Annotated in this window: 54 protein-coding genes and 2 riboswitches (2 of these 56 running past the window's edge); of the genes, 22 read left to right on the top strand and 32 right to left on the bottom strand. The window is 55.5% G+C overall.

Features of this window, described 5'->3' with window-relative positions; genetic code table 11:
- Positions 1–329, bottom strand: the start of a protein-coding gene (gene ccoN, locus FHI25_RS14910) for a cytochrome-c oxidase, cbb3-type subunit I (RefSeq protein ID WP_086013192.1). The gene continues 1144 nt to the left of window position 1, outside the view; 329 of the gene's 1473 nt are visible here — the first part of the coding sequence; the start codon lies at positions 327–329; its stop codon lies off the left edge, out of view.
- Between the two features lie 403 nt (positions 330–732).
- Here ccoN and FHI25_RS14905 point away from each other — a divergent pair, with 403 nt between their 5' ends.
- Positions 733–1239, top strand: a complete 507-nt coding sequence (locus tag FHI25_RS14905) for a hypothetical protein (protein WP_210519033.1) — start codon at positions 733–735, stop codon at positions 1237–1239.
- On the opposite strand, the gene FHI25_RS14900 is transcribed toward FHI25_RS14905, so the two are convergent.
- On the bottom strand, positions 1203–1787 hold the full coding sequence (locus tag FHI25_RS14900) for a Crp/Fnr family transcriptional regulator (protein WP_210519031.1): 585 nt from the start codon (positions 1785–1787) through the stop codon (positions 1203–1205). The two genes, FHI25_RS14905 and FHI25_RS14900, sit on opposite strands and share 37 nt — an antisense overlap.
- Before the next feature lie 90 nt (positions 1788–1877).
- Between FHI25_RS14900 and FHI25_RS14895 the strand changes: the two genes are divergently transcribed.
- From FHI25_RS14895 to FHI25_RS14880, 4 genes are all read left to right on the top strand, one after another.
- Complete coding sequence (locus FHI25_RS14895) at positions 1878–2648, top strand: SDR family NAD(P)-dependent oxidoreductase (RefSeq protein ID WP_210519029.1); 771 nt, start codon at positions 1878–1880, stop codon at positions 2646–2648.
- Positions 2649–2654: 6 nt separating this feature from the next.
- Positions 2655–3317, top strand: a complete 663-nt coding sequence (locus tag FHI25_RS14890; protein ID WP_210519027.1) for a VTT domain-containing protein — start codon at positions 2655–2657, stop codon at positions 3315–3317.
- A gap of 74 nt (positions 3318–3391) precedes the next feature.
- Positions 3392–4237, top strand: a complete 846-nt coding sequence (gene dapF / locus FHI25_RS14885) for a diaminopimelate epimerase (RefSeq protein WP_210519025.1) — start codon at positions 3392–3394, stop codon at positions 4235–4237.
- Between the two features lie 151 nt (positions 4238–4388).
- A complete protein-coding gene (locus FHI25_RS14880) occupies positions 4389–5585 on the top strand; it encodes a phosphoglycerate kinase (RefSeq protein WP_210519023.1) in 1197 nt (398 codons plus the stop codon).
- Positions 5586–5660: 75 nt separating this feature from the next.
- On the opposite strand, the gene FHI25_RS14875 is transcribed toward FHI25_RS14880, so the two are convergent.
- The 10 genes from FHI25_RS14875 to gpmI form a co-directional block, all read right to left on the bottom strand.
- Entirely contained in the window at positions 5661–6647 is a 987-nt protein-coding gene (locus FHI25_RS14875) for a squalene/phytoene synthase family protein (protein ID WP_210519021.1), read from the bottom strand.
- 117 nt (positions 6648–6764) lie between these two features.
- A complete protein-coding gene (locus FHI25_RS14870) occupies positions 6765–7379 on the bottom strand; it encodes a hypothetical protein (protein WP_210519019.1) in 615 nt (204 codons plus the stop codon).
- Positions 7380–7660: 281 nt separating this feature from the next.
- A complete protein-coding gene (locus FHI25_RS14865) occupies positions 7661–8506 on the bottom strand; it encodes an alpha/beta hydrolase (RefSeq protein ID WP_064781169.1) in 846 nt (281 codons plus the stop codon).
- Between the two features lie 36 nt (positions 8507–8542).
- Positions 8543–9349: a methyltransferase domain-containing protein gene (locus FHI25_RS14860; RefSeq protein WP_210519017.1), complete on the bottom strand. Its 807-nt coding sequence runs from the start codon at positions 9347–9349 to the stop codon at positions 8543–8545.
- Positions 9350–9470: 121 nt separating this feature from the next.
- A complete protein-coding gene (locus FHI25_RS14855) occupies positions 9471–9659 on the bottom strand; it encodes a hypothetical protein (RefSeq protein ID WP_008889835.1) in 189 nt (62 codons plus the stop codon).
- 78 nt (positions 9660–9737) lie between these two features.
- Entirely contained in the window at positions 9738–10265 is a 528-nt protein-coding gene (locus tag FHI25_RS14850; protein ID WP_008889836.1) for an RNA pyrophosphohydrolase, read from the bottom strand.
- Positions 10266–10307: 42 nt separating this feature from the next.
- The gene (locus tag FHI25_RS14845) at positions 10308–11888 is read right to left on the bottom strand and encodes a divergent polysaccharide deacetylase family protein (protein ID WP_349238022.1); all 1581 of its coding nucleotides are present in this window, start codon (positions 11886–11888) and stop codon (positions 10308–10310) included.
- Positions 11889–11922: 34 nt separating this feature from the next.
- Entirely contained in the window at positions 11923–13182 is a 1260-nt protein-coding gene (locus FHI25_RS14840) for a S41 family peptidase (RefSeq protein WP_246879140.1), read from the bottom strand.
- 38 nt (positions 13183–13220) lie between these two features.
- Positions 13221–14576, bottom strand: coding sequence for a peptidoglycan DD-metalloendopeptidase family protein (locus FHI25_RS14835; RefSeq protein WP_210519015.1), 1356 nt, complete (start codon positions 14574–14576; stop codon positions 13221–13223).
- Positions 14554–16146 carry a 2,3-bisphosphoglycerate-independent phosphoglycerate mutase gene (gene gpmI / locus FHI25_RS14830; protein WP_210519013.1) on the bottom strand — a complete coding sequence of 531 codons (1593 nt, stop codon included), beginning with the start codon at positions 16144–16146 and terminating at the stop codon, positions 14554–14556. Before gpmI ends, FHI25_RS14835 begins: the two co-directional genes overlap by 23 nt.
- A gap of 273 nt (positions 16147–16419) precedes the next feature.
- A riboswitch (glycine riboswitch) is annotated at positions 16420–16525 on the top strand.
- A gap of 2 nt (positions 16526–16527) precedes the next feature.
- Positions 16528–16649: riboswitch (glycine riboswitch) on the top strand.
- A gap of 69 nt (positions 16650–16718) precedes the next feature.
- On the opposite strand from gpmI, the gene FHI25_RS14825 reads away from it, so the two are divergent.
- A complete protein-coding gene (locus FHI25_RS14825) occupies positions 16719–18158 on the top strand; it encodes an L-serine ammonia-lyase (RefSeq protein WP_210519011.1) in 1440 nt (479 codons plus the stop codon).
- A gap of 162 nt (positions 18159–18320) precedes the next feature.
- Positions 18321–18854, top strand: coding sequence for a dihydrofolate reductase family protein (locus tag FHI25_RS14820; RefSeq protein ID WP_120225715.1), 534 nt, complete (start codon positions 18321–18323; stop codon positions 18852–18854).
- A gap of 81 nt (positions 18855–18935) precedes the next feature.
- On the opposite strand, the gene fabG is transcribed toward FHI25_RS14820, so the two are convergent.
- A complete protein-coding gene (gene fabG / locus FHI25_RS14815; protein ID WP_210519009.1) occupies positions 18936–19715 on the bottom strand; it encodes a 3-oxoacyl-ACP reductase FabG in 780 nt (259 codons plus the stop codon).
- A 248-nt stretch (positions 19716–19963) separates the two neighbouring features.
- Here fabG and FHI25_RS14810 point away from each other — a divergent pair, with 248 nt between their 5' ends.
- Together FHI25_RS14810 and FHI25_RS14805 are read left to right on the top strand one after the other, a co-directional pair.
- Positions 19964–20965, top strand: a complete 1002-nt coding sequence (locus tag FHI25_RS14810) for a phosphotransferase (RefSeq protein ID WP_210519007.1) — start codon at positions 19964–19966, stop codon at positions 20963–20965.
- Entirely contained in the window at positions 20962–22296 is a 1335-nt protein-coding gene (locus tag FHI25_RS14805; protein WP_210519005.1) for an aspartate aminotransferase family protein, read from the top strand. Before FHI25_RS14810 ends, FHI25_RS14805 begins: the two co-directional genes overlap by 4 nt.
- 23 nt (positions 22297–22319) lie before the next feature.
- On the opposite strand, the gene FHI25_RS14800 is transcribed toward FHI25_RS14805, so the two are convergent.
- From FHI25_RS14800 to FHI25_RS14770, 7 genes are all read right to left on the bottom strand, one after another.
- Positions 22320–23093, bottom strand: coding sequence for a DeoR/GlpR family DNA-binding transcription regulator (locus FHI25_RS14800; protein ID WP_210519004.1), 774 nt, complete (start codon positions 23091–23093; stop codon positions 22320–22322).
- Between the two features lie 53 nt (positions 23094–23146).
- Positions 23147–24955, bottom strand: coding sequence for a methyl-accepting chemotaxis protein (locus FHI25_RS14795; protein WP_210519002.1), 1809 nt, complete (start codon positions 24953–24955; stop codon positions 23147–23149).
- A 204-nt stretch (positions 24956–25159) separates the two neighbouring features.
- A complete protein-coding gene (locus FHI25_RS20745; RefSeq protein WP_210519000.1) occupies positions 25160–26923 on the bottom strand; it encodes a methyl-accepting chemotaxis protein in 1764 nt (587 codons plus the stop codon).
- 214 nt (positions 26924–27137) lie between these two features.
- Positions 27138–27596 carry a 23S rRNA (pseudouridine(1915)-N(3))-methyltransferase RlmH gene (gene rlmH, locus FHI25_RS14785; RefSeq protein ID WP_210518998.1) on the bottom strand — a complete coding sequence of 153 codons (459 nt, stop codon included), beginning with the start codon at positions 27594–27596 and terminating at the stop codon, positions 27138–27140.
- An 80-nt stretch (positions 27597–27676) separates the two neighbouring features.
- Positions 27677–28066 carry a ribosome silencing factor gene (gene rsfS / locus FHI25_RS14780; protein ID WP_051007601.1) on the bottom strand — a complete coding sequence of 130 codons (390 nt, stop codon included), beginning with the start codon at positions 28064–28066 and terminating at the stop codon, positions 27677–27679.
- A 55-nt stretch (positions 28067–28121) separates the two neighbouring features.
- The gene (locus FHI25_RS14775; protein ID WP_210518996.1) at positions 28122–28730 is read right to left on the bottom strand and encodes a nicotinate-nucleotide adenylyltransferase; all 609 of its coding nucleotides are present in this window, start codon (positions 28728–28730) and stop codon (positions 28122–28124) included.
- A complete protein-coding gene (locus FHI25_RS14770; protein WP_063089162.1) occupies positions 28727–30013 on the bottom strand; it encodes a glutamate-5-semialdehyde dehydrogenase in 1287 nt (428 codons plus the stop codon). Before FHI25_RS14770 ends, FHI25_RS14775 begins: the two co-directional genes overlap by 4 nt.
- 251 nt (positions 30014–30264) lie before the next feature.
- Between FHI25_RS14770 and FHI25_RS14765 the strand changes: the two genes are divergently transcribed.
- Complete coding sequence (locus FHI25_RS14765) at positions 30265–32139, top strand: ABC transporter ATP-binding protein/permease (RefSeq protein WP_120225848.1); 1875 nt, start codon at positions 30265–30267, stop codon at positions 32137–32139.
- A 43-nt stretch (positions 32140–32182) separates the two neighbouring features.
- On the opposite strand, the gene FHI25_RS14760 is transcribed toward FHI25_RS14765, so the two are convergent.
- Positions 32183–33139, bottom strand: coding sequence for an AEC family transporter (locus FHI25_RS14760; RefSeq protein WP_210518994.1), 957 nt, complete (start codon positions 33137–33139; stop codon positions 32183–32185).
- A gap of 85 nt (positions 33140–33224) precedes the next feature.
- Between FHI25_RS14760 and FHI25_RS14755 the strand changes: the two genes are divergently transcribed.
- Positions 33225–33839, top strand: coding sequence for a DUF4269 domain-containing protein (locus tag FHI25_RS14755; RefSeq protein WP_210518992.1), 615 nt, complete (start codon positions 33225–33227; stop codon positions 33837–33839).
- On the opposite strand, the gene FHI25_RS14750 is transcribed toward FHI25_RS14755, so the two are convergent.
- Complete coding sequence (locus FHI25_RS14750; RefSeq protein WP_210518990.1) at positions 33836–34285, bottom strand: MOSC domain-containing protein; 450 nt, start codon at positions 34283–34285, stop codon at positions 33836–33838. The genes FHI25_RS14755 and FHI25_RS14750 overlap by 4 nt on opposite strands.
- On the bottom strand, positions 34286–35932 hold the full coding sequence (gene nadB, locus FHI25_RS14745; protein ID WP_051007609.1) for an L-aspartate oxidase: 1647 nt from the start codon (positions 35930–35932) through the stop codon (positions 34286–34288).
- Positions 35933–36169: 237 nt separating this feature from the next.
- On the opposite strand from nadB, the gene FHI25_RS14740 reads away from it, so the two are divergent.
- Positions 36170–36616: a GFA family protein gene (locus FHI25_RS14740; protein WP_210518988.1), complete on the top strand. Its 447-nt coding sequence runs from the start codon at positions 36170–36172 to the stop codon at positions 36614–36616.
- On the opposite strand, the gene FHI25_RS14735 is transcribed toward FHI25_RS14740, so the two are convergent.
- From FHI25_RS14735 to FHI25_RS14700, 8 genes are all read right to left on the bottom strand, one after another.
- The gene (locus FHI25_RS14735) at positions 36607–37578 is read right to left on the bottom strand and encodes an SAM-dependent methyltransferase (protein ID WP_210519191.1); all 972 of its coding nucleotides are present in this window, start codon (positions 37576–37578) and stop codon (positions 36607–36609) included. The genes FHI25_RS14740 and FHI25_RS14735 overlap by 10 nt on opposite strands.
- 97 nt (positions 37579–37675) lie before the next feature.
- A complete protein-coding gene (locus tag FHI25_RS14730; RefSeq protein ID WP_210518987.1) occupies positions 37676–38998 on the bottom strand; it encodes an esterase-like activity of phytase family protein in 1323 nt (440 codons plus the stop codon).
- Between the two features lie 166 nt (positions 38999–39164).
- Complete coding sequence (locus FHI25_RS14725) at positions 39165–39770, bottom strand: flavin reductase family protein (RefSeq protein ID WP_210518985.1); 606 nt, start codon at positions 39768–39770, stop codon at positions 39165–39167.
- A 78-nt stretch (positions 39771–39848) separates the two neighbouring features.
- Entirely contained in the window at positions 39849–41138 is a 1290-nt protein-coding gene (locus FHI25_RS14720) for an amidohydrolase family protein (RefSeq protein WP_210518983.1), read from the bottom strand.
- Between the two features lie 48 nt (positions 41139–41186).
- Positions 41187–42128: an ABC transporter permease gene (locus FHI25_RS14715; protein ID WP_210518982.1), complete on the bottom strand. Its 942-nt coding sequence runs from the start codon at positions 42126–42128 to the stop codon at positions 41187–41189.
- A gap of 11 nt (positions 42129–42139) precedes the next feature.
- A complete protein-coding gene (locus FHI25_RS14710; RefSeq protein ID WP_210518980.1) occupies positions 42140–43210 on the bottom strand; it encodes an ABC transporter permease in 1071 nt (356 codons plus the stop codon).
- Positions 43207–44823 carry an ABC transporter ATP-binding protein gene (locus FHI25_RS14705; RefSeq protein ID WP_210518978.1) on the bottom strand — a complete coding sequence of 539 codons (1617 nt, stop codon included), beginning with the start codon at positions 44821–44823 and terminating at the stop codon, positions 43207–43209. The genes FHI25_RS14710 and FHI25_RS14705 overlap by 4 nt, the downstream gene beginning before the upstream one ends.
- Before the next feature lie 131 nt (positions 44824–44954).
- Entirely contained in the window at positions 44955–45962 is a 1008-nt protein-coding gene (locus tag FHI25_RS14700; RefSeq protein WP_210518976.1) for a BMP family protein, read from the bottom strand.
- Between the two features lie 477 nt (positions 45963–46439).
- Here FHI25_RS14700 and FHI25_RS14695 point away from each other — a divergent pair, with 477 nt between their 5' ends.
- Together FHI25_RS14695 and FHI25_RS14690 are read left to right on the top strand one after the other, a co-directional pair.
- Positions 46440–47540: a site-specific DNA-methyltransferase gene (locus tag FHI25_RS14695; RefSeq protein ID WP_063089153.1), complete on the top strand. Its 1101-nt coding sequence runs from the start codon at positions 46440–46442 to the stop codon at positions 47538–47540.
- A 135-nt stretch (positions 47541–47675) separates the two neighbouring features.
- Positions 47676–47891 carry a hypothetical protein gene (locus FHI25_RS14690; RefSeq protein WP_246879117.1) on the top strand — a complete coding sequence of 72 codons (216 nt, stop codon included), beginning with the start codon at positions 47676–47678 and terminating at the stop codon, positions 47889–47891.
- A 93-nt stretch (positions 47892–47984) separates the two neighbouring features.
- On the opposite strand, the gene mutY is transcribed toward FHI25_RS14690, so the two are convergent.
- Positions 47985–49064 carry an A/G-specific adenine glycosylase gene (gene mutY, locus FHI25_RS14685; RefSeq protein WP_210518972.1) on the bottom strand — a complete coding sequence of 360 codons (1080 nt, stop codon included), beginning with the start codon at positions 49062–49064 and terminating at the stop codon, positions 47985–47987.
- A gap of 77 nt (positions 49065–49141) precedes the next feature.
- Between mutY and FHI25_RS14680 the strand changes: the two genes are divergently transcribed.
- From FHI25_RS14680 to FHI25_RS14645, 8 genes are all read left to right on the top strand, one after another.
- Positions 49142–49753 (top strand): DciA family protein, encoded by a 612-nt coding sequence (locus FHI25_RS14680; protein WP_210518970.1) that lies wholly within the window; start codon positions 49142–49144, stop codon positions 49751–49753.
- Between the two features lie 232 nt (positions 49754–49985).
- Entirely contained in the window at positions 49986–50582 is a 597-nt protein-coding gene (locus FHI25_RS14675; RefSeq protein WP_210518968.1) for a DsbA family protein, read from the top strand.
- A gap of 73 nt (positions 50583–50655) precedes the next feature.
- Positions 50656–54189: a chromosome segregation protein SMC gene (gene smc / locus FHI25_RS14670; RefSeq protein WP_210518966.1), complete on the top strand. Its 3534-nt coding sequence runs from the start codon at positions 50656–50658 to the stop codon at positions 54187–54189.
- 88 nt (positions 54190–54277) lie between these two features.
- Positions 54278–55609, top strand: a complete 1332-nt coding sequence (locus tag FHI25_RS14665; RefSeq protein WP_210518957.1) for a class I SAM-dependent methyltransferase — start codon at positions 54278–54280, stop codon at positions 55607–55609.
- Between the two features lie 449 nt (positions 55610–56058).
- Entirely contained in the window at positions 56059–56424 is a 366-nt protein-coding gene (locus tag FHI25_RS14660) for an AtpZ/AtpI family protein (RefSeq protein ID WP_040823076.1), read from the top strand.
- Between the two features lie 21 nt (positions 56425–56445).
- Complete coding sequence (locus FHI25_RS14655) at positions 56446–57168, top strand: F0F1 ATP synthase subunit A (RefSeq protein ID WP_008889876.1); 723 nt, start codon at positions 56446–56448, stop codon at positions 57166–57168.
- A 60-nt stretch (positions 57169–57228) separates the two neighbouring features.
- Positions 57229–57453 (top strand): ATP synthase subunit C family protein, encoded by a 225-nt coding sequence (locus FHI25_RS14650; protein WP_007089066.1) that lies wholly within the window; start codon positions 57229–57231, stop codon positions 57451–57453.
- Between the two features lie 74 nt (positions 57454–57527).
- On the top strand, positions 57528–57671 hold the 5' portion of the coding sequence (locus FHI25_RS14645; RefSeq protein WP_008889877.1) for an ATP synthase subunit B'. The gene runs 342 nt beyond the window's last position; only the first 144 of its 486 coding nucleotides appear in the window; it begins with the start codon at positions 57528–57530; the stop codon falls past the right edge of the window.

Here is a 57671-nt window from a genome sequence, read left to right as displayed (position 1 = left end):
CAGAACACGAACGCCGGAAGTGCGCGGCCGCCATAAAGCGGTGCGCGGCAGGTACGCTGCACGACATAGAATGACGTTGCCAGAAGCGCGTTACCGCCAAAGGCAAAGATCACTGCCGAAGTGTGCAGCGGACGCAGTCGTCCGAAGTTCAGAAATTCTGTATCAAAATTGAGAACCGGAAATGCGAGCTGCCATGCAATGACATCGCCCACCAAAAATCCGACTACTCCCCAAAATACGGTCGCAAGTGCGGCCCAGCGCACAACGTCCATATTATAATTGACAGCAACTGAAGGCGATGCTGCCTGTGCCATGCTCCCCTGGCTCATGCTTGACTCCCGTTCAAGGTGGTCGGGTGAACTGCCCAAAACCCTCTCGGGCAGTTTCAATAGTCCCGATGAACCGACGACCTTCTTGATCTTCGGTCCACCTGCACAAAAAGCCCCACCCAAAATGCACCTTGTCTGAAAGTCAGGGCGCGTTATTCCGGGCGAGGTTTCCCAATTCGTTCGGCGAGTATGCGGACAGTTCATCCAAAAGCCATTGACCTACGTCAATCTCGGCTTGCAAACCCGTCAGAAATTCAATCGGCGGAAACGTATTGGCCCTTCGGCTGGGTACTTCTGTACTGGCTGTGTTTATGCGCGCCAAACCCTCAAAAGGTGTTGATGCACATCAAGGTGGGGCCGATTTATTTCCGGCATGATCTGCTAAATTCCAGAGGGCAGGATCATGTCAGAAGCCTATAAGTCACTTCCACTTACAGCACAGACAGCGGATATGACATATCCGCTGGTTCAGATGTTGAAAGTCGACATGTCTTTTGACCGTTGGCGTGCATTCGTCGATCAGTATTGCATGCCGGTTAACAAGGATTCCGTTGGTGCAGGCACCGACGGTGATGACATCCTCTGGCAACGTGAGCGCGGCATCATCGTGATCGCCAACGAGCGTGGCTATATCCATGGACTGTTTTCGTATTATGTCCGCGATGACATGACCGATGGCGTTGTCTTGCATGTCGACAATGTGATGGCGGTTGAAATCGTGTCGGGCGACTATGTCCTTGATGCCATGCGCGATGCCATGAGCCGACTTGCCCGCGTGCATGCGTGTAGCAATGTCTATGTCTCGCTTGGTGAACCGGATGAACGTCTCAGGGCCTATTTTTCCCGGGCCGGTTATGCGCCAAGCAAGGTGCGCTATTGTGCGCCGACAACCCCGCGACTTTCTGCCTGATTTATCCTTTTTCGGATGCGCGACAGTGCGATTGGCGTAATGCCGATAAAGCTTGCGATCTGTGCCTGTGTCAGGCGCGGGACAATATGGGCGTAATCTTCAAGAAACCCCTGATATCGATCCTGGGCGGACAGGCACAGGAATTCGTATTCGCGCTTTTCCTTGCGCATGCTGACCTGTTCGTTGAAATCAAAAAAGATCGCCATCAGGTCCGGTGAACGTGCGGCAAGTTTGCGCAAGCCGTCATAGGGCACGGACGTAATTTCGCAGTCCTCAAGACATGTGATGGCAAAGTGGCTGGGCTCGCCCAGGATCTGGCAACGCCTTGCTCCCATGATCGCATTTTCCGCAAAGAAGCTTTTGATCCATTCCTTGCCCTCGAATGTGACATAGGACATCTGTGCAAGGCCTTTGCGCAGAAAAATCACATCGCCGCAAACCTCACCCTGTTTGATGATCTGGCTGCCTTTGGCGTGGGTTGTGGTCCGTATCTTTGGTGCCAGATCCGGATCAGCCCTGAGCTGTTCGATCAAATCGTAAATGTTCATGCCCAATAAACCCGGGTTAATGCCAGTCCCACTGCGTAATGGCCAACTGTCGCTGATCTGAACACCAGACTACGCGGATGGGAAGCCAATATGAACACACAATCAGGAACTGTCCTTATTACCGGGGCAACATCGGGAATCGGACGCGAATTGCTGGGCATTTATCATGCGCAGGGTTTTAACGTGATCGCGCATGGCCGGTCCGAGGTGAAGCTTCATGACCTGAAAGACCACTATGCGGGTTTGCAAACGGTGTGCGCAGATCTGGCCTATCCTGCATCCGTTGATGCGATGATGGCCGATATTTTGCGCGATGTTCCGCGCCTTGACCTTGTGATCAATAACGCCGCGGTACAAGAAAGGGGCGTTTTGACAGATGTGGAATTCAGCGCGTCTCTGGCGGATCGGGAAATTGCGATTAACCTGCAGGCGCCCATCCGCATATGTCATGCGGTGATCAAGGCATGGACAGAACAGGGCCATACCGGCACGCCGCAACGGGCCGGGGTCTGGAGTCGCATCGTAAATGTGTCTTCCGGGCTGGCCTTTTTTCCCAAGACGGGCAGTGCGATTTATTGCGCCAGCAAAGCTGCGCTTCACAGCTTTTCCCAAAGCCTGCGTTACCAACTTATTGCCGCAGACCTGCCGATTGCCATCAGCGAGGTGTTCTTGCCGGTGGTCGACACCCCCATGACCGCAAGCCGCGACATTGCCAAGATCCCCGCACAGCAGGCCGCCCTTGCCATTCATGACGGCATTCTTGCCGGGCAGGATGAAATCTATGTCGGCAAGGCACGGTTGATCCCGGTGGTCACCCGGTTGTCGCCGTCCCTGATGAAGTCAATTTTGCGCAAGGGGTAGGCAATCATGAAAGATCTTCTGAAAACCGGACTGGTGCTTGCGACCTGCTTTGCTGCGACCTTCGGGATATTGATCGCAACCGGGCTTTTGCAACGCGATGATGTCGTGCGCTGGCTGGAATATGCCGAGCAAATTGATGCGTGGCTTGTCGCGACGATTGTCATTGCGCTTTTGGTGGCGGATTTGTTCATTGCTGTACCGACGATGACGGTTACCGTGTTGGCGGGATATTTCCTGGGGCCACTTGGCGGCGCATTGGCCGCTGGAACCGGTATGATCACCGCTGGTGCGATGGGATATGGGATCAGCACGAAATTTGGCCGTTCGGTTCTGCGTCGAATCATCTCCGATGAAGAGCGTCTCAGCGAGATGGAGGAGGTCTTTTCACGTTATGGCCTGATTGTCTTGATGATTTGCCGTGCAATGCCGATCCTGCCCGAAGTGTCATGCTGTCTGGCCGGCGTGACCCGGATGCGATTTGTGAAGTTCGGCTTTGGCTATCTGATCGGCACGGTTCCATACGTGATTGTGTGTGCCTGGCTCGGCGCGCAAAGTTCGGCCGCTGATCCGATGCCTGCCATTTGGGGGGCTGCGACAGTTTCGGTTGTCATGTGGTTATGCTGGTTTTTCCTGATCCGTCATCACAGACGGTCGCATCGCCGGGTTTGATCGGGGCGAGGTTGCGCGACACTGTGAATAACCCACATATGGACGTGCTTTGGAATCACGACTATAAGGCGGGTATGAACGGTATTCCTTTTGTCAAAATGCATGGTTTGGGAAATGATTTCGTTGTCTTTGACGGACGACGCGATCCCGCTGTGCTTGATCTTGATGACGCGACCGCTGCCCGTATTGCCGATCGCAAAACCGGGGTCGGTTGCGATCAGTTGATCGTCATCGAACCGGCCCGCGATGATCTGGCCGATGCCTTTATGCGCATCCGTAACAATGATGGCGGCGAGGTGCAGGCGTGTGGCAATGCGACCCGCTGTGTGGCCAATATCGTCATGGGCGAACTTGGCCGCAAAGACGTGATCATTGAAACCGTTGTCGGTTTGCTGGATGCCAATGGTCTGGCCGATGGCCGTGTCACAGTTGATATGGGGCAGGTCAAACTCGATTGGCGTGATATTCCGCTGTCCGATGCTGTCGATACCAATCATATTCCGCTTTCACTCGGCCCGCTTTCAGATGCGGTGGGTGTCAATGTTGGCAACCCGCATGGTGTTTTCTTTGTTGATGACGCCGAGTCGATTGATATCGAGAAATTCGGTCCGGTGCTTGAACATCACGAAATGTTCCCGGAACGCGCCAATATCGAAGTTTGCAGCATCATTGATGAAAACAAGATCCGCATGCGCGTTTGGGAACGCGGTGTCGGCGTGACCCGTGCGTGTGGGACAGGTGCCTGTGCGGCTGGTGTTGCGGCTGCACGCCGCGGCCTGACCAGTCGCAAGGTCGAAGTAATCCTTGATGGTGGGCCACTGACCATTGAATGGCTGCCTGACGATCATGTGTTGATGACCGGCCCGGTCGCGACCAGTTTTTCTGGCTTTTTGCACGCGTCCCTTCTGGGAAACCATTGATCAGGTTTTCCTGATTGGTCTTTTGACCGGTTTGATCTGGCCTTGCGTCGGATGAGGTGATCGGGCAAAACAAGGCGCATCAGGATTTGGTTCAATCCATGTCGGGACACCCAATCCCGTCTTTTGTGAAACTCAAAAGCAGGTTCAGATAATGGCTGACTTCAATACGCTTGACGGTGTCAATGTCGCTGGCAAGCGCGTTTTGCTGCGCGCTGATCTTAACGTTCCGATGAAGGATGGTGTTGTTGGCGATACGACTCGTATCGACCGCACCGTACCGGGCCTGATCGAACTGGCCGATGCCGGGGCGAAACTGGTGGTGATTACGCATTTCGGTCGTCCCAAAGGTGCGCGCGTCCCGGAAATGAGCCTGAAACCGGTTGCCGATGCCCTTGCAAAGCAGCTTGGCCGTCCGGTGAAGTTTGCGGATGATTGCATCGGTGATGCGGCGGCAAGCGTGGTCAACAGCCTGAAAGACGGCGAAATCGCGCTTCTGGAAAACCTGCGTTACCACGCCGAAGAAGAAAAGAACGACCCGGCCTTTGTCACTGAGCTGGCAAAGCTTGGCGATATGTATGTCAATGACGCGTTTTCCTGCGCGCACCGCGCACACGCCTCGACCGAGGGTCTGGCACGCGCGCTTCCGGCCTATGCCGGTCGTTTGATGCAGGCTGAGCTTGAAGCGCTTGGCAATGCGCTGGAAGCGCCAAAACATCCGGTGATGGCGATTGTTGGCGGTGCGAAGATTTCCACCAAGCTTGATCTGCTGGGCAACCTTGTTGCCAAGGTCGATCAGCTGGTGATTGGCGGTGGCATGGCCAACACCTTCCTGGCAGCCAAGGGTGTCAATGTTGGCAAGTCACTGTGCGAGCATGACCTGCTTGATACCGCGCGTGAGATTTTCAAAAAGGCCGAAGCTGCCAATTGCGAAATCGTCCTGCCGGTCGATGGTTTGGTGGCCAAGGAATTTGCCGCCAATGCGCCGTATGATGTTTGTGATATCAACGACGTCGCGGCAGAGGGCATGATCCTTGATGCCGGTCCGGCAACCATCGAAGACCTGAACAAGCGTCTCGAGACTTGTGAAACGCTGGTCTGGAACGGCCCGTTGGGTGCGTTTGAAATTACCCCGTTTGACACGGCAACCGTTTCGGTCGCCCAGCATGCAGCAGAACTGACCAAGGCCGGCAAGCTTCTGTCGGTTGCGGGCGGTGGCGACACGGTCGCAGCCCTGCGTCATGCCGATTCTGATCAGGCATTTTCCTATGTCTCGACCGCAGGTGGTGCGTTCCTGGAATGGCTGGAAGGCAAGACCCTTCCGGGTGTGGCGGCCCTTCGCGCCAGCTAAGCCGTTTGGTTTGAGTACAAAACAACAAACCCCGCCAAGTTGGCGGGGTTTTCTTTTGCGGCGGGCTTTGAAAGCCTAGTCCTTTTTGACGTCAGGCAGGCTGTTCTGGGCCGTGCTTTGCATGATTTCATCGCGTTCGGTCAGGAACCCTGCATAGCCGTTTTCCATCATGGCTCCGCCCAGTTCGATATAGACGGTGAACAGACGCGATAAGGTATCGGCCTCGTCCGTATCCAGAACGGACAACAATTCACCCGATCTGGCTTGCCCGGTTTCGAAATGCTCCCATGCATGTTCGAGCAGGATTTTACCGAGATAATCGAGATCACCATATTTGCCCTGACCGATGGCATTGCGGATTTCACCAAGGGTGATGTCAGCAGCGATCAGGACTTCTGAGGGGATGGTGACAAGGCGGTCGGGGCCTTTGATGTCTTCGGGCAGGTCGCGCAGGATGTGGATGATATAGCAAAAGATAGCCATGTCCCGCGCGTGATAGAGCGGCGGATTGGTCAGTGGCGAGGTATAGCCGATCTCTGCGTCATATCGGGCCGACAACAGATAAACAAAAATCGATGCCGGTGCCGCGGTTGCCCCTTCGCAATAGGCGATAAAATCGTCCCATTCGTCCATCGGTTCTTCGGCGATGTCACGATGAAGCGCGTCAGCCAGTTCGATCCATGGATCTGCGGGAAGGTCGCTGCGTCCCAAGGTCAAGCGCAGGGCCTGATAGACCTCAGCCGACAAAGGGCCGTTTTCGGGCAGCGGATTATCCAGATCTGCCTTGGCGGCGATGACCTGTGCTTGCCATTGATGAATGGTTTGCAGGACAAATTCGCGTTGGGCATCGCGCTCGGCATCGGGAAGTTCAAGGAACCCGTCATCGACGATATCGTCGATCACCCGCATTGATGCATAGGCTGCCAGAAAGAAACGCTGCCGTTCGGGCGAAAGGCGCATTGCGGCACGATACAGATTGGCATTCTTTGCAGCTGCCAGTTCGTTGCAGGCATCGAATGGTGGTCCAAGTACAGCCTGTTCAGGAGGGAGCGAATGGCTCATGCGTGTCTGGATGTCCCGTTGGTTTGCTTTCAAACAGTCATACAGCACTGCCAGCGCTGCGCAACATCCGAATTGGGAATTGTCAGGGGCGTTGGCATACGGTGCGCGATTGCAATATCAGAACTGGATCCGGTATCTGGCCGTCAGCCCCAACATGGCATCAATGCCATCAAGTAGACCGTCACTGGGGCTCGTTGTGGTCAAATCACGTGAAACCGAGCCATGCAGACCGATCCAGATATCTTCGAGCGGCATGTAGGACAGGGAGCCAGCAAGTCCGGCATCGTTGGTCAAGCCTGTGCCGGTAAAACCGAACCTTGAACGCGCACGATGTTGCATACCGAATGCATCGGTCTGGTAAACACCGAAATTGCCCGGCGTCGCGGCATCAAGATCAAGGAACGGTCCGACGGTAAAACCGACATCAGGAGACGGTGAATAGCCAAACCCGATTTGCGCATTCATGCCGTGATCAGAACGCGGCGTGCCACCAAATTCAAGCCAGTACTGTGCCGGATTGTGAGGATCTGTTGCATCGGGACCAAGTGTCAGGCCATAGCGCGCCGACGGGGTAAAACTGCGATCAAAGCCGGTTGGGTTTGAGGATGAAATGCCGCCGGGGCCAAATGCGCTGCCGCCCGGGATCAACGTGACGCCAGTTTGCGATGTTGGTTCAGTTTGAAGCGATTGGGCAAAAGCCGAGGCGTTCTGAACCAGACCCGCATGCAGCAAAGCCGTCAGAAATATCCATATCCGGTGTCTTTTTGCCCAATTTGGCCAATGCAGCTTTTTCATGTCGCCTGTGCCCACAGGTGATCAAACAACCACAGCAATCGAGGCAACAGCCAGACTGCGTCCTTTGCCGGACGCTTGAATGGTTTGATTTTGTCGGTCCCAACCAACAACCGTTGAACCCCTGCTGCGTTCTTGGCGCGCAGCAAACTTCATCGGGTTCTTGACGGACGGGGGTTTTCAGGCGTGACTTGATCCTGCGATTTACCGGGGATTGCCGGTCAGGATGTGCTCGTGCTCAGAAAGTCCCGAATTGCGTCGATTTGCGCTTTATCATTTAAGTGGGGTGCGTGCCCGCAGTTCGCCACTGCAAAAACTGGCATTTGTGGTTTTTTCTGCTTCATTTTATCGACGATGGATTTCGGAATCAGATCGGACTGTTCGCCACTGATCAGCATGACCGGGCAGGGCAGGGCTTCAAATTCGGCCCAGGCATCAAAGTTATCAATATGTTCGGCAAAAACGCGCATCACTTGCGGGTCGTAATGCATCATGAAATTGCCATTGGGCAGGCGACGTACGGAACGCGATGCCAAAAAGGCCCAAGTCGCATCATCGGCCACGCCGAAGGATGCATAAACCAGCCGAACAAGCTGTTCGACCTCGTCGATGGTTTCAAATTCCGGGGACGCCCCGACATAGGATTTGATGCGGGCAACCGCAGCAGGATCAAGTTCGGGGCCAATGTCATTAAGCACCAGCCGTTCGATACGTCCGGCAACTTCGGTTGTGGCGTAAAGGCCAATCAGGCCACCCATGGATGTGCCGATCCAGTCGCAGGTATCAATGTTGAAATGATCGAGCAGTTCAAACATCTGCGCGACATAGAAGGGCACGGTGTATTCCGTGTCCGGGTCGCTGGCCCAACCGGAAAATCCCCGCCCGATCATTGATGGACAGAGGACATAATATTTGTCGGTGAAATGCGGCGCGACATGGTCAAAGTCATCGGCCAGCCGGGCAAGCCCGTGCATCATCAAAAGCGGTCGATTGGCCGGATTTCCCCACGCCCTGACATGGACTTCATAGCCACAGCATTTGACGAAATGTTCGCGAAAATCGGCCATGGGGTGCTCCTTGTCAGGGATGTATTGTTCGGATCATCAGGCGGACTTCTTGCGGGCGATCATGAACAGGCGATTGAACGGAAACAGGGTACGTCCGTCATCGCGTGACGGATAGACCTGATTAAGCCGTTCCTTGTATTTCGCAGTGAATTTTGCGCGCGCTTCATCATCAGGCAGGGCATCCATGACGGGACGCAGGATGGTTGAACTGGTCCAGTTATAGACCGCATCTGGCCCGGTCAGCACGTGACAATATTGCGTCTGCCAAAGGTCGACTTCGTCACATGCAGGTGTCAGCACATCGAAATAATCACCCGGGCGCATGATGCGGGCCGCATGCATCGCGGTTGCCACTTCCTTGCGCCAGTCCATGCCCGCTTCGCCGATCAACTGGTGGCTGGGTGCCAGGAAATTGTTCGGCACCTGAATGGCGATGATGCCGCCGGGGCGAAGATGTTCAAGAAGGCGCGGAAACAGCTTTGAGTGATCGGGCACCCAGTGCAGGGCCGCATTGGAAAACAGCAGATCAACGGGCGCGTCCGGTTGCCAGTCGGCGATGTCGGCCTTTTGCCAGGTGATGTTTTCATCCCGCTTGCGCGCGGTTTCAAGCATCTCGTCTGACGAATCAACACCTGTGATACGTGGTCCGGCAGGATCGCTTGAGCCATATGCATCGGCAAGTATGGCTGTTACCGAACCCGGGCCACAGCCAAGGTCGACAATATGATGCGGTGAAAATCCGCTTGCCGGTTTGGGCAAACGCGAAATCAGATCGATGGCCGGTCGCAGGCGTTCATTGCCAAACAAACCGTAGCGGGCGGGATCCCAGTGTGTATTGCTCATGGGGAAAGTCTTATCGCGTTTCGGATGTCATTTGAAGCATCGAGGAGAGGTGCAGACAAAAACAAGCGCCCCAGACCAGAGGTTGGGGCGCATAAATCCGATGACACATCAAAAACAGCGATCAGTGATCGGACGCTTCGAGCTGGTCATAATGGCCCTTGATCAGATGGAACATGAACAGTACGGCACCAATGAACATCGCAAGTCCGACGAAGTAGGAATAACCGTCCTGCGAACCTGACGCGTAAAACAGGCCGAAAAGACCGACCACGATGGTCAGAACACCAAAGATCAACCGATCCATACCCATGTTGGAACTCCTCTAAGCCGAATGTTTGTTATTCAAATTTATCGAAAACTGTACTGCGATCAAACCGCAAACATCGTCTTATGCCTGACCCTTTTCGCGAATTCTTTGCGGTATGTCATGAAACTCGGCGGCAATTTGTAAATAAACCGGCCTTTTGAACGGCACGATAAGGTCCGGCAGGGTCGCCAGATCGTTCCAGCGCCAGCTGTCAAATTCCGGATCCGGGACATCAATATTGATGTGTTTGTCCTTGCCGGTAAAGCGCATGGCGAACCATTTTTGTTTCTGGCCGCGATACTTGCCCTTGAACGCCTTGCCAATCAGGTGTTCGGGCAGATCATAGGTCAGCCAGTTCGGTGTTTCGGAAATGATTTCGGCCTTGTCGGTGCCGATTTCTTCCTTGAGTTCGCGCATGGCGGCTTCAATCGGCGTTTCGCCATCATCAATACCGCCTTGTGGCAGTTGCCAGGCGCCTTCAAACCCGAAACGGTTCCCCATCCAGACCAATCCGTCTGCGTTAAACAGGGCAATACCGACGCATGGCCGATACGGAAGATCATCTGCCGTGACTTTGTCTGCGTTCGGGGTGTCGGACTTCTTTGCCATGACTGCTCCTGACTGACAGGGCCGGGGTACCGGCATCTGTCATTAGTTCTCGATTGTGTTGGCGGGTTCGTCGGGCTCCGCAGGATCGGCAGGTTCCGAAAGTGCTTCTTCCTGCTCTGCCTGTTCGGCCATGACCTCACGTTCGCGTTCTTCGGCTTCAAGACGGGCGGCCTCTGCCTCGTCGGCAGATTGCGGCGTGACCTGCTGGCCTGATACGGCACTGACCGGGACCAGAACGACCCCCTGGCGTTTCAGGCGGAAGGCCCAGTTGCGTAGTCGCTGGATCGTCACCGGGTAGGATTGCGCGATCCCGACGGCTACGCCATTGCGTTTGGCGATCTCGACCAGTTCGGCCAGTCGCCTGTCAATGTGGCGGCGGCTTGGTGTGTCATCAATGATGACATTGCTGATCGCATTCGGTGTTCCATCGTTTGCCGCCAGTTGCGCGCCATAGCTGGCGACACCGCTTCCGGTGCCTTCGACATACATAAGACCAGTACGCGAAATGAATTCGATCACCGGGCGAATGGCGCTATCGAGGCTGCCGAATTTCGACCCCTGACGGCTGACCAGACCGGCATAGCCTGGGAAACGTGCCAACAACCATTCCAGACGGACAAGGTTTTCACCCTCTGAGAGGGATGTCAAAAGTGCGCGCGGTCCGGGGTCTGACAGCGGGAAGTCTGCCGGTTCCATAGGAAGTTCAAGGAAAACCTCGTGGCCCATGGCGCGCGCTTCGCGGGCAACCGTTTGCAAATCGCGGGCATAGGGCGAAATCGCCAGTGAAATGTTCAGCGGCAGATCATTGATGGCCGCGTCGGTGCGTTCTTCGTTCAGGCCAACCCCGGTCAGCATGACGGCGACAACCGGGGTACCTTCGGGCAGTTCGAACGGGCGCTTGTAGGCTTCAAACGGTGTGGTGCCATCATCGCCGATACGCGGGATGCGGCCAAAACTGCCTTCCTCGTCAAGACCGGGCAGCGGGGCCGGGCGCAAGGGATCGGGTTCGATCGGTTCGTCGAACGATCCTTCTTCCTCGATCAGGGCGGCGAGTTCTTCTGGTGTCGGGGCGCCATCACCGGTGCCATCGGTTGTGCCCGGTGTTCCGATCAGGTCGGAAACGCCATCAAGGTTGCCGGCAATGTCTTCGGCCGACTGACCTTGGCCATTCGCACCATTTGCTGCCTCCATCGCGGCGCGATCGCGATCCTGAATGTCCTTAACACCGCGCGCGATTTCTTCTTGGAGTTCGCGTTCGGTGCCCGGAACCGTGATCGTGGCTTCCGGCCCGCCAGCATGAAACAGCCGCCAGCCGGTTTCCGGATCAAGCACCGGGATCATCGCGACCGCTGTTGCGCAAAATGGCGACAGGAACAGGGTAATGATCAGCAGTTTCGAAAGCCAGCTACGCCGTGATTTCGGTCGCTTTGGCATTCGTTTGAACTGCACTTCGATCGGCAGTTCATTAAAGGGCAAGTCATCGAGATTGACGTTGTCTTCATCGTCGTCGGCGTCAGTCATCCCGTCGCCAAGGTCGTCGGCCAAATCACTGGCCATGTCCTCGTCGATGTCACCGTTCTTTTTCTTTCGGAACGGCAGGGAATTTAGGATTTTCCTGAACACGCGCAACTAGTCTCTCACGATGCCGGGTCCAACCTTACCCATTCGGACGCGGGCCAAACAGCGAAATACCCCGGATCATGTCAAGCGCACGCGACAGCTGATAATCATCAATCGCCAGCTGTTCGGCCTCGTCACGGCGGGAATTTGCATCCTGTTCCGCATCTGTGATGCCTTCGTCCTCGTTGCGAAGGGCGCCACTAAGCGATGCTTCGGAGCGACGGGTATCCGCCTCGATGCTTTCGACGCGTGCCTGCGGAACAATGATGTCCGGCACAATGCCGACTTCCTGAATGGATTTGCCTGACGGCGTGTAATAGCGCGCCGTGGTCAGACGAAGTGCCACGTTTCCGGGCATCGGCAGGATGGTCTGGACCGATCCCTTGCCAAAGCTTCGCGTACCCATAATGACCGCACGGCGGTGATCCTGAAGCGCGCCTGCAACGATTTCGGAAGCCGAAGCAGAGCCATCATTGATCAGAACAACAATCGGCAAACCTTCGCTGAGGTCACCGCTGCGTGCATTGTAACGTTCGGTGTTTTCGGTATCACGCGGACGGGTCGATACGATTTCACCCTTATCAAGGAAGGCATCGGAAACCGAAATCGCCTGATCAAGCAAACCGCCCGGGTTGTTGCGCAGGTCAATCACCAGACCCTTGATTTCAGGACCGATTTCTTCGCGCATGTCAGCAATGGCGCGCTGCAGGCCGCTGGCGGTCTGTTCGTTGAACTTGGTGATACGGATATAGCCGATATCGTCTTTCGGTTCGGCGCGGACCGACTGGATCTTGATCACCGCACGGGTCAGGGTCACGTCAAATGGTGCCTGTTCACCCTTGCGAATGATGGTCAGAACGATGTCGGTATTGACCTTGCCGCGCATCATCTCAACCGCGTCATTCAGCGTCATGCCGCGAATGGCGGTGCCATCGATATGCGTAATGAAGTCGCCCGGCTGAAGGCCTGCCTTTTCGGCGGGCGTGTCATAGATCGGGGCGATGACTTTGACAAAGCCGTCTTCCATGGTGACTTCGATGCCAAGACCACCGAATTCGCCGCGGGTATCGACCTGCATTTCCTCGAAATTATCCATATTCAGATATGAGGAGTGCGGATCAAGCGATGTCAGCATGCCGTTGATGGCCGCTTCGATCAGTTTTTTGTCATCGACGTCTTCGACATATTTGCTTTTGACCTGTTCGAACACATCGCCAAACAGGTTGAGCAGCCGATAGGTCTCAGCCGAGGAGGTTGAAGATTGCGCCAAAACTGGCGACGCAAGGCCGATAGTCATGCCGGTCGCGAGTGCGAGTACTGCCAATCGTGAGGTTTTCATCCACTTACCTTGCCGTTTTTCGAGGCCAGCCATGGAAGCGGATTGATTGCTTCCCCGTTCTGGCGCATCTCCAGATATAGTTTTGGCGAAGTTTCACCCATAATACCAACAGGTTCGCCCGCCAATAGATATTGTCCTACCACACTGTCCAGCCGATCAAAACCGGCGATAAGGCTATGGTATCCTTCGCCGTGTTCGATAATCAAGAGCCGGCCATATCCGCGGAACGGACCTGCAAAGACAACTTTGCCGTCAAAAGGTGAGACAACCTGCGCATTTGCGCGTGTGCTGATCTCAATTCCCTTGGACCTGTTTACGGTCAAACCATCCGGGCCGCGTGATTTTTCACCAAAAAGTGTAACCACTTTACCACTGGCGGGCATGCGGAGGTTGCCTTGTGCCAGTGTGATCGAGCTGCCAACAGCGAATTCTTCGTCGCTGGTGTCGTTGCCGCCGGTCTTGCCCGCATCAGATTTGCTTTCGGGCGGCGGTGGCGGTGTGTTTTTGGCAATTGTTGTCGCACCAAGCGTGTCTGCATCCGGTTCGGTACGTGTCGCAACACGAACTTCCGGACGGGCGCGCGGGCGTGGCAGCCCTTCGGCACGATTTTCCAGATTACGCAAAAGCTCGCCCAGTGATTTGGCTTCATCGGCAAGTGCACTTACCGCCTTGGCGGCTTCTTCGGCTTCGGCCTCTGTCTGGGCGCGTAGGCGGCGCTTTTCATCCAGAAGGGCGGCAAGAGATGCGCGTTCTTGTTGCAATTCCTGGGTGGCAGCGGCCAATTCGCTGCGCCGATTGCGAATATCTTCGCGCAGCGTGGCAATTTCGCCCAGTTCCTTGCGCAAATCGCGGGCGTGCTGTTCGACACCGGGCAGGGCGGCCTTAAGTAACACTGCCGAACGCAACGTATCCTGCGGAGATGTCGGGAGGGCAATAACCGCTTCGGGCGGGGTGGTCGACAGGCGCTGCAGGGCCATGAGGATGCGGGCATATTGCCCGGCCTTGTCTTCGAGGCTGGTGGCTGCGACCTTTTCACGTGCTTCAAGCGTTTCGAGCTGATCTTCCAGCTCGGTCAGCGTCGTTTCAAGGCGCTGGGTGCGTCTGGCGACAGATATCGCCTCGGACTGAAGGGCTTGTTCCTCGGTCCAGAGTTCCCGTGATTTGCGCGACAGGAACTCTTCCTGCTTTTGCTGTTCGGAAAGCTGGTTTTCAAGTTGATCAAGTTGCTGATCAACCTTTTGCAGCGATTGGGCAAAAGAAGGCGCAGCCCCGCCTGCAGCAAAAACCGCAAAAGCGATCAGCGCAGGCAGGGCGATCTCATAAGCTAACTTAGCTCGCAAGAAGCGCGTCATTCTGTTTCAGGCCCTTAAGCAAGGGTTTACCAGTCATTTCTGCCGGTTGCGGCACGCCAAGCAATTGCAGCAAGGTCGGTGCGACATCGGCCAAACGACCATCTTCCAATGTTACCCCTTCCGGACCGTTAACAAGGATGGTCGGAACGAGATTAAGTGTATGTGCCGTGTGCGGTTCACCGGTTTCCGGATCGACCATCACTTCGCAGTTGCCGTGATCAGCAGTAACAAAGGCAACGCCACCGACAGACTTGATCGCATCAATCACCTTGCCAAGGCAGGTATCAACCGCCTCGGCGGCCTTCATCGCGGCTTCAAGGATGCCGCTATGGCCGACCATGTCGGGGTTGGCAAAGTTCAGGATGATGGTGTCGTATTTTTCCGACTTGATGGCGGCGACCAGTTTTTCGGTGACTTCCGGTGCCGACATTTCCGGCTGCAGGTCATAGGTCGCGACTTTGGGGGAGGCGACCAGAATGCGGTCCTCGCCCTCGAATACCTGTTCTTCGCCGCCGTTAAAGAAGAACGAAACATGCGGGTATTTTTCGGTCTCGGCGATGCGAAGCTGCTTCATACCTGCCTTGGAAACCACTTCGCCAAAGATGTTTGGCAGGGTCTGCGGCGGATAGATCGCATCCATGTATTTGGCATGTTCGGACGAATATTCGACCATCCCGGCCTGAACGGCGAACTTGACCGGCGTGCGGCGATCAAAGCCGTCAAATTCCGGTGCGCAAAGGGCGGCAAGGATTTCACGTGCGCGATCCGCCCGGAAATTGGTCATCAGAAGGCCGTCGCCGTCCTTCATGCCGTCATAATCGCCAATCACGGTTGGCAGAACGAATTCATCGGTGGTGCCGGCTTCATAGGCGTTGGCAATCGCAGCCTCCGCACTGTCAGCACCGCGGCCATCGGCGTAATTCTTGCCCTGAACCATGGTGAAATAGGCCTGGCTTACGCGTTCCCAGCGATTGTCGCGGTCCATGGCGTAATAACGGCCGGTGACGGTGGCGATTTCAACATCAGCATCGCCGATCAGGGCGCGGAATTTCTCAAGGAACTTGGCGGCACTTTTCGGTGCGGTATCACGGCCATCAAGATAGGCGTGAATTTTTACCGGCACACCGGCACTCGCAATGATCTTGGCTAGGGCAGCCATGTGGGCCTGATGGGAATGCACCCCGCCTTCGGACAGAAGACCCGCGATATGGCAAACGCCCTTGGAATCGGAAAGTTTGGCGATGATCTTTTTGACGGTGTCGGTATCGGCGATGGTGCCGGTTTTGACGGCCTCGTCAATTTTGGGCAGTTCCTGCATGACCACACGGCCAGCACCCAGGTTCATGTGGCCGACTTCCGAATTGCCCATCTGACCTTCGGGCAGGCCAACATCCAGACCGCAGGCCTTGAGGAACCCGGTTGGATTGTTGGCGTAAAGGTCATCCCAGACAGGCGTGTTGGCAAGGGCGACAGCGTTGTCCTTGCTTTCTTCGCGATAACCCCAGCCGTCCAGAATGCACAGCACCACAGGGCGCGGGCGCTTTACGGAATTCGATACAGTCACGTTCATAAACCCCACAGATAAAGGAAAAGGCTGAATGTCCCGTAAATATGGTGACTTACGGGCTCTTTCGCTATCAATCCCGCCATGCGGACAGGGTGGGTCAGTCTTCGCGCACGACAGGTACATCAATTACCCGGGCAATTTAGCACGATTACCGTTGCTTAACAGCATCTGCCGCAGAAAATTTTGCAGATGCAAACCAGTTCTTTTGACAGTGTCTAAAGACGCAGATAGTGTTCAATCTGACGGTGAACCTCTGAGGTGGCAGAAATGTTATCTCGCACCGTGACGGGAGAGTTCGGATATCACGCGATTTGCATGATGTACGGCGCCGAAGGAGCAATGCCTCATAAACACTCTCAGGCAGATGGACCGTCACGGAAGAGGCTCTGGAGAGAGAAACCAAAAAGCGCCTGGGAGAAAGCGCTGGTCAGGTTTCCACCGAAGGATGAACGCCCCAAGCCGATCTTGATCGGGCAGGGCGGATAATCTCAGGTCAAGGGACAGAGGGGGCAAAAACACCGGTTCGTAAACAGCGCGAAAACAAGCGCGTTATTGAGCCGTGAAGGAGGCCCTTGATGACAAATCCCGCGACCGATCCCTCTTCGGGATCGCAAAAGAAATCCCAACATGACGTCAACCTTTCGGTTGTCGACCTTTACACGATTGGTATCGGTCCTTCGAGTTCGCATACGGTTGGCCCGATGCGTGCGGGATATCGTTTCTGCCTTGAGCTTGAGGCGCGCAATCTTTTGCAAAAGACCGGCAGTGTTGTGGTTGATCTTTATGGGTCGCTTGCCCTGACCGGCAAGGGGCACGCAACCGATACTGCGGTGATCATGGGCCTGAATGGCAAGCGCCCGCGCAATATTGATCCTGATGATATTGTGCCGACTGTGAAGGCGATTGATGAAACCAGTCAGTTGCAGCTTTACGGGCAGTATCCGGTTGCGTTTAACCGCGATACCAATCTGGTGTTTCATTTCACCGAAACCCTGACGCAGCATCCCAATGGCATGCGCATTACTGCCTTTGACCACGATGGCGTGAAAATCCATACCCAGGAATATTTCTCGGTCGGGGGTGGCTTTATCGTTTCCAGTGACGATCACGGTGCGGAATATTCCGGCGATAACATCACCTTGCCATTTCCGTTTTCGTCCGCCGATGAACTGATGGAAATCTGCAAGCGCGAGGGGCGCTCCATCGCGGAAATCATGATGGAGAACGAGCAAAGCTGGCGCAGCTCTGATGAAACCATCGCTTTTGTTGATCGCGTTCACGACGCGATGATGAACTGCATTGACCGTGGCATCAAAACCGACGGTATCTTGCCCGGTGGCCTGAATGTTAAACGCCGGGCATCAAACCTTTACAAGGAACTGACCGAAAAGCCCGAAGCCGGCCTGCGAGATCCGCTAACAGTGATTGACTGGGTTAATCTTTATGCCCTTGCCGTGAACGAAGAAAACGCCGCAGGTGGTCGGGTTGTGACCGCACCAACGAACGGGGCGGCCGGTGTTATTCCCGCGGTTCTGCGTTATTACGAGAAGTTTGGTGCCAACGCCAATCAGCACAAAATTCGTGAATTCCTTTTAACTGCGGCGGCCATCGGATCGATCTATAAAAAGCGCGCCTCAATCTCGGCGGCCGAAGTTGGCTGTCAGGGCGAGGTCGGTGTTGCCTGTTCAATGGCGGCTGGCGCGCTGTGTGCCGTGCTGGGTGGAACGCCCGAACAGGTCGAAAACGCTGCCGAGATCGGGATGGAACATAACCTTGGCCTGACCTGCGATCCGATTGGCGGTCTGGTGCAGGTGCCCTGCATCGAACGCAACACCATGGGTGCGGTCAAGGCGATCAATGCGGCACGTCTGGCATTGCGCGGTGACGGACAGCATACCGTGTCGCTTGATAAGGTGATCGAGACCATGCGTCAGACGGGACTCGACATGCAAAGCAAGTACAAGGAAACCAGCCAGGGCGGTCTTGCGGTCAATGTCAACGTGGTCGAGTGCTGATCCCAACTCTTAAGAATAGGGCGGAAAACCGGGCTTTTGGGTATCTGATATGTAAATTATACGGTTTTCTGTTCTTGTTTCTTGCGACTTGCGGTTGGTGTTTTGCTATGATTTGCCGACTAAAAATAGGGGCAAAGACCCCAATATCGGTTGGACATAGACATGAGCAAAAAACTGTTCCGCATTTACATCGCGGTCAGTCTAGATGGCTTCATTGCGCGTGCTAATGGTGCGGTGGACTGGTTGGGGGAATATGACCCGGCCGAGTTCGGCTTTGATGACTTTCTGGACTCCGTCGGTACGCTGATCATCGGGCGAAACACCTTTGATCAGGTGATGGAATTTGGCGACTGGCCCTATGAGGCCCGCCGCACAATCGTTTTGACTTCACGCGACCTGCCCAAAGATCGGCCTGCCAATACCGAGGCCTATGGCGGGAGTATCATCGAACTGGTCGATCAATTGCGCGACCGGCGGTCAGCGGACGGTGACATCTGGGTCGTCGGCGGGGGCAGTGTGGTGACACAGTTCCTGTTTGGCGGTTTTGCCGATCAGCTTGATATCTTTACGATCCCGGAAGTGCTGGGCTCTGGAATATCGTTGTTCGGGCGTGACGCCGGGGGCATCAAACCCCGTCTTCTGGCGTCCGAGCGATACAATTCCGGTGTTGTGCGCAGCCAGTACGGTTTGGCCTAAGCCCGAAAATAAACGAGCCCGCATCTGGTGAACCGGATGCGGGCTTTGTGTTTCTGTGCGATTTTGGCGCAGGATGAAGGCTTAGATCTCTTCAAGTGCCTCAAGCGATTCCGGCAGGATCTGACCACCATCGACCACGATCTGCTGGCCGGTGATATAGGCCGCTTCATCGGATGCAAAGAACAGGGCGGCATTGGCGATATCCTCGACACTGCCCAGACGTTTCAGCGGGATCGAGTTTGCCATCGAGCTCAGATAATCCTCGCCAAGATCGGCCAGTCCCTCTGTCATGATATTGCCGGGCATGACGGCATTGATTGTCGTGTTATAGCGCGACAATTCCATGGCGGCGGTCTTGATAAAGCCAAGCTGGCCGGCCTTTGACGCGCCATAGTGCGACCATCCGGGATAACCGGTAACCGGCCCGGTGATCGAGGACGTGATCACCACGCGACCCTTGCCGAGTTTTTCGAAATAGGGAATGCAGGCCTTCACGCACAAGAAGCTGCTTTTAAGGTTGGTCGACATCACCTGATCCCAGTCATCCGCCGTCATATCGACCATCTTGACCTGTGGAAAGATTCCGGCATTGGCGCACAGGATATCAATCCCGTCAAAGGTCTTGGCCGTGTAGTCGGCAAGCGCGGAAACCTGATCAAAATCCGAGACATCACACAGGAACATATCGGCGGTGCCCCCGGCAGCCTTGATTTCATCCACCGTCGCGGCCGCGTCCTTTTCGGTGCGGGCGGCGATCATGACCTTGGTGCCCTTGCTGGCAAATACCTTGGCGATGCCCTTGCCAATGCCCTTTGAGCCACCGGTGATGATGACGCTTTTGCCGGAAATCGAAGTCAGCATGGTCGATCCTTTCGTGAAGTCATTGGGCAATGCGCCAGCTTTGCGGTGTGCTGCGGATTGCCGGTTCCGTGATTGTGCGCTGCGTTATGTTTTCTCGATGATTGGTCGAAATATTCCGTGATGCAACAAAAAATGTTGCAAGTTACACATTTCGTGCCGCATTATTCACAAAATAGCATTGAGGCGGTCGTGGAACGGGGCGCAACATCCGTTTCGAGGCGTTCAGAGATAGCGACAGGAGGCATCAATTGGGCGGCATTTACGATGACAACATGATTGATGTCCTAAAAGAGGGCGCCATATCAGTGCTGCCCGGTTGGGGCATGGAGCCGGATGCCGAGGTGTCTCTTCTGACCGTTTCGGAAAATGCGACCTTTTTGGCAACCGATCCAAATAGCGGAGCAAAACTGATTCTGCGCGTTCATCGGCCGGGCTATCACACCCGTGCGGAAATCGAGTCTGAGCTCGCCTGGATCAATGCCCTTCGGGCCAGTGACATCGTCGACACACCCAAGCCACGCATGCGCAGTGACGGGTCACTGGTTGCCGAGTTTGATCAGGGCGGGGTCAGTCGCCATGTGGTCGCGTTTGATTTCATGCGTGGCGCCGAACCCTCTGCTGATGAGGCGCTGGTTGATGGATTTTTCAAGCTGGGCGCGATCAGTGCGCGCCTGCATGGTCATGCGCGGCAATGGACGCGATCGGTTAATTTTGTGCGCAAAAGCTGGACGTTCGATACCACCCTTGGCGCCAATCCGCATTGGGGGGATTGGCGGGACGCAACGGGCCTTGATGACGATGGTCTGGCGTTGCTTGAACGTCTATGCAGCCATCTTGATCAGAAGCTTGCGTCTTTCGGGATGGGCAATGATCGATATGGTCTGATCCACGCCGATTTGCGTTTGGCAAACCTTCTGGTCGATGGCGACCGGCTGGGTGTGATTGATTTCGATGACTGCGGTTTTGGCTGGTTTGGTTATGACTTTGCAGCAGCGATCAGCTTTATCGAACTTGATCCGATTGTCCCGGCACTGAAAGAGGCCTGGGTCGAAGGATACCGGACCGTAGCCCCGTTTTCGGCCAGTGACGCGGCGATGCTTGATAGCTTTGTGATGCTGCGTCGCCTGCTTTTGACTGCCTGGATCGCAAGTCATCCGGAAACACCGACCGCGCAGGAAATGGGCACGGGCTTTACCGCCGGGACCCTGCAAATGGCGCAGGATTATCTGACAGCCGAGAATGCGAAATGAAGCCTGTGCGCCCTATCCTTGATATGAACGCCTATGATGGCAAAACGTCTTTCGCGCAGACCAAGGAGGGCGATGACCTTTTGTCGCGCCGCACCCGGAACTTTGGCGCGGCATCGGTTCTGTTTTACCGCGATCCGATTGAAATGGTGTCGGGATCAGGCTGCTGGATGACGGCGGCGGATGGCACCAGCTATCTGGATTTCTATAACAATGTGCCCTCGGTCGGGCATTGCCATCCGCGTGTGGTGGCCGCCATGGCCGAGCAGGCCGCGAAGCTTAATATCAACAGTCGTTATCTGCACCAAACGACCGAGGAATATCTCGATCGTCTGAAGGCGACATTTCCGAATTACCTTGAAAACATCGTCCTGACCTGCAGTGGCAGCGAGGCAAATGACCTTGCGTTGCGCATTGCCCAGCGTGCGACGGGTGCCAGTGGTTTTATCGTGACTGAGTCCGCCTATCACGGCAACACGGCAGCGGTGACCGACATTTCGCCATCTGCATTCAAACGGGGCAACCTGCCCGATCACGTCATTGCCATTCCAGCCCCCAGCAAGCTTACCTACGGCGATGATATCGCTGCTGGTTTTGCAGATGAGGTCAACAAGGCCGCACTGGTTTTGCAGGATCGCGGTTATGGGGTAGCAGCCCTGATCGCCGACAGCATTTTTTCGAGTGACGGTGTGTTTTCCAACCCGCGTGGTTTCCTGCGTCTTGCGGTCGCGATTGTCCATCGGGCAGGCGGGCTGTTTATTGCCGATGAAGTGCAGCCGGGATTTGGCAGAACCGGCGATGCCTTTTGGGGCTTTGCCCGACACGATGTCGAACCCGATATCGTCAGCATGGGCAAACCGATGGGCAATGGTTTTCCGATGGCGGGCATTGCCGTGCGTCCGGAATTGCTCAGCGCATTTTGCGACGATGTCGGATATTTCAACACCTTTGCCGCAAGCCCGGTGGCATCGGCGACGGGCTTGGCCGTTTTGAATGTTATCCGCGATGAAAACGTTCAGACCAATGCAGCACTTTGTGGCAAATCATTGCGCGAAGGGTTGCTACATCTGGCCGATATTGATGGCCGCATCAGCGATGTACGCGGGGCTGGCCTGTTTATCGGTGTTGATCTGTCACCCGATGGCGACCCGAAAAATACCAGCGGGCAACTGGTCAGTGATATCATTAATGCCATGCGCGAGAACCGGGTTCTGATCGGGGCGGCCGGGAAATACGGCCAGACATTGAAAATCCGCCCGCCGCTTTGCCTGAAATCGTCCGAGGTCGATTTCTTTATCGAGGCGCTGGCGAAGTCGCTGCGCGCCTGTCGCTAAGCGCCCGGACCGCGATTTAGGGATCAGTTGCGCGTCGCGGCCTTGATCATACAGCCGCCGGCACGGATGGTTTCATCAAGAACCCCCATTGGGCTTTCATCCGTGACCAGAATATCGACCGACGTCCAGTCGCAATAGCGCGCCGGGAAGGCCTGATTGAACTTGGTGTGATCAGCAACGATCATGCTCCGCGTGGCACGTTCCATCATGACGGAATAAACGTCAGCTGCCTCAATAAGGGCATCGCTTGCCCCGTCACCATCAAGGCCACTGGCCCCCAGAATGGCCCATTCCACCCGATAGTTTTCAAGAAACCGCACGGTCTGCGCGCCATGCATCGCACCTTCCTGTGCGTGATAAAGACCCGGCGCCATGATCACCCGGATCGTCGGGTTGATGGCAAGTACGGTGGCAACGCCAAACGAATGGGTGATGACGGTGAGATCCGTCATGGTCACTGCCAGTCGTTTGGCGACATGAACCGTCGTGGCCCCGGATCCGATCATGATATGGCGCGCACCGGCCAGAACCGGGACGGATTGCTTGGCGATGCTTTCGCGTTCGGCAATGTGAAGTTGATGGCGTTCATTCAGGCCCGGTTCGCTGGCCTGACGGCGGACAGCACCGCCATAGGTACGGTTGATCAGCCCTTGCGACGTCAGTTCGTCAAAGTCGCGTCGAATGGTTTCATTCGAGACATTCAAACGTTCGGCCAGATCCGCGATCCGCAATGACGGTTCGAGGTCCAGTTCGCCAAGAATGCGTTGTTGTCGAAGGGATTTCTTGTTTGCTGCCATGGCGCGATGATAGTGCCCGGACCATCATCGCGCCAGCCGTTTTAAGCAATCCGTCAATCAGAATTCAGCCCGTATTTGCGGCAATGGGCGTGGTAGCTGCTGGCCAGTTCGTCCGCCCCGATCAGATTACCGGCTTCGTCCTTGTAGGTCAGATGATGTTCAATCGGCTGACCCTGCCAAAGCTTTTCAATCTCGGCCCGTTTCGGCGTCTTGCGGAAATCGGCAATGAAGTCGTTGATGGCGCAAAGCAGCGGATAGGACGCAGGTTCCGCTGCGACCGCCGCGACATAGAAGAACGGGTGCGGCAGGATCGGTTTGGGCAGAACTTCCAGACGACCATGCCAAGGGCTTTGCGGGTTCTTCGACGCCCAGTAAAACACAGGATGGTCGCCGGCAAAGGCATCAATCGCTCCGTCGGCAACCGCATCATGCACACGCGAAATATCGCCATAGGCGATCATGTTCGAAAGCTTGGCAATACCACCGTGTTTGTTTTCATTATCCGCCCAGCGAAGACCAACATCTTCAAGCACGGCAAGGGCGGCGGGGTCATTAACCGTGCCCAGTACCTTGCCCTCAAGATCGGCAATGGTGTTGATCGATGTGTTGTCCGGCCGGCGGATCAGCGAAAAGTTCAGATAGGTGTAGGTATCTGAAAACGCGACACCCTTATAAAAATCGTTGGGCGGCAAGGCGCACCAGACAACATCGGCGGGTGGTTGTCCGGCCTTTTTGCCAACAAACAGAAGTTCGGTCAAAAGATCCCACGGATGTTCAATGAACTCGCACTCAACGCCGATGGATTTGGCAAAGGCCTTGGCATAGTCGATATCAATACCATGCAGCGGGCCACCTTTTTGCGGGCGGAACGATGCCCCGACCAGTGCCGGGTCAATGGCGATGCGGATTTTGCCGCGCGCCTTGATATCGGCAAGGCGGTCATAGGCCGGGTCTTCGGGAATGTAACTGGCGGCCAGAAACTGCGAAAGCTTGGTCGATACGTTTGCTGTATCGGTGGTGCAGTTTGAAAGTTTGGCGATTTCGCCCGATGCCCAACTAACCTTGCTGCGTGTGCGGGCCGATGAGTCTTTGCTGGCATCGAGCAGTTCAAACACGACCTGATTGTGGCCGCTGATATGTTCAAGGCGTCCCGACATCTGGGCAAAGCGATCCTTAAGCCCGCCAAGCGCCTCTTCGATTTCACCACCCAGGCTATCAAGGTCATTGCCGATATTGCCCATGCTTTCGCGCAAGGATTTGGTGACATCGGACAGATCAATCAGATCGACGGCCTCATTGGTGCGCTGCATGGTGCTTTGCGCCAGATTGCCAACCTCCTTGGCAACAACTGCAAAGCCGCGCCCATGTTCGCCGGCGCGGGCGGCCTCGATCGTGGCGTTAAGGGCGAGCAACTTGATCCCCTTGCCGATATCTTCAATCGCACTCAGAACCTTTGCCGCACCTTCGGCCTTGGTTTCCAGGTCCTGACTGATCTTTTCAAGATCGCCACGAATGGCATCGGTTTTCGACGAGACCGTTGCGCGCGTGCTTTCCTGCACATCGTTGGCAGTATGGGTGCTTTCTTCGATTTCGCGTCGTGTCTGTTCAAGGCCGGTGCGCAGATTGTTGGATCGCACATCGATCTCGCGCATCAGGCTGTCTTGGGTTTCGCCCGCCGTATTGGCGAATTTCAAAAGGTTTTCAATGTAATCAAGGGCCGTGGAAATACCGCGCATCAGCCCGTCAAGTTGGTCGGCTTGTGGTGGTGGGGCATCCGCCTGCATGGGCTGTGTGTCTGATGACTGTTGCAGCTCGTCCTGATCGACCAGGTCCGCACGCGGTGCCAAGATGGTTTCTTCCATTTTTCAAAGCCTCACCACTGCCACTGAATTTTGTGAATTTTTATTTCTTATAAGGAAACTCTATCGTCGGGTGGAAAATGTTGCAAGGCAGCATGTTATGAAAGTTGATAACAGGTGCTGTGATGCCTTGAAGTTGCAATGCTTTTCAAATCTTGCAGGGCGCCTTGCACCGGCACACCAGAATTTTGTGTTGCGTTGCAATGTCTAGTGATCGGCGATGCCGAACTTGCGGCAATGGGCGTGATACAGGGTTGCCAGTTCATCGGCCCCGACCAGGTTTCCGACCTCGTCCTTGTAGGTCAGGTGATGTTCAAGCGCTTGGCCCTGCCACAGTTTTTCGATGTCGGCGCGCGCAGACGTGCCACGGAATTCGGCAATGAATTCGTTGATCGCACACAGCAATTTCCAGGATGCCGGTTCGGCGGCCACGGCGGCAGTATAGTAATAAGGCAGCGGCAGGATATTACCCGGCAGGACTTCAATGCGGCCATGCCATGGGCTTTCCGGGTTATTTGCCGCCCAGTGGAAGATCGGCTGATCAACCGCAAAGGCATCAACGGCCCCGTCGGCCAAGGCATCATGCAGGCGTGTCTGGTCGCTATAGGCAATCAGGTTGGAAAGCTTGGCGACGCCGCCCGGCTTGCTTTCATTATCCGCCCAGCGCAGCCCCTGTTCTTCAAGAACCTGAAACGCCACAGGATCATTGATGATGCCCAACACCTTGCCATCAAGGTCCGAAAGGCGATTGATCGCCGTATTCCCGGCCCGCCGACAAAGCGCAAAGTTGAGATACGTGTAGGTATCTGAATAAGCGACACCCTTGTAAAAGTCGCTGGGGGGCAGGGCACTCCAGACCACATCGGCGGTCGGTGCACCGGGCTTTGCGCCAACAAAAAGAAGCTCTGTCAGAAGATCCCAGGGATGTTCAACGAATTCACAGTCAACGCCCAGCCACTTGGCAAGTGCCCTTGCATAATCTGCATCAAGGCCGCGCAACGGATCATTTGGCTTCAGGCGGAATGACAGCCCGACAAAGGCCGGTTCAATGGCGATGCGGATTTTGCGGCGCGCCTTGATATCGGCCAGTCGGTCATATGTCGGATCATCATGCAGGTGATGGGACTTCAAAAACTGCGCAAGGTTGTCTTTCGCCAATGTCGCATCCGAAAGGCTTGTGCTCAGTGCCTTGGTATCATTATGCGCCCAGGTGACCTTGCCGCGTGTGCGGGCCGATGCATCCTTGCTGCCCGCCAGCAATTCAAACACCACCTGATTGTGCTCGGAAATGTCAGCCAGTCGTTCCGACATGTTGGCAAAGCGTTCCTGAAGGGTCGTCAGGGATCCTTCGATTTCATTGCCAAGGCTATCAAGGTCATTACCGATACTGGCCATGCTTTCACGCAGCGCCTTGGTAACATCCGAAAGATCAATCAGATCGACCGCCTCGTGGGTGCGCTGCATGGTGCTTTGCGCCAGATTGCCGACTTCCTTGGCAACAACGGCAAATCCACGGCCATGATCACCGGCACGCGCCGCCTCGATCGCGGCGTTAAGTGCCAAAAGCTTGATGCCCTTGCCGATATCCTCAATCGCGCTCAGGACCTTGCTGGCACCTTCGGCCTTGGTTTCCAGTTCGGCGCTGATGCGTTCAAGGTCGGTTCGGATAGCGTCGGTCTTTGCGGCCACTGTGGCGCGGGTGGCTTCCTGAACGTCATGGGCAACAGAGGTGCTGTTTTCGATCTCGCGCCCGGTATCATCAAGCCCTGCACGCAGATTGTTTGATCTCACGTCAATTTCGCGCATCAGGCTGTCCTGGGTTTCGCCCGCCGTATTGGCAAATTCCAGAAGATGCTGGATGTAATCCAGTGCGGTGGAGATCCCGCGCATCAGGTCTTCGATGCCAGCACTGGTTTGGGCGACCTTGTGTGCAGTTTCTCCGTCCCGCGTAGCCAAAACGGTTTGTTCCATATTCAACGCCTTACCATTGCCCAAGAGTCATTCTTTGATTTTGGGAATATTTTTTTCTTGTGGGGAATGTTAGCGGCGCTGTTTGCATGTTGCAAGGCAGCATGGGCTAAAACGAGAAAATATCTTTATTTTCTCGGGCATAAGTTGAGCCACGGTATAGGGTGCCTTGCACTGCAGGTAGGGCCTGCCCCTATCTGTATGCCGCAATGCGGCATTATTCGCGGTGATAGGGATGATTGGTCTGAATGGCGTGGGCGCGAAACAGCTGTTCGGCAATCAGGGCGCGGACCAGCATATGCGGCCATGTGGCCTTGCCCAGCGACCAAAGCGTATTGGCCCGTGCTTTCAGGGCTGCGCCATGCCCGTCCGCCCCGCCAATGGCAAAGGTGATATTGCCAGCATATTGATCCATCCAGCCTTCAAGCTTTTGCGAAAACTCGATCGATCCATATTCCTTGCCGCGCTCATCCAGCGCGATCAGGAAGGCATTTTCCGGAATGACACCAAGCAGAAGTTCTGCTTCGCGGTCTTTAAGCTGATTGGGCGGGAGTTTCTTTTTTTCTTCGACTTCGCGCAGCACAAAGGGCCAGCGCAGTCGGGCGGCGTAATGGTCAAAAAGATCTTTCTCGGGGCCGGCTTTCATCCGTCCCACCGCAGCAAGGGTGATTTGCATGTCGCCGATCCAGACCGTTACGCAAGATATCTGTTTGGCGCCGTTACCCGCCTTGGGCAGGCGCCAAACAGCGCGGGCTGTTAGTACAGCCGCGCTGCCTGCTGTTTCAGAGCCGGGTTTTCAACGCCCCACATCTCTTCGATGTTGTAAAAGGCACGAACTTCCGGACGGAAAAGATGAACGATGACATCGCCCGTATCGACCAGAACCCAGTCACCCTGTTCCTTGCCTTCGGCCAATGCACGGCCCTGACCGGCATCCTTGATGGCTTCGACAAGGTGTTCGGCCATGGATGCGACCCGGCGCGATGACGAGCCGGTTGCGATGATCATGTGATCGGCAAGGGAGGTTTTATCGGTCAGATCAATGGTAACAAGGTCTTCGGCCTTGTCATCTTCGAGCGTTCTCTGGATCAGCGAAAGCATTTCGCCGGAGGTCAGAGTCTGTTTTGCGGTACCTATGGTCGCCACCTTAATGTTTCGCGCGAAGGCCGGACTTCACCAGCCAAATACATCGCTGCGATGCTTACACCTGCCATCTGCCTTCGGCGCGAATTGCGGTCGAAGAGGCCGGATGGCGCTTGATTGGCAGGTATACCCAGGCCGGAACATCCAGATCGGCCAGCAAACCCGCCCTGTCCATGGGAATACGCCAGCGTTCCATACGGCGCGCGGCGGTTCCGGACAATGCCCTGTTAGAATACCCTTCACGGTCGAGAACCGCAATGGGAGCACGTAAAATCAACCTTTCCCACCATTTCCATTTATGGAACTGGGCCAGGTTGTCTGCTCCCATCAGCCAAACGAACTTTGTTCGGGTAAAACGGCGTTGCAAGGCTGCAAGAGTGTCGGCCGTATAGCGGGTTCCAAGCTCGGTTTCAATTGCAGAAACAACAATGCGGGGATGCTTTGCCATCATCAGTGCCGAATCAAAGCGGTCGGCAAGGTCCGCCATGCCGGTCGATGACTTAAGCGGGTTTTGCGGCGACACCAGCCACCAGACCGCATCAAGCTGTAGGCGTTTCAACGCTTCGAGCGATATATGAAGGTGACCTTCATGGGCGGGATTGAACGACCCGCCCAACAGGCCGACCCGTGGCGGGGCCGCATGTGATCTGGGGGCAGATGACGTCATGGACGGGTCTGACCGTTACCACGAACAATGTATTTATAGCTGGTCAGCTGTTCGACTCCGACCGGACCGCGTGCATGCAGCTTGCCGGTCGAAATGCCGATCTCGGCCCCCATGCCAAATTCGCCACCATCGGCGAACTGGGTTGACGCGTTAACGATGACGATCCCGGAATCCACCCCGTTCAGGAAGGTGGCCGTCGCGGTGGCGTTTTCGGCAACGATGGCATCGGTATGGTGCGATCCGAACGTGTTGATGTGATCAACCGCCTCTTGCACGCCCGACACAACCTTGATCGACACAATCGCATCAAGATATTCGGTGACCCAATCGTCGGCCGTGGCCGGTTTGATGCGACCATCAATCGCCTGTGCGGTTTCATCCCCGCGAAGTTCGCAGCCCTTGGCAACCAGTGCCTCGGAAATGCGGGGCAACAGACGGCCTGCGACCGAACTATCGATCAGGATGGTTTCCGTCGCGCCACAAATCCCGACACGGCGCATCTTGGCATTCACAACAATGTCGACCGCCTTTTGCGGATCGGCACTGGCATGGACATAGGTGTGGCAAAGCCCTTCCAGATGCTTGAACAGTGGAATGCGGCTTTCATCCGTGATGCGCGCAATCAGCGACTTGCCCCCGCGCGGAACGATGACATCAATGTAATCCGACAGTTTCAGCATTTCGCCAACTGCGGCACGATCCGTCACCGGGATCATCTGAAGGGCATTTTCGGGAAGGCCTGCTTCCCGGATGCCAGCCACCATGCAGTCAAAGATCGCACGCGATGAGTGAAAGCTTTCAGACCCACCGCGCAGGATGGCGGCATTTCCCGATTTGATACACATCGCACCGGCATCGGCCGTCACATTCGGGCGACTTTCATAGATGATGCCAATCACGCCAAGCGGGACAGATACGCGCGCGATATCAAGGCCGTTATGTTCCGGGCTCCAACGCGCCAGCTCACGGCCGACAGGATCGGGCAACTCGGCAACGGCCTCAATACCCTTAGCGATGCCTTCTATGCGATCAGAATCCAGTGCCAGACGGTCCAGCAAGGCCGCCGTCAGGCCCTTGGCGCGACCGGCTTCCATGTCCTTGGCGTTGGCGGCAAGGATGGTATCTGCGTTTTCGCGCAGTTTTGCGGCTGCGGCCTTAAGGGCAGCTTCCTTTGGCTCGGCCGGGACCTGTGCGAGTTCGAGTGCCGCCTTGCGGGCCTTGATTCCCATATCGCGCATCAGTGCTGCGATATCCTGGCTTTCGATACTGGCAAGCGCCGTCATGGTCCTGGTTCCGTTCCTGTCATTCTGGCCAGTGCAAAACGCACTTGGCCAATTGTTCTGAGATTTTATCAACAAATTGGCAAAATAGACATCAAACCGGCCATCTGCAATGTCCTTGAGTGGACAAAGCGCGCTGAATGCTTGCCAAATAGTGCGTAGCGGTCCATCTGTTGATGACACAAAGAGATGACATGCCGTGCACATACCGCAATGCTGCCCGGTTGCTGATTGGGGATAAGGTTTTGAAAAATATGGGTTCCGATCAACCGACTGCGCGTGCAGAGTTCGGCGTCGTGAAGACGTTCCTGCCCTATTTGTGGCCGCGCGGCGAGTTTGAGCTCAAGGTGCGTGTTGTTCTGGCTCTGCTGTTTCTGGTCGGGGCCAAGGTGGCAAACGTCTATATTCCGGTGCTGTACAAATACGCGGTCGATGCACTTGGCGGTGGTGACAAGGCCGGTGATGCGGCGGCAAACGCTGCCCAGTCGGGATCAACAGATACCACCGCCCTGATTGTCGTGCCGGTGGCGCTGATTGTCGGTTATGGCCTTGTGCGGATTCTGGTTTCGGCCTTTGGCGAGATGCGCGATGCGGTCTTTGCCAAGGTGGCCCAGCGCGCCATTCGCAGATCTGCGCTGAGCGTTTTTGAGCACCTGCATGGTTTGTCGCTGCGGTTCCATCTGGATCGTCAGATGGGCGGGCTTTCGCGTGCGATTGAACGTGGGGTGAAGGGCATTGAATTTCTTTTGTCCTTCATGCTGTTTAACATCCTGCCGACCTTGCTTGAGATCTTCATGGTCTCGATCATCCTGTGGGCGCTTTATGATGTCTGGTTTGCGCTGATCACCTTTACCACCATTGTGATCTATATCGTCTTCACGCTGGTGGTGACCGAATGGCGGATGAAGTTCCGTCGCGAAATGAACAAGCGTGACGACGAGGCCAACACCAAGGCCATCGACAGTCTGATCAACTACGAAACCGTCAAATATTTCAACAACGAAGCCCATGAATCGACCCGCTATGACAAGGCGCTGCGGGGCTATGAAGTTGCCGCTGTGCAGTCGCAAGTCTCGCTTTCCAAGCTCAATGTCGGGCAGGGTGCGATCATTGCCGTCGGCCTTGTTCTGAACATGTTGCTGGCTGCCCAGGGGGTCAAGGATGGCACCATGACGGTCGGCGACTTCGTTCTGGTGAATACCTATTTGCTGCAGCTTTACATGCCGCTCAACTTCCTTGGCTTTGTCTATCGCCAGATCAAGCAGTCGCTAACAGATATGGAACGCATGTTTTCGCTTCTGGATGTCGAAAAGGAGGTCGAAGACAAGGCGGGTGCCAAAAGCCTTGCCTGTGATGCGGCAACCGTCCGGTTCGAAGACGTGCATTTCTCCTACAACCCGGATCGCAAGATCCTTAAGGGGGTCAGCTTTGAAGTGCCGGCGGGCAAAACCGTTGCCGTGGTCGGGCCAAGCGGGGCAGGCAAATCGACCCTGACGCGGCTGATGTTCCGGTTTTATGATGTGTCGGGTGGCAAGATCACAATTGATGGTCAGGATATCCGCGACGTCACACAGAACTCGCTTCGTCGCGAGATTGGCATCGTGCCGCAGGATACCGTCCTGTTTAACGATACCATTGCCTATAACATTTCCTATGGCCGGCCCGGTTCGGAACAGGGCGAGATCGAAAATGTCGCCAAGCTTGCCAGCATTGACGGATTTATCGCAGGCCTTCCCGAAGGCTTCAAAACCATGGTTGGCGAACGTGGCCTGAAACTTTCGGGCGGTGAAAAGCAACGCGTGTCGATTGCGCGCATGTTACTTAAACGTCCGAAAATCATGATTTTTGACGAAGCCACATCCGCCCTTGATACCCGCACAGAAAAGGATATCCAGCAGGCGCTTCGTGAAGTGTCGCGCGGGCATACCACACTGATTATTGCGCACCGACTGTCCACGGTGATTGACGCCGATGAAATCATCGTGCTGCGCGATGGGCAGGTGGCCGAACGTGGCCGCCATCAGGAATTGCTTGATCGTGACGGCCTTTATGCCGAGATGTGGGCCCAGCAACAGGAAATCCGCCAGGCCGAGGAAATCCTTGCCCACGCGGGTGAAATTCCGGGCTGACTCTTCTGCGGGCAGATTTGAAACTGTGGTTTCGGGCGGTTGCCTAAGGCAATGGCCCGAATACCGCGGTACTATCAAGCAACCAAAGTGCCGTGCTGATGGTGATAAAGGACAGCGATGTGGCTGCCATCAGGGATGCCGCGCCCATTGCTTCGTGCCCGTAGCGCTGACAATAGATCGGGTAGACGCTAAACATCGGGGCACAGGCATAACCGACGGCAGCGATCTTCATCACCGGATCAAGATCGGGGATAAGGCCCAGCAAAAGGAAAATGATCAACGGGTGCAGCACAAGTTTGCCAAACACGATGCGTGCCATGTCGAAACGCAAACCGCGCAGTTTGAGCCCAACAAGCCCGCCACCGATGACAAACAGTGCCACCGGGCCCGACGCCGAGGCCAGCATATCAATCACCGAAAAGATCGGACCGGGCAATGTGATCCCAGAAATCGAAATGCTCATTCCGATCACAATGGCGACAATGATTGGATTGCGTGCAAGCCGGGTAAAGGTCTTGCGCAGAATTTGCCAACGACTAGTGCCCTGTGCCTCGGCACTGTCGCCCATTATCAGGGTTAGTGGCGTGATCACCAGATTTTCGATGATAAAGCAAAGTGCCAGTGCAATACCCGCCGTCGGACCAAGCAGCTGCAGAACAATCGGATAGCCAATAAAGCCGCTGTTGGACATCGACATGCCCATACCCTGCAGGGCGGCATTCTGTTGGCTTTTCTTGGCGATCAATCGGGCAAAGAAGTAGCCCAGCGCAAACACGATCAAGGACCCGCTGCCATATGCCGCCAGATAGTTGGTGTCGAACACCTTATTGATGTCATGGGCAATCAAGGTGCGGATCAAAAGGCATGGCAGGGCAAAGTTGATCACAAATGCCCCCATGCCACGCGCGACCGTTTGCGCAACGATGTTGCGATAGACAGCGATATAGCCAATGGCGATGATCAGGAATATCGGCAATGTAACGGCAAGGATATCAAGCATCTGGGCCAGAGGCTTTCATTGTGGTAAGGCCTTCATCAGCTAGCCCCCTATTGGCCCAGGGTCAAGAAACAGAATGATTTCAAACATGAACCAAACGGTAATGGATTGGCCAGAAGGACTGGATGGCAATGGCTTTTCCGGGGGGGGCCGGCTTGCAAATGCGTCTCCACGTGGGGCACAGGCTGCCGAAATTCTTGACCGTCACCGGCTAATTGATTGTTTGGCGGCGTATCAGCCCGAGGTTGTCGGGACCTTGCCGCTAGCGATTGATGTGCCGGAATCTGACATTGATATCCTGTGCAACGTCCCTGATTTGACGGTGTTTTCTGAATTTTCAGGCCGGGCGTTCGGTCATTTTGACGGTTATCGTCTCCACAAGCGTCCTGCAACCAGCCATGTCGCGGCAGCGTTGGTTGTCCGATTTGAGTGTGACGGTCTGCCGATCGAAATCTTTGCCACCGATTGTCCGACACGCTTGCAATACGGTTTTGTCCATATGCTGGTCGAGGCGAGGATACTTTGTGTGATGGGCGATGAATTTGCCCATCAGGTCAGGGCGCTGAAGCAAGCGGGAACCAAGACAGAACCGGCCTTTGCCAGACTTCTGGGATTGTCTGGAGACCCGTATATTGAGTTGGCTGAACTTGTCAGCCTTTCGCCACCACAGCTTTGCCAACGACTTGGTGTTGGCGGAAACTAGGTGTCCTCGGTCACCGGATCACCGATGGTGATTGTGCCACCCGTGATCACGCGACAGGTCACACCACCCCGCCAGTCTGGTCTCAAAGCCTCTTGCAGTCCCATGGCAACCGTATCCATGCGATTGCACGGGTCTGTTTCACCGGTAATTTCAAACACCACGTCACCGATTGAAAGTTTGCTGCCTTTGCTGCGTGGCAAGGCAATCCCGCGGACAAAAAGGTTGGCGCGGCGTTCGGTCCAGTGAATGTCATCTCGACCGATTTCGTGGCATGCCGCCTGCCAGTCTTCTTCGGTCAGAATGGTGACCTGACGTCGGCGCAGTTTGCCGCGAAAATCCCCGTCGATGCCAAGTTCGGTTGTGACTGCGACGCTTTCAAGGCTTTCCATCGGGGCGCGCGGGCGTGCCTTGCGCGCAATTCCCACAAGTTCGGCTTTATCGACCATTCAGGTTTTCCATTGACCGGAGATCACCCAACGACCTGCAAAGTTTTCCGGCACCAGAATGGTCTGGCGCGGCGTGCCACTTTCATCAAGATCAGGGTAATCGGTGGTGTAATGCAGCCCCCGGCTTTCGCGTCGCCACAGGGCAGACTGAATGATCAGCTTGGCAACGACAGACAGGTTACGCAGTTCCAGAAGATCATTGGTGACACGGAAATTGCCGTAATATTCATCGATTTCCGATAACAGCAAATCAACACGGTGCTGAGCGCGTTGCATGCGCTTGGTGGTGCGCACAATGCCGACAAAGTCCCACATCACGTTGCGCAGCTGTTCCCAGTTATGGGCAACAATGACTTCTTCGTCCGAGTCCGTGATGCCGGTTTCATCCCAGTCCGGGATCGGTTTGAAAAGGTCCTCGACCGGCAGGGCTTCGATAATGTCCTTTGCCGCCGCCTCGCCAAACACAAGGCATTCCAGAAGCGAGTTGGATGCCAGTCGGTTTGCGCCATGCAAACCGGTGCCGGCACATTCACCGATGGCATAAAGCCCGGTCAGATCGGTACGCCCGCGTAGATCGGTCAGAACCCCGCCGCAGGTATAATGGGCCGCCGGAACAACCGGGATCGGTTGTTGGGTCATGTCGATGCCGTAGCTAAGGCAATTTTCATAGATGGTCGGGAAGTGTTCCTTGATGAAATCAGCGCCCTTGTGGGTGATATCAAGGTAAACACAATCTGCACCAAGACGTTTGAGTTCATGGTCAATCGCGCGTGCGACAATATCACGCGGGGCCAGTTCGCCACGTTCATCAAACCGGTCCATGAAGCGTGTGCCATCAGGCAGCAAAAGCTTGCCGCCTTCACCACGTACGGCCTCGGAAATCAGGAAGGATTTGGCTTGCGGATGATACAGGCATGTCGGGTGGAACTGGCTGAATTCCATATTCATCACCCGGCAACCCGCACGCCATGCCATTGCGATACCATCGCCCGTTGATCCGTCCGGGTTGGAGGTAAACCGGTACACCTTGCTTGCCCCGCCGGTGGCGAGGATCACGGTGCGCGCGTTGAATGACTTGACCTTTCCGGTACCAAGATCAAGCGCATAGGCCCCGATGCAGCGGCGACCTTCGCCACCGAATTTGCGGTCGGTCACCAGATCAATCGCCAGATAGTTTTCAAAAACATCAATGTTCGGATGATTGACTGCCTGGCCCTGAAGCGTCGTCTGAACCGCACGCCCGGTGGCATCTGCCGCATGCACAATGCGCCGGTGGCTATGACCGCCTTCGCGGGTAAGGTGGAACGGCTGATTGTTATCCCCATTGGGATCACGGGTCAGTTGAATGCCAAGTTCATCAAGCCAGGCAATCGCCTTCGGCGCATTGGTGGCGACGAATTCGACGGTTTCGCGTTTGCAAAGGTCGGCGCCTGCCACCAGCGTATCACGAACGTGGTTTTCAATGCTGTCGGCGGCATCAAGAACGGCGGCAATACCGCCTTGTGCCCAGTTGGTCGATCCATCATCGATCTTTCCCTTGGAAAGAACGGCGACTTTTACATGCGGGGCAAGTTTGAGTGCCGTGGACAAACCGGCAGCACCACTGCCGATAATAAGCACATCATACTGGAAAGAATTTTCGGACATTTTTTCCCATCGCTTTCGGGCGGTGCCTGATGGCGGAAACTGGCGCGGTGGCGTCAACATCGGGCTCCGAACAGAGGCGCAGAATAGGACTGCTTTTAGCCAATCTCAAACATATTTGTCGGAAATGGTATGATGATTTCTGTCCGCTTGTGTCAGATTTACTGCGCGTTGCTTGCAAATGGCCGCCAAGCAGACAGATTAAAAAGGACCACCCAACACCAACCAGGGGAGTTTGCTGTGGGCAATTCTGCGCACAAGGAGACGGTTTATCGCGGTGGATGTCATTGCGGCGATGTCCGTTATGAAGTTCACGGGCCGATTGACGATGCGGTGATGTGTCACTGCGAACTGTGTCGCAAGCTGCACGGACATGTCAGCTCTTATGCCCGCTTTGACCGCCATCATCTGAAACTGGCCAAGGGTGACGGGCTGCGGTGGTATCGCATGTCCGATAAAACCGATCGCGGATTTTGCAAGGAATGCGGCACCGCCCTGTTCTGGCGCCCTGTGCGTAACGACAATATGGCACTGATGCCCGGAACTCTTGATGATACAAAGGGTATGACCACAGTCGGGCAGATTTATTGTGCGGATAAAGGGGATTATTATCCGCTTGATCCGGCAATTCCCCAACATGATCAATCAGACAAGGCCGAAAATGCTGCCGTTGCCGATCAATCCTGATCGGTAACGCCGGGCACCTTCATCCAGGTCAGTTCGTGCTTGTTGTTATACAAATGCACGACCTTTGATCCGGGGATATCGGCAAACTGGGTGATTGCGGAATAGTCCGTATCGCCCTGCAATTTGATGGTGCAGATGAAATTGGTTGCCATCCCGGCATCCATCCACTGATTGACGAGCGTAAACAGGCGATCCGGATAGCAAATCACGTCCGAGCACAGCCAATCAATATAGCCGATTTCTTCCGGGTTCAGGCCAAAGGCACTTTCCTGACGGAAATCAACGCGGGGCAGATTGGCGATCTTGGCATCAAGGCGGGCCTTGTCGATGGAAATCACATCGGTGCCGAATTCATGCAAAACCCAGGTCCAGCCGCCTGGGCTTCCGCCCAGATCCATGGTGCGATCACCGGCCTGCGGATAGGTGCCAAGCCGGGTGAAGGCTTCCCAAAGTTTAAGGTAGGCACGGTTGGGTGGGGTTACCTTGTCTTCTTCAAACTCGACCTCGCCGTTTTTCCACGGGCTGGAACAATCGGCCGATGCAATGATGGTATCGGGATCAATCAGCGTCCATGAACCAAGCGGTGCGGTCAGGGCGGGTTCACCAAACACCTGACGCTTGGCAGACACATGGGGCAGGTGGCCTTCGATCAGTTTGGCGCGCGAAAAATGGTCAAACTTGAACAGGGCCCAGTTGCGCTGATTGAATTTCAGGATTTTGGCCGCACCCTTGATCGACGGGATGGCAATGCGCACCGGATTGCGCCAGACATTCTGCGCCCAGAATACGCGCCGTTCCGGACCGGGGGCGAACATCAACCGGTCATGGCGTTCGATGACGTCGCCAAGTTCGGCTTCAAGCTGATCCTCAAAGCCGACAGGGGCGAGGTAGCCGGTGGCATCCATCGGCTCGATTACGGCATCAACGCCGTCCGGGGTATCGAATGTCTGTGTGTTTTCCATCATGGGCCTGCTTTTACGCCGTTTTGACCCAATAAAAAAGCGGGAAAGCTGCATGACAGCTTTCCCGCCTGTGATTGTCGAGAAGTAAGACGACAGATCAGAATTTGTCAGCCTGAACCAGACCGTCGATCAGGATAACCTTGGTCGGATCGCCCTTGATGCCAAAGTCATTGTCGTTGATCATCGCAAGTGCACCGTCGCCCATGATGGCAAGGCCTTCAAGCTTGTTCGGTGCTTCCGGGTAGTCTGCGCTGTCAAAACGAAGCGTCTTTGAAACCGGGGTAAGATTGATGCTGCCAAGATCGTTTTGCTGTTCCAAAGTCGGACTGGTCGACATGTCATCCCAGCGGCTGGCAAGGATGTTGGTCGCACCTTTAAGTTCGACTTCATGCAGCTTCGTGGTCTTGTCAGTACGTTCAAGCACCAGAAGACGGTCATTGCCAAGGGCGAGAACTTCGGAAATGCGCGGTGCGTTCTGTTTTTTGGACGGATCGTTGCGGAAGCTCTGCGGGTCATCCAGCTGATAGATATATTCACCGCTCAGTTTTGACGCTGCGCGATCATAAACGAACAGGCGGGTGTTCTTGGCCGCCTTGTAGGCATCGGCATTCGGGTTGGCCAGCGGGTTCTGAACCATGAAGTAAAGCTTGGTTTCGTCTGGTGATACGGCCATCGATTCAATGCCGCGGTTGGTCTGGCGTTTGACCAGAATGGCAGGAAGGCCACCGGTGACTTTATAAGCCGAATCTTCGAAATCCTTTTCCGAACCGGCCGGAACGATACGTTCGATAACGGTGCCGTCCGCCGACGCATGCAGGATCGACGGGCCGTTTTCTTCACCAATCCAGTAGGACCCATCAGATAGACGAATAATCCCTTCGGCATCGATCGAGGACACCGACTGTTCAAGCGGATTGCCATTGGCATCGACCGGCTTTTCGGTTTTCGCCACGGTCAGCTTGTTGGTCAGGCCGGTCAACGGCACGCCATTTTGGTCTTTCAGCGTAATGACGTCCTTGACGTCAAAGCTGCCATCGTTATTCAGGAAGATGGTATAGATCGAAGGCGAGTAATCCGGGGTCGGATAAACGCGGACTTTCTGCCCTTTGCAGACCTGATCGGCAGAAACGCCAAGCACGGCTTCAACATCACCACAGACAAAGTTCGGGCCACGGTCAGAAACGGCATAGAACATGTTGGCCGGATCGCCCGGGCGGCGGTATGCGCCGGAACCAAAACCGACGGTAAGCGCGCGTGCCTTGCCGCCGTCAACCATGACGGTCGAAAGGTTGTTGATCGCGCTTTTGGTTTCAAAAACCTTGGCTTCGCCTGCCATGGCAGAACCCGCCATCAGCATGGCAGAACCCGCCATCAGCATGGCGGTAACACCGAAAAGACCGGCTGCAAACGTCCGTTTCATCACTGGGAATTCCCCGAAAAATTTCACAAAAACACTTACGCTCAAGCCCGCAATGTTCGGGCGAACTGTGTTCCTGTTCACATTAAGGGTTCTGTGTGACAGTTTGTTTGCACTTGAGCGTCGCTTTGATGAAACAAATCAGACGCTTGGCTAGGTTTGGGATGTACTACTTCCAGAAATCCTCGCGCCGGACCGTGAAGGTTTCCGAAACGCTGGCATATTCCTGATAGCCAAGCCGCGCGAGCGGTTCAAACAGTGTGATATCAACCATGCCATCGCGAATGATGTCATCATCGATATGCAGGCCGACAACAGTTCCAATCACCATCGCACACGGGCGTTCCGGATTGGCGCTTGGCAGGTCGACAATCTGGAACACTTCGCATTCCATATGGATCGGCACACCCTTGATCAGATGCGGTTTGACGCATTTTGCCGGCAGCTTTTCCAAGCCAGCATATTCAAACTCATCTTCGCCCGGCGGCAGCGGGGCCGAGGAAAAATTAAGTTCTTTCAGCATCGCCTTCGGCGCAACGCCAACAACAAACTCGCCGGTATCGCGCGCATTGCGCAAACTGTCGACCGACCCGCCCGATGAAAACATTACCATCGGCGGATTGCCATGCACCGCATTGAAAAAGGAATAAGGCGCAAGGTTGGCCCGGCCTTCTTTATCGAGGGTTGATACCCAGCCAATCGGACGCGGCGCCACACAGGCCTTGAACGGATCATGTGGAAGATTGTGGGGGGGGTTTCCGGGCTCGTAAAACATCGGGACGTCCGTTCTGGTTGGCGGTGTCTTTTATCCGACTGCAAAAAGCAATCAGATCACTTGATCATGCGTCATATTTCATTGTCCCGGCGCGTATTCGTGTTCGCGTACATGATCCGGGCGGTCTGACAGGTGCAGGCGTGTTTGCGCCATTGGTGTTTCGGCGATGATTTTGCCCCGGCGAATAACAAACAGGCGGTTGGCGCGCATGCGGATGGCCTCGATGGTGTCGCGGGCCTGCAGGATGACGAAATCGGCATTGTTGCCAACTTCAATACCGTATCCTTCAAGACCCATGATCTTGGCCGGTTCTGTGGTGACGGCGTCAAAGCAGGCGCGGATATCATCGCGCGACGTCATCTGTGCGACATGTAGCCCCATCGATGCAACTTCAAGCATGTCGCCAGAACCCATCGAATACCAGGGATCCATCACGCAATCATGACCGAAGGCCACAGTGAGCCCGGCCTTGCGCAATTCCGGCACGCGTGTCATGCCGCGACGCTTGGGATAGGAATCATGGCGGCCCTGAAGGGTGATGTTGATCAGCGGGTTGGCGATGGCGGAAACTTCTGCCTCGACCATCAGGGCGATCAGCTTTGAAACGTAATAATTATCCATCGAGTGCATCGATGTCAGGTGTGAGCCTGCCACCCGGCCCTGAAGCCCCAAACGCTGTGTTTCATAGGCCAGCATTTCGATGTGACGCGACAGCGGATCATCAGATTCATCGCAATGCATATCGACCATAAGCCCACGGTCCGCCGCCATTTCGCAAAGTTCTTTGATGCTTTGTGCTCCATCGGCCATGGTGCGTTCGAAATGCGGAATACCGCCCACAACATCCACACCCTTATCAAGGGCGCGGATGGTATTTTCCTTGGCGGTCGGGCTGCGCAGATAGCCATCCTGCGGGAAGGCCACCAGCTGCAAATCGATATAGGGTGCGACCTGCCTTTTGACTTCCAGCAACGCATCAACCGCCAGCAACCGGTCATCGCAAACATCGACATGGGTGCGGATTGCAAGCAGGCCCTTTGATACGGCCAGATCGCAATATTTAAGCGCGCGCTCAATCACCGCTTCGGCGGTCAGAAGCGGTTTAAGCTCCCCCCACAACGCGATGCCTTCAAGCAACGTGCCCGACTCATTCATGCGCGGCAGACCGAGTGACAATGTCGCATCCATGTGGAAATGGCTGTCGACAAAGGGCGGGCTGACCAGCATGCCACCACAGTCAAGCACCTCGACCGAGGGTACATCGATATGTTCGGCAATCTCGATGATCTTGCCGTTCTGACACGCGATATCGACACCGTTTGGGCCGTTGGCGATATTGGCGTTTTTCAGGATCAGATCGGGTTGCATGATGTCATCCTTGGTCTGGTGGTGGCAGTCATAGTTGGGGTGCAGTGCTTAACGCTGGCCCTTGAACCATGGCACAAGAAGCGCCTTGGGGTAATCGGCTTTGCGGGCGACAACAATAAGCGCAATGATCGACAGGATATAGGGCATCATCAGGAAAACCTGCGATGGCAGGAACGCGCCAACCTCGGTCTGCAGGCGGACCTGAAACGCATCAAATGCCCCAAACAGCAACGCCCCGATCAAGGCCTTTCCGGGACGCCAGCTGGCAAATACGGTGAGCGCAATACAAACCCAGCCACGGCCATTGATCATACCAAAGAAGAACGCATCAAAGGCAGACATGGTCAGAAAAGCCCCACCGAGCGCCATCAGCGAAGATCCAACCACAACCGCCCCGATGCGAAGGCCATAAACCGAAAGTCCCTGTGCCTCGACCGAGGACGGGTTGTCGCCAACCGCACGGATCGCAAGACCAAGCGGTGTGCGATACAAAACCCAGCCGGTGACTAACACCAGAACAAGGGCCAGCATTGTCATCGCCGTTTGCGAAAACAGCGCCTGTCCGATGAAGGGCAGGTCTGAAAGAAACGGGATATCAAGCGGACGGAACGGTTCGATCCGCGGCGGGGATGAAACATCGGGCAATGCCGTGCGATAGGTGAAATAGGACAGGCTGGTGGCAAGCAACGTCACCCCGATGCCTGACACATGCTGGCTGAGCCCCAGTGGCACGGTCAGGATCGCATGGATCAGGCCAAAGAAGCCACCCGCAAGGGCCGCAACCAAAACGCCACCCCAAAGCCCGGCACCAAGCCACACGGCCATCCAGCCGGCCATTGCACCGGCGGTAAAAATACCCTCGATCCCAAGGTTAAGAACACCGGCGCGTTCGCAGATCAGCGCACCCAGCACGCCAAAGATCAATGGGGTCGCGATGCGAATGGCGGCTTCCCAGAAGCTGGCGGCAAGAAGAATATCAATGATTTCCATGGTCTATCCCCTCAGCCCTGAGCCGATTTGCGATCAAAGTGAACCCTAAACCGGGTCAGGAACCCGCCGATCAATACGCACAGCAACGCCATGGCAACGATCAGATCGGCCAGATAGCTTGAAACGCCAATCGCGCGGCTCATTGAATCTGCACCGACAAAGACCGATGCAACAAACAACGCCGATGCAATTACGCCAATCGGTGAAAGGCGCGCGAGCATGGCCACCACGATCCCGGCATAGCCATATCCGGGCGAAAGGTCAGTTGCGAGATAGCCACGCGTTCCTGCCACTTCCGACACCCCGGCAAGCCCCGCCAAACCACCTGACAGGGCGGCGACAAGGATCATGGTTTTGGTCACCGAAATGCCCGAAAATCTGGCAGCAGCGGCATTTTCCCCAACCGCACGAATTTCAAAGCCCCAAACCGTGCGTTTGACGAAAATTGCGAGTGCGACCGCCGAAACCAGTGCGATGATCAGGCCAATATGAACCCGCATGCGTTCCAGAAGGGCCGGGAAGGCCGCACTATCAATGATCGGTTCGGACTGGGGCCAGCCCATTGACATCGGATCTTTAAGCGCCCCTTCGAGCATCATCTGCACGAACAGCAATACGATAAAGTTCAAAAGGAGGGTGGTAACCACTTCATCGACGCCAAGACGCGTTTTCAAAAGCGTCGGACCAATCAGCATCAGCGCACCAGCAGCCATGCCAGCAATAATCACGACCGGGATCATCACCCAGTTTGGTCCGTCAATCACACCCGAACCAACGGCAACGGCGGCCATGGCCCCCATGTAAAGCTGGCCTTCGGCGCCAATGTTCCAAAGCTTGGCCCGGAATGCGATGGCCGCCGCAAGCCCGGTCAGGATCAGGGGCGTTGCGCGTGTGAGCATTTCAGAGGTTGAAAATACCGAACCGAACGCACCGCTGATCATAAGACCATAGGCCTGAATAATCGGGGCGCCGGCAAGCGCCAGCGGAATGGCGGCCAGAAGAATGGCAATCGTCGCGGCCAGAACCGGCACGCCATAAACAAGAAGCGGGCCGGGATTGCTGCGCGGTTCAAAGCGGATCATGCCGTTTCTCCCGGATTGGTGGTCGTCGTGGCAGGAGTGGCATCGGGGGCATGCAGGGCGGCTTTTTGTCCGGCCATCATCAGGCCAAGCTCGGATCGATCAATACTGTCGGTTGGCATGGCAGGCGTTATGTGCCCGGCATGGATCACCGCGATCTGATCGGAAATGGTCAGAAGTTCATCAAGGTCTTCGGAAATCAGAATGACCGCCGCCCCACCCTGACGGGCTTCCAGCAAGCGACGATGGACTTCGGATTGCGCGCCGACATCAAGGCCACGTGATGGCTGATTGGCAAGGATCAGCTTGGGCGATTTTTCCAAGACACGCGCCAGGATCAGTTTCTGGATATTGCCGCCGGACAAAAGGCGCGCCGGGGCATCGGGGCCCGGGCAGCGCACATCGTAATCGGCAATCGCATGCTCGGCACGTTTGCGGATGGCTTCAAAATCAAGGAAACCAAGTTTCTGGTATTCCGGGCTTCGGACATCTTCAATTGCGATATTTTCGGCCACTGTCATCGACCCGACCATGCCATCGTGATGGCGGTCTTCGGGGATGCGTGCGATGCCGTTCTGCGCGAAGGTGTGGGCGTCGAATTTGGTGACTTTTTCGCCAAATATTTCGACTGTGCCGCTATCGGGTTTATCAAGCCCGGCGATCAATTGCGCCAGCGCCGCCTGCCCATTGCCCGATACCCCGGCAATGCCAAGAATTTCGCCTTCGCGGGCGGTGACATTCACCCCATGCAGGGACCGGCGGGAATCCCCGCGATCAATGGTGACATCGGCAAGGGTGATGACGGGCTTTCCGGGAGTGCGGGGTGCGCGGCGGCTGGCGGGAACTTCGCGACCGACCATCAGTTCGGCGATGGATTTGTGGTTCGCATCGCTGGTTTTCATTTCGCCCACCTTGGCCCCGCCACGCAGCACCGCAATCCGGTGCGATACGGCAAGAACTTCGGCCAGCTTGTGGGCGATGATGATCACCGCAAGGCCGGTTGCGGCAAGTTTGCGCAGGATGGCAAACAGGCTGTCGGCTTCTTGCGGTGTCAGAACAGCGGTGGGTTCATCAAGAACCAAAAGCCGCGCATTGCGATAAAGCGCCTTGAGGATTTCAACGCGTTGTTTTTCGCCAACAGTCAGTTTGTGCACTGGCTGATCAAGATCGACATTCAAGCCCGATCCGGCCATCAGTTCACCAAGCTTTGCACGCGCTGTGCTGCGATCACGACGGAGCCTGAAAATCGGTTCGGTCCCAAGGACGATGTTATCAAGACCGGTCAGGTTTTCAGCCAGCGTGAAATGCTGGTGAACCATGCCGATCCCGGCATCAAGGGCTGCCTGCGGGGCGCCCGGTTCAAGCTGTTCAAGATTACCGTCGCGACTGGCAACCGTAACGGTGCCTTCGTCTGCGACATAGTGACCGAACAGAATATTCATTAGTGTGGTTTTACCCGCACCGTTTTCACCAAGCAGGGCAACGATTTCACCCTTGTGAACGGTCAGGTCGATGGCGTCATTGGCAACGAGTAGGCCAAATCTTTTGGTGACACCTGCCAGCGAAAGCAGCAGGTCTTGCGACGTTTCGGATGGTGTGTGCGCAGCAGATGACATTCGGGTAATCCGTTTTGTTTTTATGCGTCACGCTGTGGGGCAGTGGGCGGCTTTGTGGTCGGTATCATGTCGTAAATGACAAAGGGCAGTTCGATTGTTTAACCGAACTGCCCAGTGATTTCAGCGAAATCTTACATTGATGATTTCGGTTCTTCGTCGTTTACGTCAACCGTGAAGGACCCATCAAGGATTTCAGCCTGTTTGGCTTCGACTTCTTCAACCGTGCCGTCCGGCAGCAGTGCCGGATCGAGAACGACAGAACCGCCGCCATATTCCATGTAGCTGAACTTGCCGTAATCTTCGGCCTTGAATTCACCGGCTTTGACCGCCTCGATGGCGTGGTCAATGGTGGCTTCCATGTGCCACAGGGCGGAACCCAGAATGGTGCCTGGATAATCAGCCGCGGTGTCGATCACGTTGCCAACGGCCAGAATGCCGCGTTCCTTGGCGGCATCGGAAACGCCAAAGCGTTCGGCATACATGATGTCCGCACCGCTATCGATCATGGCAAAGGCTGCTTCTTTCGCCTTGGGCGGGTCATACCAGCTGTTGATGAAGGTCACCATGAATTCGACATCCGGATTGACCGATTTCGCACCTGCCATGAAGGCATGCATCAGACGGTTCACTTCCGGGATGGCAAAACCGCCAACCATGCCGATCTTGTTGGTTTCGGTCGCCTTACCAGCCGCCATGCCGACAAGGTAGCTCGGCTCATGGATGAAGTTATCAAAGACCGAGAAGTTTTCACCGTCCGGTGCAAAGCTTGACCCCATCAGGAACGCGGTTTCCGGATAGTCGGCCGCAACCTTGCGTGCAGCACGTTCAACGCCGAACACTTCACCAACGATCAGGTCGGAACCGTTTTCGGCATATTCGCGCATGACGCGCTCATAGTCGGTGTTGGCGACGTTTTCGGAAAACTCATAGGAAATGTCGCCGCGTGCTTCGGAGGCATTAAGCGCCTTGTGAATGCGCGATACCCACTGCTGTTCGACCGGAACAGTGTAGATTGCCGAAACCTTGAGCGGATCTGCGGCCTCGGCCGGTGCGCCAAAGCCAAACGATACGACGGCGGCTGCGCCAGCGATGGCCGACAGCATGGCACGACGCGTTAGGCGGAAAGTACCAGACTTCATTTTTGTCCCCCTGCGGATTTATTGCCGTTATGCGAAACTCAACCTTTTGCATAGATTGTGGGCAGATTGTATACGCGATCACAAAAGAGGCAAAGCACCTTCTGTCCAAATGGTCAGTTTTCCACTCTTTGGTGTAAGTATTTGGGAATGCGCGGGGATTAGGGTGAATTAACGCGTGCAGTTGGCGGGTTTCTGCGCAGCCAAAAGGTGATCGTTGGATATTCCGGTGCCGATTGGTGCTGGTTCGCGCAGGGCCGATACCCGAGTCCGGGCTGTACCAACCGCATTTGTGATCATGCGGTAGCAGGGGCAAAATCTTCCGGTTTTTCGGGCATAGCGGTTAAGATTGTCTAAACAGGTGACGCACTTTCTAACACAATGCGAATCCTTGAAAAATTTCGGAGTCGGTTAACTCTTTCATTAACTATTTCGGTTGATGCTTTCATCAAGATTTCAAGGGGGAACCTAGAAGGCATCATGACAAAAAAGACATCTTTACCACTTGATCAGGTGATGGTTGGCGATTGCATCGAACTGATGAACAGCCTGCCGGAAAAATCCGTCGATCTGATTTTTGCCGATCCGCCCTATAACCTTCAGCTTGGCGGCGATCTTCTGCGCCCGAACAATTCCAAGGTTGACGCTGTTGACGATCATTGGGATCAGTTCGACAGCTTCCGTCACTATGACGAGTTCACCCGTGACTGGCTGACGGCGGCACGCCGCGTGCTTAAGGACACCGGTGCGATCTGGGTGATCGGTTCGTATCACAACATTTATCGTGTTGGTAACATGCTCCAGGATATCGGGTATTGGATCCTCAACGATATCGTCTGGCGCAAAACCAACCCGATGCCGAACTTCCGCGGCAAGCGTTTCTGCAACGCGCACGAGACCCTTCTGTGGTGTTCCAAAAGCGAAGAGCAAAAGGCCATCACCTTTAACTACGAAGCGATGAAGCAGCTTAATGAAGGCTTGCAGATGCGCTCTGACTGGTTGATGCCGATTTGCTCTGGCTCGGAACGTCTTAAGGATGACAAGGGCAAGAAGGTCCATCCGACCCAGAAGCCCGAAGCATTGCTGCAGCGTGTTCTGATGGCGACCACCCGCCAGGGTGATGTGGTGCTTGATCCGTTCTTTGGCACCGGTACCACCGGTGCAGCCGCACGTCGCCTGGGCCGTCACTTCATCGGTCTGGAACGCGAAGAAAGCTATGCCGAAGCCGCGCGTGAACGTATTTCCAAGGTTCAGATGCTTGATGGAGACAGCCTTGAGTTGACCGAGTCGAAGCGTTCCCTGCCGCGTATCCCGTTTGGTGCGGTGATCGAACGTGGCCTGCTTTCGCCGGGTGACAAGATCTATGACAACCGGGGCAATGTGGCCGCCATGGTGCGTGCTGACGGCTCGATCAGTCACAAGGACAATGCCGGTTCGATCCACCAGATCGGTGCCCACGTTCAGGGCGCACAGGCTTGTAATGGTTGGACTTATTGGCATTACAAGTGCGATGGCCGACTGGTTTCGATCGACAATCTGCGCAGTCAGCTGCGTAAGGAAATGGGTCAGGTCCCCGCCTGATCCAAGCTGCAAAGCTCCGGCTAAATCCTTGATGCCTAAAAAAACCGGCGTGGTTGCAAAACCCGCCGGTTTTGCTTTTGGGCAAAAATCTTGCTATATTCCGATCATCAAACTTATCCGCAAGGATAGATGGAGATGAATATGCAAGCAGGTGCAGTAGGGGGTGCAGCATATGCACCCAACCCGGTACAAATTCAGCAGGCAACCGCGCCAATTGCAGAAACGGGTAACAACGACCTGAATTCACCGCCGACACAGCGAATCGAGCAAGCAGCAGAAACCGAAACGTCGCAGCAGGCAGCCCCGACCCCGACAGAGGGCCGTGGACAGGTGATCGACATTTACGCCTGATCGCGCCGCGCGAGGTTCAAAAACAAAAAGGCCCGTGGTTCCGACCACGGGCCTTTTTAAATTGCGTGCTTTCATTCGGCACAGCTATTCAGTTCAGGCGGGCCCGTATTTCAGGGCATGACGGACGATCTTTTTCATGATGGTCGGCAGGGCAAAGTCCGAGAGCCCGTCAATGGTTGTCCAGCTACCGTCAAGTTTATCGGCTTCATGAGCGGGCAGGGTCGTGGCCAGCACGCTGACATTGAGATGAAAATGCGTGAAAGTGTGCCCGACCGTACCGTCGAGTTCCGACCAATTGGCGGAAACCGGTGCCTCGGACAACATCACATCATCGGGTGCGTCAATCGCGCGCCAGTCACTGCCCGGCACTTCGTACAGGCCCCCCAGCAATCCCCTTTCCGGGCGGCGACGCACAAAGATGCGGCCATCATCTTCGCGCCGGATCCAAAACGCATAGCCAACCCGGGTTGGTTTGGGTTCCTTTTTGCGTTTCTTGGGAAGGTCGGGTGCGATGCCTGATTTGCGACCTTCACAATCGGCCTGCCACGGGCAAATGCCGCACGCCGGATTACGCGGGGTGCAGACCGTCGCCCCCAGATCCATCAATGCCTGCGCATAATCACCCGGGCGATCTGATGGTGTCAGGGCAGCCGACTTTTCCTTGATTTCCGGTTTGACGTCGGGCAACGGCGTTTCCAGCGCAAACAGGCGCGAAATCACCCGTTCGATATTGCCATCCACCGGGCTCGCGTGTCGGTTAAAGGCAATGGCGGCAACTGCGCAGGCGGTATAGGGGCCAATACCGGGCAGTTTCAGCAACCCTTCCTCTGTATCGGGGAAAACGCCGTCATATTCCGACGCGACAACCTTGGCGCACTTATGCAAGTTGCGCGCCCGTGCGTAATATCCCAGTCCCTGCCACGCATGCAAAACATCATCAAGTTCGGCATTGGCAAGATCGGTCACCGTTGGCCAGCGTTTCAAAAAGGCAGCAAAATAGGGTCCCACCGTTTGCACGGTGGTTTGTTGCAGCATGATTTCGCTGAGCCAGACATGATAGGGATCTGGCGTGTCGCCGGGTTCTGATCGCCAGGGCAGGGTGCGGTGATGGCGGTCGTACCATTCCAGCATGCTTACTGCGAGGCGTTGGGTATCCTGATGGGTGAAATGCACGTCGATCCCGTGTTATGTTGTTTTGCGGACACAGACTTTTGGTCCGAAGGTATGCAGACCCTACGAAAGAAGCGGGCGTGAGCAAGAAAAAAGATAGTGTTGGTACGAAAAGTGGCTCGGTGATGGATCAGCCATCCAAATCCGTTGCGCCCAAAAAGAAGCAGGGCTTTGTCCCGCTGGGCAGCTCTGAACGTCGGATGGGCCTGCGTAATGTTGCACCCCTTGTTGGCAACCTGACCCGGCCGCTGGTGCGCAAGCGCGGCTTTTTCCAAACGGAAATCATCCTGCATTGGGCCGAGATCGTCGGACGTGATCTTGAACAATACACCATGCCGCTGAAATACAGCCCGCCGCCCAAGGAAAGCATGGCCGGTGGTACATTGCTGATCCGGGTTGTCGGGCCGGTAGCCCTTGAGCTGCAACACCGCATGCCGCAGATCATCGAACGGGTGAACAGCTATTTCGGATATCGTGCGATCAACAAGATCACGATGCTTCAGGGCGATATTTCAAGGCCTGAACGGACCGTTCATCGCCCGACAGAGGTGCCCGAAGCCGACATCAGCCCGACCAGTCAGGCCGACCTTGAAAAGATCGAAGATCCGCATCTTCGCGAAGTTCTGACCCGCCTTGGTCGTCACATCGCCGGTGCAAGCGGCGGTTTGCGCCCGAAAACAGGCAAGAAATAACGCCTGTGCGACCGTAACCCTGGGCATTTGATAACTTGCCCTGCGGTCACGATCTGTTGTCTTGCGCGTCGTCGATAATCGAATCAATTTCATGAAATGAACGATCACGGAGTTGCCGCAATTGCGCACCACTTTGGCGACTCGTTGGTGGCATAGCCGTTTTCGGGGGTGTGTTGACTCGCGCGCTGCAACAGGCTTGTAATCACAAAACTTTGTTTTAACGGAGGTTTCCTTGCTAAAGGCAGTTAAGTTTCTTGCTTGTGCGTTTTTGATGATGGTTGGGGTCGCAAGCACCCAACAGGCACAGGCAGTTGAATGGAAAGAACATGTGCTGGGCGATGAAAATGCGCCGGTCACGATGATTGAATATGCATCTTTGACCTGCCCGCATTGTGCGTCCTTCCACACCGAGGTTCTGCCTGAGATCAAGGAAAAGCTGATTGATACCGGCAAACTGAAACTGATCTTCCGCGACTATCCGCTGGATGGGGTTGCGCTGCGTGCGGCTGCAATCGCCCAGTGCGCGGGCGAAGATCGTTATTTCGGTGTGCTTGGCATGCTGTTCAAATCGCAGATGACCTGGGCACGTTCGCAGGACCCGATTGCCAGTATCAAGGAAGTGGTCCGCTTTGCCGGCATGACCGATGATGCGGTTGATGCCTGCATGGCCGATCAGGAACTGATTGATGGTATTGTCGGTTCACGCATGCGTGGCGAACAGGAATTCAACGTTAATTCCACGCCAAGCTTCGTTCTTGATGGCGACACCATTGCCGGTTCGCGTGACGCGGAATTCTTTATCGAAAAAGTCGAAGACCTTATCGACTAAATAAAACAATTTTGCCGGACACCGCATGTGTGGTGTCCGGCAACAAGGGACAGGGTCGGACCGGGGGACATGATTGGTCCAGTTTAAATCGCTAAAGCTGACGGGGTTCAAATCCTTCGTCGATTCAACAGATTTATTGGTTGAAGACGGGCTGACCGGTGTTGTCGGCCCGAACGGCTGTGGCAAATCCAATCTTGTTGAAGCACTGCGTTGGGTGATGGGCGAAACATCGGCCAAGCAGATGCGTGGTTCGGACATGTCCGACGTGATTTTTGGCGGCACATCGTCGCGTCCGGCGCGCAACGTCGCCGAAGTATCCGTCACCCTTGATAACAGCGAGCGCAAGGCGCCCGCGATGTTCAACGACTTTGACATGCTTGAAGTCACCCGCCGCATCGAACGTGGCGGTGGCTCGAACTATCGCGTGAATGGCAAGGATGTCCGTGCGCGTGATGTGCAATTGCTGTTTGCCGATGCTGCAACCGGTGCACGGTCAAATGCCATGGTTTCCCAAGGTAAAATTGGTGCACTGATCGGGGCCAAACCGATCCAGCGTCGCCTGATCCTTGAAGAGGCCGCCGGTATTACCGGCCTGCATTCACGCCGCCACGAGGCGGAATTGCGCCTTAAAAACGCCGAACAAAATATGGAACGTCTTGAAGACGTTCTGTTGCAGCTTGATGGCCAGATTGCTTCCCTGCAAAAACAGGCAAGACAGGCCGAACGGTATCGCAAACTTTCCGAAAGTGTCCGCGAAACCGAGGCATTGCTGTTCCACATCCGCTGGTCCGAGGCCCAAAAACGCCAGGAAGATGCGCGTGAATTGCTGGTCGCGGGCGAAAGTGCCGTGCGTGATCTGACCTCATCGGTGACCGAGGCGACCACGGTTCAGGCCCATGTGGCCGCGAGCCTGCCCGATCTTCGCAAAAAAGAGGCCGAGGCCGCCGCCGCCCTGCAACGTCTTTTGATCGAGCGTGAAGGCCTTGATAAGGACAAGGCGCAGATCGAAACCCAGATGGGCCAATTGCGTGCCCGTATTCAGCAAATCGATGCCGACCTTGCGCGTGAGGCCGAACTGGCAAGTGATGCGCAGGGCGCACTTGAAAAGCTCAAGAACGAGCGCGAAGAACTCCGCGAGGCCCAAGGCGGCGAAGATGACGCCCTTGATGAAGCCCGCGAAATGGCATCCGAAAAGGCCCTTCGCGTCGAAGAGCTGGAAGCCGATGTTGATCAAATGACCAACAAGGTCGCCGAGGAAGAGGCACGCCTCAAATCGGTGCAACAGCGCCTCAGCGAACTGAACGCCCGCCGTGCGCGTCTAACCGAACGCCATGACGAGGCGGTTGCCAAGCTTGATGATATCCGGATTGAGGCCGACTTCTCCGAGGCGCTTGAAGAAGCAAGCATGCATCTTGAAGAGTGCGAGGAACTGGTCGAACAGCGCAAAATGGCCGTCGAAGAGGCCGAGATGCGTCTGGCCGAAATGCGTGACCGCGAAGATGGTTTTAAAACCGCCGAAAGTGATGCACGCGATGCCCTGCGTGATGCCGAAAGCCGCAAGGCGCGCCTGACTGCCGAGATCGACGCACTTGAAAGCCTGCTGCGTGGCGGTGACGATGATAAATATCCTGGTGTGATCGAAAACATCACGGTTCAAAGCGGCTTTGAACTTGCGATGGCTGCCGCCCTTGGTGAGGACCTTGACGCGCCGGATGCGACCGATGCGGCAATGCATTGGGCCGCCATTGATCCGGCGACCGATGATCCGGCCCTGCCCGATGGGGTAGCGGCCCTTGCCAAATATGTCGAGGCACCCGCACTTTTGAACCGGCGTCTGTGGCAGATCGGCATTGTTGAAGACGAAGCAACCGCCAACTTCCTTGCCAAAAGCCTCAAGGTCGGTCAGCGCCTTGTGTCGCGCGACGGGGCGCTTTGGCGTTGGGATGGCTATCGCATTCTGGCCGGTGCAGAATTGCCCGCTGCTGTCCGTCTGCGCCAGCGTAACCGCCTTGATGAATTGCGCGGCGAACTTGAAGAAGCCGATGCAGTGGTCGAAGCCGCAAGCGAGCGGGCCGAAATCGCCAGCGAAAATGTCGAACGCCTTGATGAAGAAATCGAGGCGGCCCGTACGGCCGAACAGGAAGCACACCGCGCGGTGCGCGATGCTGAAAACTCGGCGTCATCTGCACGTGAAGAAATCGCCAATATCAAACGCGATGCCAGCGCGATTGAAAGCCGCCTTCAAAACGCTGAAGAGGCCGAAAAACGCGCCAAGCAGGACCTCGATGAACTGATTGCCGAACAGGAAGAACTCGCCGCCCTGCCAGAGGAAAGCAGCGAGGGCCTGATGGAAATCAAGGCTGAGTTGATTGAAAAACGCGCCAATCTGGCCGATGCGCGTGCGGACCATATGGAAGCCCGCAGCCAGCTTGAACGCATGCAAAGCACCATGTCGGGCCAGCGTAAGCGCCTTGAATTCGTTGAAAACGAAATTGCCACCTGGAATGAACGTGCGTCGGGTGCTGGTGAACGGGTTGCCGAACTGCGTGAACGCCAGGAAGAAGCCCGCATGGAGATCGAGGAGCTTGAACTCAAGCCCGAAGAGATCGAAGAACGCCGTGCCATTCTTTCTGACCGGATCGAACTTTCAGATCAGGCCCGCAAAGATGCCGCTGATGAATTGCAGCGCGCCGAAAATGCCCAGCGCGAAGCCGATATCAACTTGCGCGAAGCAGAACAGAAACTGGCTGAGGCCCGCGAAGGTCGTGTGCGCTGTGAAGCGCTGCTTGAACAAGCCGAACAGCATCGCCGCGATCTAATCGAACGTATCCGCGAACGTGTCAATGCGACGCCGGATCAGTTGGTCGAGCTTGGCAAGATTGACCTGACCAAGGACCTGCCAAGCGAAGGCGATATCGAAGCCCGGCTGCAACGCCAGACCCGCGAACGTGAAAATCTTGGGGCGGTTAACCTGCGTGCCGAGGTCGAACTGGCCGAGATGCAGGAACAGAAAGACACCATGGTGTCTGAACGCGATGATTTGATTGCTGCCATTGAAAAACTGCGCAATGGCATCAATCAGCTCAACCGCGAAGCCCGTGCGCGTTTGAAAGCGGCCTTTGACGAGGTGGACAAGCACTTCCAGCAACTGTTTGTCCGGCTGTTTGGTGGCGGTGGTGCGCACCTGATGCTGACTGATGCGGATGATCCGCTTGAAGCCGGACTTGAAATCATGGCGTCCCCGCCGGGCAAAAAGCTTCAGCATCTGTCGCTTCTGTCGGGTGGGGAACAGGCGCTGACTGCCGTGGCGCTATTGTTTGCGGTCTTCCTGACCAATCCGGCCCCGATCTGCGTCCTTGACGAGGTTGACGCCCCGCTTGATGACGCCAACGTTGACCGGTTCTGCAAGCTGTTGGAGGCCATTGGCCGTCATGCCAATACCCGCTTCCTGGTCATCACCCACCACCGTATGACCATGGCCCGAATGAACCGTCTGTTTGGGGTGACCATGGCCGAACGTGGTGTGTCTTCGCTGGTATCGGTCGACCTGCATCAGGCAGAAGTCTATTCCAAGAAAGAACAGACCGAGCTCGACTTCACCAGCTAGTCCGTGCCCCTTATTAAGCAATCCATTAATAAACTGATAGGGCACGCGATGTTACACATCATTGAAACTCAATGATGGTGAAGGCCTGATGTCCCAGAAAGTGCGCGAGCTTTACGAACAGTTTCCCTATCCGTTGCGCGATCCAGGGCAGGAAAAAGACCGCCTGTTAATGCCGCCGATCGATACCTTGTCACGGGTCAATCATTACTGCTTTGGCGGGACAAAGGAATTTGATGCCACCTTCAGCGCGCTGGTTGCCGGTGGTGGCACCGGGGATTCGATGATCTGGCTGGCAGAACAATTGCGCGATGTCGGTGGATCGGTGACCTACCTTGAACCGTCCGCGGCCAGCACCATGGTCGCCCGCGCCCGGGCCGAGGCACGCGGTCTTTCAAACGTCACCTACGTCAATCAGACCATCTCTGAATTTGCCAAATCCAAGCCTGAGCCATTTGATTACATCAATTGTGCAGGTGTCCTGCACCATCTCGAAGACCCGGAAGAAGGCCTTCGCGATCTGACGTCGGTGCTTAAAGCCGACGGTGCGATGGGCATCATGGTGTATGGCGAACATGGGCGCCTTGCCGTGACCGAGTGGCGCAAAATGATCGAGCCATTGCTGGAAGGCAAAGACCTGCAGCAACAGTTGGCGATGACGCGAACATTGCTATCGGCCCTGCCCGAAGACAACATGCTGCTTAAAATGGGCGGTGGCCCGGGCTTCATCAAAGGGTTGCTCGAAAACGATCCGGAAATTGTTGATTTGCTGCTTCATCCCGTCGAATGCGCATATGACGTCCACGGGGTATATGATTTCGCCTCTTCCGCGGTCCTTCATGTTGCGGCCTTTACCGGCTTCTTCGGGTTTGGTGGAACCGGCAAGGCCCATTACAAGATCGACAATCTGGTGCGTGATCCGGCCATTCTGCGCGAATTGGCGGCCAAGCCGCTTCGCGATCAGCAGGCATTTTGCGAAAGGTTCAGTGGCGCGATGCCGCTGCATGCATTCTACCTGACCCGTGAAGACAAGGGCCAAACTGCCGAAATGCTGCCAGATGCCGAACTGGCACCTTACTTCTTCGTCCCGCCCAACAAGACCTTCTTTGATGATCTGGTGGCACTCGCCGGACAACCTGTTCTGATCGAAGACGGCAGTGGCAATGCGGTTGACCTGACCGGTGGTCCGGATCTGGCCCGCTTGCTCGCGGTCTTTGATGGCAAGAAGACGGTCGCAGAACTGGTCGCCATCCTGCGCGATGAAATTCTTGATACCCAGCCGATTGATATGAACTCGATTGCGATCAATACATTGGGGGCTGTGTGGGCGCTGTTTCACAAGTTCGATTGGATGTTGTCATCCAAGCCGGGCGGCTGGCAAAAAACCGACGGTGAACGAACACTTAGCGTGCGCAAGATCTGATTGGTTTACGGGGGAAGCGCCCCTGTAAACGGCGTTCGGTGACCGCGGGTGAATCGGGAATACCGACTGTCTTTAATCCACCGATATTTCATGGTTTTGGGCAAAAACGCTCCTGATTTTGGCAAATTGCCGGGGCCCGGTGAAAAACACCGAATTTGTCATCTGTGATGTCAAAGGGGATAAAACCGGCAGGAACCAAGGAAAACCGCCGGTTGCAGGCCAGTGGCGCAGATCACTGCCAATTCTTTTGACTGCGACTATTGCCTAACTCTAAAAGTGTTTTCCTTCACATTTAAGGGGTTAAGTAACTGAAATAATTATTATTATTTCGGTTTTCAAAGGTCGGGGGAGACGGGGTTTTACAGCTTGACAGCCCATGGGGTGCTAAGTATGTTGCCCGCGCATTTCCTTGCGACGTTTGCAGGGCTGCCAAAGCGGGGTTCACGACAATGAGCGATGATAAAGATCGCGCTTCATTAGCAGAGCTTGAGAGCAAACTGGCAGCCGTAGCAGGCAAGCGAGAAGAACTGCACAGCCCGAACCGGGCGACCGGCAAACCATCTCAAGGGATGGCGCTTGGCATGAGGATTTCGGCGGAAATGATCGCTGCGGTTCTTGTCGGCTTGCTGATTGGCTGGGCGCTGGATCGGGTGCTTGATACGACACCTTGGCTGCTTGTTCTGTTTGTTTTTCTCGGAGCAGGTGCCGGAGGTTTGAACGCTTATCGCGTTGCCAAGGGTTTTGACAGTGCTGTCGGACTTGGTCGTGCGATGGGGGAGCGCAAGCAGGGGAACGGGGACAAATCCGAACCCTGATAATATTGAGCGAGGATTACGGTGGCTGGACCGCTAGAGCAGTTTGAAATCAAGCCCTTGGCCGAACTTTCGGTTGCCGGCATTGATATTTCCTTCACCAACTCCGCACTTTGGATGGTGATCGCAGCCGTTCTCGTAACGGGCTTCATGACGCTTTCGATGCGTCGCGGCGCGCTGGTTCCGGGCCGCTGGCAGGGATCTGCCGAGGTGATGTACGAATTCGTCGCCAATATGCTCAAGGACAACGTGGGAAGCGCAGGTCGCAAATATTTCCCGTTCGTCTTTACGCTGTTTATGTTTGTTCTGTTCGGGAACCTGCTTGGCATGATCCCGCACAGCTTTACCTTTACGAGCCACATTGCTGTTACCTTTGCGATGGCTCTGGTGATCTTCCTCGGTGTGACGGTCATCGGCTTCATGCGTCATGGTACGCATTACCTTCGGATGTTCTTCCCTGAAGGTGCGCCGATTGCGACCGCGATCATTCTGATCCCGATCGAAATCATCTCCTATTTCTCTCGTCCGTTCAGCCTGGCGATCCGACTGTTTGCGAACATGACCGTCGGCCACATCATGCTGAAAGTTATCGGTGGGTTCGTTGGCCTGATTGGCATTCTCGGCGTGCTTCCCTTTGCTTTGCTGACGGGGATTACTGTTCTGGAGTTCGGCATTGCTGCGCTTCAGGCTTACGTCTACACAATTCTCACCTGCATCTATCTCCATGATGCAATCCACATGCACTGATGTGTGTGGTTTGGTGTGATCTCTTCTGATTGCCTTTAAGAAATTCGAAAGGGTGAAGTTATGGAACTCGATGCTGCTAAGATGATCGGTGCTGGCCTGGCTGCTATTGGCATGATTGGTGCCGGTATCGGTGTTGGTAACATCTGGTCGAGCCTGATTGCGACTGTTGGCCGTAACCCGGCTGCAAAAGGCGACGTTGAACTGTATGGCTGGATCGGCTTTGCTGTTACCGAAGCTATTGCACTGTTCGCACTCGTCGTTGCGCTGATCGTTCTGTTCGGCTAATCGGCGCCTTTTGCGCGAATACACGGCCCGGCGAGGCACTCCCTCGCCGGCGTCGTTGAATTCGGGAGTAGGCTATGCCGCAGTTTGATATTGCGACGTTCTCGGAACAGATCTTCTGGCTGTTCGTTATTTTCGCCATCTTGTATTTCCTGATGTCGAGAATTGCGCTGCCGAAGGTTGGTGAAGTTCTTGAACGCCGTCAAAAAACCATCGAGGAC

Origin of the sequence: Thalassospira sp. ER-Se-21-Dark, assembly GCF_017922435.1 — a bacterium.
In the GTDB taxonomy this organism is placed as follows: Bacteria; Pseudomonadota; Alphaproteobacteria; order Rhodospirillales; family Thalassospiraceae; genus Thalassospira.
Note: the sequence above shows the minus strand (reverse complement) of the source record. Positions and strands in the feature narration are given on the sequence as shown.

Excerpts from the sequence above, each read along its gene's own strand:
- FHI25_RS14905 (WP_210519033.1), top strand. The coding sequence starts at position 733 with ATGTCAGAAGCCTATAAGTCACTTCCACTTACAGCACAGACAGCGGAT.
- FHI25_RS14900 (WP_210519031.1), bottom strand. The coding sequence starts at position 1,787 with ATGAACATTTACGATTTGATCGAACAGCTCAGGGCTGATCCGGATCTG.
- FHI25_RS14895 (WP_210519029.1), top strand. The coding sequence starts at position 1,878 with ATGAACACACAATCAGGAACTGTCCTTATTACCGGGGCAACATCGGGA.
- FHI25_RS14890 (WP_210519027.1), top strand. The coding sequence starts at position 2,655 with ATGAAAGATCTTCTGAAAACCGGACTGGTGCTTGCGACCTGCTTTGCT.
- dapF (WP_210519025.1), top strand. The coding sequence starts at position 3,392 with ATGAACGGTATTCCTTTTGTCAAAATGCATGGTTTGGGAAATGATTTC.
- FHI25_RS14880 (WP_210519023.1), top strand. The coding sequence starts at position 4,389 with ATGGCTGACTTCAATACGCTTGACGGTGTCAATGTCGCTGGCAAGCGC.
- FHI25_RS14875 (WP_210519021.1), bottom strand. The coding sequence starts at position 6,647 with ATGAGCCATTCGCTCCCTCCTGAACAGGCTGTACTTGGACCACCATTC.
- FHI25_RS14865 (WP_064781169.1), bottom strand. The coding sequence starts at position 8,506 with ATGGCCGATTTTCGCGAACATTTCGTCAAATGCTGTGGCTATGAAGTC.
- FHI25_RS14860 (WP_210519017.1), bottom strand. The coding sequence starts at position 9,349 with ATGAGCAATACACACTGGGATCCCGCCCGCTACGGTTTGTTTGGCAAT.
- FHI25_RS14855 (WP_008889835.1), bottom strand. The coding sequence starts at position 9,659 with ATGGGTATGGATCGGTTGATCTTTGGTGTTCTGACCATCGTGGTCGGT.
- FHI25_RS14850 (WP_008889836.1), bottom strand. The coding sequence starts at position 10,265 with ATGGCAAAGAAGTCCGACACCCCGAACGCAGACAAAGTCACGGCAGAT.
- FHI25_RS14840 (WP_246879140.1), bottom strand. The coding sequence starts at position 13,182 with ATGACTATCGGCCTTGCGTCGCCAGTTTTGGCGCAATCTTCAACCTCC.
- FHI25_RS14835 (WP_210519015.1), bottom strand. The coding sequence starts at position 14,576 with ATGACGCGCTTCTTGCGAGCTAAGTTAGCTTATGAGATCGCCCTGCCT.
- gpmI (WP_210519013.1), bottom strand. The coding sequence starts at position 16,146 with ATGAACGTGACTGTATCGAATTCCGTAAAGCGCCCGCGCCCTGTGGTG.
- FHI25_RS14825 (WP_210519011.1), top strand. The coding sequence starts at position 16,719 with ATGACAAATCCCGCGACCGATCCCTCTTCGGGATCGCAAAAGAAATCC.
- FHI25_RS14820 (WP_120225715.1), top strand. The coding sequence starts at position 18,321 with ATGAGCAAAAAACTGTTCCGCATTTACATCGCGGTCAGTCTAGATGGC.
- fabG (WP_210519009.1), bottom strand. The coding sequence starts at position 19,715 with ATGCTGACTTCGATTTCCGGCAAAAGCGTCATCATCACCGGTGGCTCA.
- FHI25_RS14805 (WP_210519005.1), top strand. The coding sequence starts at position 20,962 with ATGAAGCCTGTGCGCCCTATCCTTGATATGAACGCCTATGATGGCAAA.
- FHI25_RS14800 (WP_210519004.1), bottom strand. The coding sequence starts at position 23,093 with ATGGCAGCAAACAAGAAATCCCTTCGACAACAACGCATTCTTGGCGAA.
- FHI25_RS14795 (WP_210519002.1), bottom strand. The coding sequence starts at position 24,955 with ATGGAAGAAACCATCTTGGCACCGCGTGCGGACCTGGTCGATCAGGAC.
- FHI25_RS20745 (WP_210519000.1), bottom strand. The coding sequence starts at position 26,923 with ATGGAACAAACCGTTTTGGCTACGCGGGACGGAGAAACTGCACACAAG.
- rlmH (WP_210518998.1), bottom strand. The coding sequence starts at position 27,596 with ATGCAAATCACCCTTGCTGCGGTGGGACGGATGAAAGCCGGCCCCGAG.
- FHI25_RS14775 (WP_210518996.1), bottom strand. The coding sequence starts at position 28,730 with ATGACGTCATCTGCCCCCAGATCACATGCGGCCCCGCCACGGGTCGGC.
- FHI25_RS14770 (WP_063089162.1), bottom strand. The coding sequence starts at position 30,013 with ATGACGGCGCTTGCCAGTATCGAAAGCCAGGATATCGCAGCACTGATG.
- FHI25_RS14765 (WP_120225848.1), top strand. The coding sequence starts at position 30,265 with ATGGGTTCCGATCAACCGACTGCGCGTGCAGAGTTCGGCGTCGTGAAG.
- FHI25_RS14760 (WP_210518994.1), bottom strand. The coding sequence starts at position 33,139 with ATGCTTGATATCCTTGCCGTTACATTGCCGATATTCCTGATCATCGCC.
- FHI25_RS14755 (WP_210518992.1), top strand. The coding sequence starts at position 33,225 with ATGAACCAAACGGTAATGGATTGGCCAGAAGGACTGGATGGCAATGGC.
- FHI25_RS14750 (WP_210518990.1), bottom strand. The coding sequence starts at position 34,285 with ATGGTCGATAAAGCCGAACTTGTGGGAATTGCGCGCAAGGCACGCCCG.
- nadB (WP_051007609.1), bottom strand. The coding sequence starts at position 35,932 with ATGTCCGAAAATTCTTTCCAGTATGATGTGCTTATTATCGGCAGTGGT.
- FHI25_RS14735 (WP_210519191.1), bottom strand. The coding sequence starts at position 37,578 with ATGGAAAACACACAGACATTCGATACCCCGGACGGCGTTGATGCCGTA.
- FHI25_RS14730 (WP_210518987.1), bottom strand. The coding sequence starts at position 38,998 with ATGAAACGGACGTTTGCAGCCGGTCTTTTCGGTGTTACCGCCATGCTG.
- FHI25_RS14725 (WP_210518985.1), bottom strand. The coding sequence starts at position 39,770 with ATGTTTTACGAGCCCGGAAACCCCCCCCACAATCTTCCACATGATCCG.
- FHI25_RS14720 (WP_210518983.1), bottom strand. The coding sequence starts at position 41,138 with ATGCAACCCGATCTGATCCTGAAAAACGCCAATATCGCCAACGGCCCA.
- FHI25_RS14715 (WP_210518982.1), bottom strand. The coding sequence starts at position 42,128 with ATGGAAATCATTGATATTCTTCTTGCCGCCAGCTTCTGGGAAGCCGCC.
- FHI25_RS14710 (WP_210518980.1), bottom strand. The coding sequence starts at position 43,210 with ATGATCCGCTTTGAACCGCGCAGCAATCCCGGCCCGCTTCTTGTTTAT.
- FHI25_RS14705 (WP_210518978.1), bottom strand. The coding sequence starts at position 44,823 with ATGTCATCTGCTGCGCACACACCATCCGAAACGTCGCAAGACCTGCTG.
- FHI25_RS14700 (WP_210518976.1), bottom strand. The coding sequence starts at position 45,962 with ATGAAGTCTGGTACTTTCCGCCTAACGCGTCGTGCCATGCTGTCGGCC.
- FHI25_RS14695 (WP_063089153.1), top strand. The coding sequence starts at position 46,440 with ATGACAAAAAAGACATCTTTACCACTTGATCAGGTGATGGTTGGCGAT.
- FHI25_RS14690 (WP_246879117.1), top strand. The coding sequence starts at position 47,676 with ATGAATATGCAAGCAGGTGCAGTAGGGGGTGCAGCATATGCACCCAAC.
- FHI25_RS14665 (WP_210518957.1), top strand. The coding sequence starts at position 54,278 with ATGTCCCAGAAAGTGCGCGAGCTTTACGAACAGTTTCCCTATCCGTTG.
- FHI25_RS14660 (WP_040823076.1), top strand. The coding sequence starts at position 56,059 with ATGAGCGATGATAAAGATCGCGCTTCATTAGCAGAGCTTGAGAGCAAA.
- FHI25_RS14650 (WP_007089066.1), top strand. The coding sequence starts at position 57,229 with ATGGAACTCGATGCTGCTAAGATGATCGGTGCTGGCCTGGCTGCTATT.